Genomic DNA, 56,184 nt, shown 5'->3' with positions numbered 1-56,184 from the left:
GGCGCCGAACTGCTGGAACGGGACAACAGGAAAGTCACCCTGACCTCGGCCGGCGAAGCCTTCCTGGACGAGGCCCGGCGGCTGATGGCGCTTGCCGAGCGGGCACCTGTCACGGCCCGGCGGATCGCCTCCGGGCGGTCGGGCGTCCTGCGGGTGGGGTTTACCGCTGCCAGCGGCTTCAGCATCCTGGGCCCCCTCCTGGGAGAACTGGCGGCCATCATCCCGGACGTGGACATCGACCTGCAGGAACTGGTGACCGGTGAGCAGCTCAGCGGCCTCCTCACCGGAGAACTCGACCTAGGGCTGGCCAGGCCGCCGTTCGACAGTGAGACTTTCGATTCACACCTGCTCTACCGCGAGTCCATGGTGATAGCGGTGCCGGCCGGGCACCCGCTGACGCTATTGGCACGGGACATCACGGCCGAGGACTTCAAGGACGAACCCCTGATCATGCACTCCCCCACCCAGGCCCGGTATTTCTACGACCTGGTGGTGCGGATGCTGCCCATCCGCCATGCCAACGTGGTGCACACCGTGAGCCAGATCCTCACCATGGTGTCACTGGTGGCCGCTGGCCGCGGCCTTGCCTTCGTGCCCCACTCCGCCACCTTGCTGGGCATCAAGGACGTGGAGTTCCTGCCACTCGAGGCCGGGCGGGGGGAGGAAGTGGAACTGCATGCGCTGTGGAACCGCAGGATCACCAACCCCGCTTTGGCCAGGCTGCTGCGCGACCTCGAATTCGCGATGGAGTGACCCGCCGGGGCAGGCCACCCAACACAACTTGCCGCTCCGGCGCCTGCGGCAACATGATGCAACAAAGGTATCAATACATATAAAAATACACTTAGACAGGCATCGGCGGCACTCCTACGCTGGGAAGGAATCATCAGCCTGCCGCCTTCGCGGCGCACACACCCGGAGGACCACACCGTGGCAAAGTACACCCCCCAGGAACTGGCGGACACACTTAAGGAAGGCCTGCTGTCCTTCCCCGTGACGTCGTTCGACGCCAACCTCCAGTTCGATGAGGAGAACTACCGCAAGCACCTGTCCTGGCAGGCGAGCTTCCCCGTGGCCGGCCTCTTCGCCGCCGGCGGCACCGGCGAAGGTTTCTCCCTGACCCCCGCGGAGTCCGAGCGTGTGGTCCGCACCGCCGTCGACGAAGTGGGCAGCCGCGTTCCGGTCCTGGCCTCCGCCGGCGGATCCACCGCCCAGGCCATCGAAAATGCCCGGGCTGCGGAAGCTGCCGGCGCCGATGGCATCCTGCTCCTGCCGCCGTACCTGACCGAAGCCGACCAGGCCGGCCTGGTGGAACACGTCAGCGCCGTCTGCCGCGCCACGTCCCTCGGCGTGATCATCTACAACCGGGCGAACGCCATCTACAAGGACACCACTGTGGCCACCCTGGCGGACCGCCATGAGAACCTCATTGGCTTCAAGGACGGCGTTGGCGACCTTGAGCACGATGCCCGCGTCTACGCCAAGCTCGGCGACCGGCTCTTCTACCTCGGCGGCCTCCCCACCGCCGAAACCTTCGCGCTGCCGCTGCTGCAGCTGGGCATGAGCACCTACTCCAGCGCCATGTACAACTTCGTTCCGCAGTTCGCCCTGGATTTCTACCAGGACGTCCGCAACCAGGACCGCGCCGCCGTGAACAAGAAGCTGAACGACTTCGTCATCCCCTACCTGGACATCCGCGACCGCGTGAAGGGCTACTCTGTCTCCATCGTCAAGGGCGGCCTGGACGCCATCGGCCGTTCCGCGGGCCCGGTGCGCACGCCGCTGCAGAACCTGGCGCCGCAGGACCTCGCGGACCTCAAAGCCCTCATCGCCACCGTTTCCTAGCCGTCACCGAAGACACAGGAGCAATCCATGACCCTCACCGGACATTCACTCATCGCAGGCCGGACGGTTGCCGGCGAAGGCAAGACCACCTTCGGGTTCAATCCCGCCACCAACGAGGCCCTCGAACCCGCCTACACGCTGCTCACCGAAGAACAGCTCGCGACGGCCACCACGGCGGCGAAGGAAGCCTTCCCCTCGTTCAGCACTTTGGACCCGGAAACCCACGCCGCCTTCCTGGAGTCCATCGCGGACAACATCGAAGCCATCGGCGATGAGCTGCTGGTCCGCGCCGGCCAGGAAACCGGCCTGCCCGCCGCACGGCTCACCGGTGAGCGTGCCCGCACCACCGGCCAGTTGCGCCTCTTCGCCGCTGTGGTCCGCCAGGGCGACTTCCGCGGTGTCCGCATCGACCCCGCCATCCCGGACCGCGCACCGCTGCCCCGCGCAGACATCCGCCAGCGGCAGATCCCGCTGGGCCCGGTGGCGGTGTTCGGTGCCAGCAACTTCCCGCTGGCCTTCTCGACGGCGGGCGGCGACACCGCCTCGGCCCTCGCCGCCGGCTGCCCCGTGGTCTTCAAGGCCCACAACGCCCACCCCGGCACCAGCGAACTGGTAGGCCAGGCCATCAGCAAAGCCGTCCAGGACAATGGCCTGCACCCCGGCGTCTTCTCGCTGATCTACGGCCCCGGCTCCAGCATCGGCCAGGCCCTCGTGGCAGACCCCGCCATCAAGGCCGTCGGGTTCACCGGATCCCAGTCCGCCGGAATCGCCCTCATGAAGACCGCTGCCGCGCGTCCGGAACCCATCCCGGTCTACGCCGAAATGTCCTCCCTCAACCCCGTCTTCGTTTTCGACGGCGCCCTCGCCGGCAGCCCCGAAAGCATCGACGCCCTCGCAGCGGCCTACGTCACCGCCGTCACCGGCAGCTCCGGCCAGCTCTGCACTTCCCCCGGCCTGCTCTTCGCCCCCGCAGGCGAGGCTGGCGACAAACTCGCTGCCGCCGTCGGACGCGCCGTAGCCGCCAGTGCCGGGCAGACCATGCTCACCGCGGGCATCGCCGGGTCCTGGAACACCGGCACCGAGGCACTCGGCGCAGCCGACGGCGTCGAACTCATCGGCCAGGGCACCCCGGGGCCCACCGAAAACGCCCCCGCACCGGCGATCTTCGGCACCGGTGTTGACCAGTTCACCACCAACCACGTCCTGCACCAGGAAATCTTCGGCGCCGCATCCCTGGTGATCCGGTACACCGGCACCGAGGACCTGCTCCAGGCAGCCGCCCGGATCGAGGGCCAGCTCACCGCGTCCCTGCACCTCACCGAGGCAGACTACGCGACGGCGGCACCCCTGATCCCCGTCCTCGAACAGAAAGTGGGCCGCATCATCGTCAACGGCTGGCCCACCGGCGTCGAAGTAGGCCACGCCATGGTCCACGGCGGCCCCTTCCCCGCCACCTCGGACACCCGCACCACCTCGGTGGGAACCCTCGCCATCAACCGCTTCCTCCGCCCGGTGGCCTACCAGAACATCCCCCAGGAACTGCTTCCGGTGCCCCTGCAGGACGCCAACCCCTGGCACCTCAACCGCCGCATCGACGGCGATGTCGTGGCAGCACCCGAGAAGGCAGAGGTGGGCGCATGAGCGGCCAGCCCACCATCGCCGGCGTTGAGGTAGTACCTGTCGCCGGGCACGACAGCATGCTGATGAACCTCAGCGGCGCCCACGGCCCGTTCTTCACCCGCAACGTGGTCATCCTGACCGACTCCGACGGGCGCACCGGCCTGGGCGAGGTACCCGGCGGCGAAAAGATCCGCACCACCATCGAGGAAGCCGGGGCACTGCTCAAGGGCAAGCCGGTGGCCCGCTACCGCTCGCTGCTGCGGGACGTCGCGGCGGAGTTCGCCGACCGGGACGCCGGCGGCCGCGGCCTGCAGACCTTCGACCTGCGCACCACGGTCCACGCCGTCACGGCCGTCGAATCGGCCCTGCTGGACCTGCACGGGCAGTTCCTCGGCGTTCCCGTGGCGGAACTGCTCGGCGACGGGCAGCAGCGCACCTCGGTGCCCATGCTTGGCTACCTCTTCTTCGTGGGCGACCATAAGCGCACGGACCTGCCGTACCTCGTGGAGGAATCGCCGTCGGACCGCTGGGAAGAACTCCGCCGGCAGGAGGCCATGACTCCGGAAGCCGTCGTCGCACTGGCCGAAGCCGCGCAGGAGCGTTACGGTTTCAGCGACTTCAAGCTCAAGGGCGGCGTCCTGTCCGGCGACGACGAAGTGGACGTGGTGACGGCCCTGGCCAAACGCTTCCCGGACGCCCGGGTCACGCTGGATCCCAACGGCGGATGGCTCCTTGACGACGCCATCCGGCTGGGCAAAAGGATGCAGGGCGTGGTGGCGTACGCCGAGGATCCATGCGGCGCCGAAGGACGTTTCTCCGGCCGCGAGGTCATGGCGGAATTCCGCCGCGCCACCGGACTGAAGACGGCCACCAACATGATCGCCACGGACTGGCGCGAGATGTCCCACGCCATCCGCAGCAACGCCGTGGACATCCCGCTGGCGGACCCGCACTTCTGGACCATGCACGGCTCGGTCCGGGTAGCGCAGCTGTGCAACGAGTTCGGCCTCACGTGGGGCTCGCACTCCAACAACCACTTCGATATCTCGCTGGCCATGTTCACGCACACCGGTGCCGCGGCGCCGGGTGAAATCACCGCCCTGGACACCCACTGGATCTGGCAGGACGGCCAGGGCCTGACCAAGAGCCCGCTCCAGATCAAGGGCGGGGCCATCGAGGTCCCGGCCGCGCCCGGCCTGGGTATTGAACTGGACCGTGAAGCGCTGGACAGGGCGCACCAGCTGTACCTGGAGCACGGACTGGACGCCCGTGACGACAGCATCGGCATGCAGTACTACATCGACGGCTGGTCCTTCGATCCGAAGCGGCCCTGCCTGGTCAGGTAGGACTGCGGCAGCAGCCCCGGACCGGGAGCGCAGCTGCCACAAATTTGGGGGCCCCTTTTGTTCTGCTCGGCGGACACAAAAGGGGCCCTCCCCATGCCTGTCCCCTAAAGTAAATGAGTCGCTGTGGCGCGCCCCACATTCCCCAGCCCCGCAGCCGGCAGCTAGATCTATCCCAAAGGAAATACTCAATGGTGTCTGTGGACAATGCCGTCACGGACGTGGCTTCGGCCACGAAGAAATTCTTCAAGCGCGTACTGCCCATCATGCTGGTGATGCTGGTCTGCAACCAGCTGAACCGCTCCAACATCGGGTACGCGCAGGACCACCTGCAGGCCGACGTGGGCATCGGCGCTGCGGCCTACGGGTTCGGCGCGGGCCTGTTCTTTATCGCCTACGCCATCTTCGAACTTCCCAGCAACGTGATGATGGAGAAGTACGGCGCCAAGATCTGGCTGACCAGGATCATGATCAGCTGGGGCATCGTCTCCTTCCTGATGGCGTTCGTGCAGAACGAGACCATGTTCTACGTCCTCCGGTTCCTGCTGGGAGCTGCGGAGGCCGGGTTCTTCCCCGCTGTCATCTTCTACTTTGCCCGCTGGGTCCCTGCGGGGCAGCGCGGCAAGGCCACCGCCATCTTCATCGCCGGTTCCTCCGTGGCCGCGGCGATCTCCGGCCCCGTGGCCGGCGCCCTCCTGAGCCTGCAGGGTGTCCTTGGCCTGCGCGGCTGGCAGTGGCTGTTCGGTTTCGAAGGTGCGTTGTCCGTCGTTGTGGGCATGGCCGTGTTCTTCGTCCTGGACGCCGGCATCAAGGATGCCAAGTGGCTCTCCCCCGCCGAGAAGGCCGCGCTGACGCAGGCCATCAGTGACGAGGACGCCCAGCACGCCTCCGCCAGCGGCGACGGGGCCGGCGGCAAGCTCAACCGTTGGAAGATGCTGCTGAACCCGCAGATCCTGCTGCTGTGCGGCATCTACTTCTCCGTGCAGCTCTCCATCTACGCCAACACGTTCTGGCTGCCCAGCATCATCAAGCAGATCCCCGGCACCACGGACCTGACCGTCGGCTTCCTGTCTTCCATCCCGTGGGTCTGCGCCGTGTTCGCGATGTATTTCGCCGCCAAGATGCAGGACAAGGCAAAGTCCAAGAAGCCGCTGCTGGTAGTGGCACTGCTGGTGGCCGCAGTGGGTACCTTCGCGGCCGCCATCGCCTCACCGGTGCTGGCATTGGTTTTCCTGGCCGTCGCCGCCATGGGCTTCAAGAGCGCCTCGCCGCTCTTCTGGACCATCCCGCAGTCCGGGTTGCACCCGCTGGTCCTGGCGCCGGCCATCGCCATCATCAACTCGCTGGGCAACCTGGGCGGCTTCGTGGCGCCCTTCGGTTTCGGCATCATCAAGGAGCAGACCGGCAGCGTGGTTCCCGGCCTGTTCGCGCTGGCCGCCGCGTCCACCGTTGCCGCCGGCCTGGTCTACTTCCTGAAGGAGCGCCGCAGCGGAGGGGACGCCGTCGTGGATTCCGCGAACCCTTCAGCAAAGGCAGCGGAGGCAGCCGCGGCACCCGTCCCATCCCGCGCCTGACGCTTAGCACCGTCCAAATCGCCGGAACGGTGCGGGAACGGCGTACGACGGCGGCAGGCGGCTTAGTTGCCCGCGATCACCAGCGCCACGCTGTGGCCGCCGAAGCCGAACGCGTTGACCAGCCCTGCCCGGGGAGAGCCGGCAGCCAGCCTGTGTGACGCGTCGGTAATAACGTTCAGTTCCACCTCGGGATCCAGCGCCTCCACGTTCAGCGTCCCGGGAAGTTGCCCGGTGCGCAGCGCTTCAAGGACCACGACGGCGGCAAGGGCACCGGCGCCGCCCAGCAGGTGGCCGGTGTGCCCCTTGGTGGAGGTCACGGGCACCCCGGTGCCGAAGATGGCGCTGATGGCCTGGCCCTCGAGCCGGTCGCCCACGGGGGTGGAGGTGGCGTGGGCGTGGACGAAGCCGATGTCCGCAGGTTCCATCCCGGCCGAGGCCAGCGCCTTTTGCATGACGCGGCGCTGCATGGCCGGGTCCGCGGCCACGATGTCGTTCGCGTCGGAGGTCACCGCACCCCCGGCAACTTCTCCGAGGACTGCGGCGCCCCGGGCACGGGCGTGGTCTTCGCTCTCCAGCACCACCATCCCGGCCCCTTCGGACAGCACGAAGCCGTCCCGGCCGCCGTCGAACGGCCTTGACGCTTCCGCCGGGTCGCCCGGGCGCGTGGACAGCGCGCGGATCTGGGAAAAGCCGCTGATCACGAGGTCGTTGACGGAAGCGTCCACGCCGCCGGCAATGACGACGTCGGCAGCACCGGAGCGGATCATCTCGGCTGCTTGGACAATCGCCTCAGCCCCGGAGGCGCAGGCGCTCACGGGAGTACGCGCGCCGCCGCGGGCACCGAGGTCGATGGACACCCAGGCGGCGGGGCCGTTGACCATCAGCCGGGTCAGGGTGTGCGGCGAAACCTTGCGGGGGCCGGATGCCGCCAGCACCCGGTCCTGCTCGATGGTGGATCCCAGCCCGCCGTATGCGGAGCCGATCACCACGGCGAACCGTTCCGGGTCCACCTCAGGCGCGCCTGCCTGGGTCCAGGCTTCGCGGGCGGCGATGAGCGCCAGCTGGCCGCACCGGTCCATGCGCTTCAGTTCCCGGGTGCTGAGGTGCTGGGAGAGGTCCGCGGACACCTGGCCGGCGATCTTGACGGGCAGCTGCCCGGCCCAGTCCTCGGTCAGCGCGGTGATGCCGGATTCCCCGGCTAGCAGCGCCTGCCAGGTCTCCGCCACGGAGGCGCCCAGCGGGTTGATGGTGCCGGCGCCGGTAACGAGGGCGCGCGGCTGGGCCGTGGTGGGATCCGTCATGGTGCCCTTACTTTGCGGGGTTGTGCGTGCCGATGGGCACCAGGGTCAGGTCCGGGTGGTTCTTCTCGATCCGGCGCAGGGCCCAGACGTCGTTGAACAGGGCGAGGTATTCGCCGTCGGACCGCAGGAGCACCTCCGCGCCGGGAACGTTGGCCAGCGCGGGCATGGCGTCCGCCGTCGAAATCCTGGCGAGGGAGTACGGCAGGCGCTCCAGCCGCATGGGGGCGCTGAAGTCGTGCGCCATCCGGTCCTCCACCACTTCGAACTGCATGGGGCCGACGGCGGCGAGCACCGGAGCCTGGTCACCGCGGACGTCGGAGCGGAGCACCTGGATGACGCCCTCGTGCTCGAGCTGTTCGATGCCGCGGCGGAACTGCTTGAACTTGCTGGGGTCCTTGGAGCGGGCCACCTGGAAGTGTTCCGGGGCGAAGAGCGGAATGGCCGGGTATTCCACGGAGCCTTCGAGGAAGAGGCTGTCTCCCACCCGCAGGGAAGAGGCGTTGACCAGTCCCACCACGTCGCCGGGGTACGCCTCGTCGATGACTTCGCGTTCGCGGCCAAACACCTGCTGGGCGTACTTGGTGGCGAAGGACTTGCCCGTGCGGGTCTGGGTGACCACCATGCCGCGTTCGAAGACGCCGGAGCAGACGCGGATGAAGGCCACATGGTCGCGGTGGGCCTTGTTCATGCCGGCCTGGACCTTGAACACGAAGCCTGAGAACGGGGATTCGACGGGGCGGGGGCTGCCGTCCACGTCGGGGCGGGGCGCCGCCGGCGGGGCGAAGTCCACCAGCGCGTCCAGCAGCTCCTTGACGCCAAAGTTGAGCGCGGCGGAGCTGAACAGGATGGGGGTGGCCTTGCCGGCGTGGAAGGCGTCGACGTCGAACTCGAGGTTGGACTCGACCACCAGGCCGGCCTCATCCACGGCGTCGGACCAGTTGCTGCCCTGGCTTTCGGCGGCTTCCTCCGGGGTGAAGTACTCGGTAAGCGCGATCTGGGCGCCGGCGTTGTTGCGCTGGAACCGGGCGAACCGGTCGTTGCGCAGGTCCCAGACACCGCGGAAGTCTCCGGAGATACCCACGGCCCAGGTCAGCGGCATGGGCTGCAGGCCTGTGCGTTCGGTGATCTCGTCCATCAGCGCCAGTGCGTCCAGGCCCGGCCGGTCCCACTTGTTGATGACGGTGATGATGGGCAGGTTCCGCTGCTTGCAGACCTCGAAGAGCTTCATGGTCTGGGTTTCCAGGCCCTTGGCGGCGTCCACCAGCATCACGGCGCAGTCGACGGCGGCCAGCACGCGGTAGGTGTCCTCGGAGAAGTCGGCGTGGCCGGGGGTGTCCAGGAGGTTGATGACCGTGTCCCGGTAGGAGAACTGCAGGGCAGCGGAGCTGATGGAGATGCCGCGGTCCTTCTCCATCTGCATCCAGTCCGAGACCGTTTCCTTACGGTTGGCCTTGCCGCTGGAGGCGCCGGCGGTGCCGATCACCTTGGCGTGCAGGGCGAGGGCTTCCGTGAGGGTGGACTTGCCGGCGTCGGGGTGGGAGATGACGGCGAAGGTCCTGCGGCGGCCCGCTTCCTTGTGAATCTCATTGATCCGGGCGGGGGTCAGGACATCTTGGGACACGGTGCTACTTTCGCTGCGGTTGCGGCTGGATGAAGCCAAAGTCCAATTTTATCGCAGGCCCGCAAACCGGCGCTGGCCCGCTTAACGCCCGCGAAACCGGCAGTTCAAAGCAGCGAAACGAGGGCCCGCTACCGTGGCGGCATGACGACGCCGGGCAACCCCTTCCACGATCCCTTCGCCTCCAGCATTGGTCCTGCCAGGCTGCAGGAGCACACTACAGGCCAGGGTGACGCCGGGCCGCACCCAAAGGGCATCCAATCGGCGGCCGAGCTGAAGGCGCTCCGGGCAGCATCGCTCGCCAGGGTCAGCAAGGACCTTGAGCGGATGCTCCGGGTCAGGGCTCGCTGAAGCGGGTTTCCTTCGCCTCCGCCCCCGGCAAGCCTTACTGTCCGGCATTCCGCTCCAGCGGTCCCCTGCGGGGGCACACGGGTTACCGCCTGAAAAGGCATGATGGGTGCATGCGCAGCATAGAGCTGGTGTTCGACGACGATACCGAGTCCGCCATCCGGTCCGACTGGGCGCGGCTCGCCGACGCCGGACTTCCGAGCCTTGCCAGCCATACCGGAGCCAGCAACCGGCCCCACCTCACGCTCGCGGCCGGGGCGGAACTCCTGGTGCCGCCCCTTCACGCGTTCGACGGGGCGTTTCCCATGGAGGCCGCTTTCTCCGGCGTGCAGGTTTTTGCCGCCGGGCGGGACAGGTACGTTCTGGCCCGGTCCGTGGTGCTGACAACCCCGCTCCGCAAAGTGCACCACCGCCTGCACCGGGAGATCGGCGGCGCCGTCCCGCAGACCCTTCCCGGGGCCTGGACGCCGCATGTCACCCTGGCCCGGCGGGTTACTGGTGAACAGCTGGGCCAGGCCATGGATCTCCTGGATCTCCGGCTCGGCGGGCGCATTGCGGCTGCACGGCTGTGGGACAGCAGCACAAAGTCGGTCACCGGGCTCTGATTTCCGTCGCCGGACGCAGCCGGGCTCCTTCGGCCTGCAGCCCGCGGCCAAAGTGCATGCTGCGCACGCTGCGGCGCAGGGCCGGCCCGGGCATTTCCGGGACACCCCCAACGGTGCACTTTGGGGCTTGCCCATGCGGAATTTGAGGGTGGTTGCCCCTATCATTGTGCTTGCGGGAAAATGAGTACTTTTGATCCGGCCGGTGCAACAGGGATGCCGGCATACTTGCGGGGCGTCTGCCCGCACCTTTGAAGGGAAAACTTATGGCGCGGAGCCCCGAAGAATCACTCAGGGCGACTCTGGGCAGGGTGGCCCCGGGAACTCCCCTCCGCGACGGCCTCGAACGCATCCTCCGCGGCCGCACCGGCGCACTGATCGTGCTGGGCTCCGACCGCACCGTCGATTCGATCTGTTCCGGCGGCTTTGACATCGGCATCGAATTTTCACCCACGCGCCTGCGTGAACTGGCCAAAATGGACGGCGCCATCATCTGCGACAAGGACGCCGGCAACATCCTGCGCGCGGCAGTCCAGCTGGTCCCCGATTCCAGCATCGAAACCCAGGAATCCGGAACCCGCCACCGCACCGCCGAACGCGTCGCCATCCAGACCGGCGTTCCCGTAGTGTCCGTCAGCCAGTCGATGCAGATCATCGCCCTGTACGTCAACGGCCTGCGGCACGTGCTGGAGGGTTCCGAAAAGGTCCTGGCCCGCGCCAACCAGGCCCTGGCCACGCTGGAACGCTACCGTGCCCGGCTGGACCAGGTCACCAGCTCCCTGTCGGCCCTGGAGATCGAGGCAATGGTCACCGTCCGGGATGTGGCCGTGACGCTGCAGCGGCAGGAGATGGTCCGCAGGATCTCGGAGGAAATCTCGCAGTACGTGCTGGAACTGGGCGAGGACGGCCGGCTCCTCTCACTCCAGCTCGACGAACTGACCGTGGGCCGCGGGCCGGGCAGCGACGTCATCATCCGCGACTACGCAGGCCCGGACGCCTCGCCCGAGGACATCGAGAAGGCAGTCAGTGCCCTCCTGAACCTGGGCCCCACCGAGCTGATCGACCTTGGCAAGATTTCCGGGATCATCGGCTTCGCCGGCGGCGTGGATACGCTCGACGCCATCGTCCAGCCCCGCGGCTACCGCCTGCTTTCCGGGCTGAAGGCCGTCCCCAAGGCCGTAGCGGACCGGCTGGTGGACCACTTCGGTGGGCTGCAGTTCCTGATGGCCGCCACCATCGATGACCTGATGACCGTTGACGGCATCGGCGACCAGCGCGCACGGACTGTCCGTGAAGGCCTCAGCCGGATGGCCGAAGCCAGCCTGCTGGACCGTTTCCTCTAGTCCACGCGCCCCTCCGGTACCGCCCCGAAGGCCAGCCTCAAGCCGACCTGAGGGAAGGTCCGCAGAGGGCCTAGTTCAGCTGGAATACCGCCTTCGGGCTGGCTTTGGAGCCGAGCTTCGCAGTGAAGATGTAGTACGCCCCGCCGGTTCCGGGTTTGGCCGCCACCGCCTGGCATCCCTCCACGGTCCGGTTCCGCTGCCACGTGAAGTTGGCTGTTTCGCTGGCACCGGGCGCCAGGGTCTTTTCCAGGTCCTCGCTGGCAGCCTGGCAGTCCTTGGAGGAAAAGACGCGGTCAGCGCCGCTGGTCACGAGGAACTCCATCTGCGAGGTCCCCAGGTTCACCTCGCATGCCACGGTGCCGCCGTTGGTCACCTTCAGGGTGAGCCGCGGGTTCTCGCCGTCGCCATAGGCCGCCTTGTCCGTGGACGCCGAGATGGTCACGAGGTTCTGGTTGCAGCCTGGCGTGGCGGACGGCGAGGGCGTCGCCGAAGCGGAAGGAGCGGCCGACGGCGGGGCCGAAGCTTCGGGGGAAGCGGCCGGCGCTGCGGTGGTGGGAATGGTGGACGAGGCCTGCTGGGAAGCTCCCCCGAGCACCCCGGAGATGGCAAAACCGGTGATCACCAAAGCGATGACCATCAGCAGCGCGCCACCAACGAACAGCCTGCGGCGCCGGTACACGGCAGCGCTGGCCTTCGGGGCACCGCCGGAGCCCGGTGCCGATGCCTTGCCGCGTGCTGGTGAACTGCCTTGCCTGACCATCCTCCTAGGCTAGGGAAAGTCCCCCGTTCTGCGGCACCACCACGCCGCCGGCAGGCCATCGCTCTGGTCACAACCCGGGCCAGGCGCGGTTTTCCGGCCCGGGAAGGGCATCCATTACAGTGTTGGCATCGATACTCAAGCCCCTTCCTTAACCGTTCCCGGCGGAACCCCGCCAACCCCGGGCGACCCCAACCACGTGGAATTCCTGCACCGAAGGATCACCGGCTGGTTTGCCGAAACCGCCCGCGACCTGCCCTGGCGGGACCCCGGCTGCGGCGCCTGGGGTGTGCTGGTCAGCGAGATCATGCTGCAGCAGACCCCGGTGGTGCGGGTGCTCCCCGTCTGGGAGGAATGGCTGAAACGCTGGCCCACCCCAGCAGGACTGGCGGGCGAACCAGCCGGCGAGGCAGTCCGGAACTGGGGCAGGCTGGGCTATCCGCGGCGGGCCCTTCGGCTGCACGCCGCAGCAACGGCCATCGTTGAAAACCACAACGGCAGGGTCCCGGACACGTACACAGAGCTGCTGGCACTGCCCGGGGTGGGCAGCTACACGGCAGCAGCTGTGGCCGCCTTCGCGTACGGCCGGCGGGAAACGGTCGTCGACACCAATATCCGCCGGGTACACGCCCGGCTGGTGGCCGGCGCCGCGCTTCCCGCGCCTGCCCTGACCGCTGCGGAGATGCGCCTTGCCGCCTCGCTGTTGCCGGACGACGACGCCGCCTCCGTGCGCTGGAACGCTGCGGTCATGGAGCTGGGCGCCTTGGTCTGCACTGCGCGTGCGCCGAAATGCGCCGATTGCCCGGTGATGGCTTCCTGTGCGTGGCGCGCTGCCGGTGAGCCGCCGCCGTCGTACGTCCCCAAGGGCCAGGCCTGGCACGGCACCGACCGGCAGGTCCGCGGAGCCGTGATGGCCGTCCTGAGGCTGGCCGATGCTCCGGTGCCCGCGGAAATGTTCCTGCAACCGCCGGCGGACCTGGGCTTTGCCCCGGACGGAATCGGTGTCCCGCTCGCGGCGCTGCACCGCCTCAATTCCGCGCCGGAGCAACTGGAGCGTGCCATGTCAGGGCTGCTCGCGGACGGCCTGGCGGAGATCCACGACGGCGGCTACCGGCTTCCCGCGTAGGGTCCGCCGCCGGGGTGGCATACTTTTGGAGACTGGAACCGGGGGAACCTTGAGAATCATTCTTTACATCGTGTGGGCGCTGTTCGTTGTGGCTGCCGCCTTCGCCATGGTCCACGCCATCCGCAAGACCAGGCGCCAGGAGCAGCTGATGGCCAGCTGGCCGAAGGTGCAGGCCACCGTCACCGGCAGTGTAGCCGGGTGGACAAGCGGCGGTGGAGGCTCCAGCCGCAGCCGCCGGTTCTTTCCCACCTACCAGTTCACGGACCCGCGCGGCACCCTGTTCATGGGCAAGTCCGAGATCTCCACAGCGGCGGTACCGGCCCCCGGGTCCCTGATCGAGGTTGCCTACAATCCGGCCGACCCCAACAATTCCCTCCAGGTTTCCTCCGCGCCCCGGACCACCCTGGGCTGCCTGGCGCCGTTCTTTGCCGTGTTCGCCGTCGCCCTGTTCTGGTTCATCAGCGTCTTCCCGCTGGGCTGACCACAAGTTTCCTTTCGGCCGTCAGAACGTCCCCGGCCATAACAATGCCGGCATCATTTCCCCGGCGGAGGAGCCCCACAGGCCCACCGGTCCTACGCTGAAAACATGCGTACACGGGGGCTGCTCTTGGCGCTGATAACGACGACGGGACTCGCCACAGGCTGCGGGTCCGGGCCGGTTGCCTGCCCGGCCATCGCCCAGGCCACGGCTGTGTCCGTGACCGTCGCGGCGGACTACGCACCCCTCATCGGCACGCTCCACGTGAAGGCGTGCCAGGACGGCACCTGCAAGGAGGGTCCCGTTGAGCTGGCACCCGGCAGTGCCAGCATTGACCAGGGCTGCACCCCCGACGGCGTCTGCTCCGCAACGGCCTCGCCGGACGGAACCAAGGTGGGGATGCTGATGCTGGACACGCTCACCGAATCGGCCATGACCGTCACAGCCTCCGGGACCGGCGCGGACGGCTCCGACCTTCCGGTCCGCACGCTCGAGTTCCTGCCCCGGGCGGACTATCCGTTTGGCGAACAGTGCGGCAAGTTCATCTCGGCATCGGTGACCCTGGATGCGGCCGGGCTCAGCGATGCACTGCGCTGATAGCGCCGCCCGGAATGCCCCAGGCTAGAACAGTGCGGGCTGGCTGAACTGCCCGTCTGCCGGCTGGCCAAGGTCGCCCACATACTGGGGACGCCATTCGAATCCGAGGTCCGCCAGCAGCTCTTCCACCGTGGTCTGCCCGTCCAGCACTTCGATTGCCGGGGAGTTGTCTTCGGGGTGGAGCTGTTCCATGGCATTGAGCTTATTGGCAGGATAAGGCGGGCAGTTGCGGACACACCGGGCTACGCCGATTGTGGCCAGCCGCACGCGGTTTGCGGGCTCAGGGTTCGCCGAAACCAGCCTGGACCAGGCCGCCGACGTAATTCACGGCCCGTTCCGCGTCGGCGCCCCAGGCCTCCACGTGCAGCACCGATCCTTTCCCGGCGGCCAGCGTCATCAGCGCCGTCATGGAAGCCCCGTCCGCTCCGTTGACCGTGACATCCGCCGCAAGGGAGGACAGGCCGCCAGCGATCTTGGCGGCGGGACGGGCATGCATGCCTGCCTGGTTGATCAGCTCAAAGTCACCCGTGAAATCGGGACCCCGGCCCGTGACGGAGCCTTCCTCCACCATCTGCCGCCCGGTGTCGTTAGCGTGGGCAGGTCCGCGTACCGCCTCAGCGGCACGCTTGACGCCCTCCACGTCTGCGCCGCCCTGGGCAGCGACGGACGCCGCCACCAGTCCTTCCACCAATGGGGCGTCGGCCAGCAGGAACTTCTCCGGATCGTCGACGAACTCCAGCGCTGACTCCGCGGTCATCACCGCGGAACCGAGATCTGCGAGGATCACCGCTCCGTCACCTCCGGCGGCTTTGTCCAGGGCGGCCATGACCTTCTCCAGGCTGGTGCCGATCCTGCCGTCACCGGTGCCGCCGGCTGCCAGGATCATTACGTTGGGTGCCATTTGGGCGGCAAGTTCCACGGCGCCGTCGGCAATCTTCTCGCTATGGGACACCACCACAATGCTGACTGTCACGCGGCAGCCCCCACGGCGGCCCGCAGGATCAGCGCGCTGGATACCGCGCCGGGGTCGCGGTGCCCGGCGCTGCGTTCGCCGAGGTAACTCGCCCGGCCCTTCCGTGCCACGAGCGGATCGGTGGCCACCGCCCCGGCCTCGGCAGCCTCTGCGGCGGCCACCAGGACCGCCAGGATATCGGCGCTGCCACCGTCGGCAGCGGCCCGGGCAGCGTCAACAGCCGGGGTCCAGGCATCAACCATGGTCTTGTCCCCGGGTTCGGCCTTGCCGCGGGCCACGATGCCGTCACGCGCGGCAGCAAGCGCTTCTGCCCAGGCCCCGGGACCGATCTCGGCAGAGTCGCCGAGGGACGTGGACGCCCGGAGGAAGGCCGTGCCGTAGAGGGGGCCAGCGGCGCCGCCCACCTTGGACATCAGCGTCATGGCCGTGAGCTTCATGGCTGCTCCGGGCGTCTCCGGTGTTCCCTCACCCAGCTTGGCCACCACCGCTTGGAACCCGCGGTCCATATTCTCGCCATGATCGGAATCCCCGATGGCCCGGTCCAGTTCGATCAGCTCCACGCGGTGTTCAGCCATGGCCTCGGCGCACAGGTTCAGCCACTTCACCGCCCATGCGGCATCCAGCGCCATGGTCAGGCGCCCCACCGGAGGGCGGCGGTGTGGACGGGGGCATCCCACAGTTCGGTCAGCTCGTCGTCCAGGCGGAGCACGGAAATGGAGCAGCCCTGCATCTCGAGTGCGGTGATGTAGTTGCCCACGAGGGAGCGCTCAACGGTGGCGCCCTTTTCCTGCAGGATCTGGACGGCGCGGCGGTACACGATGTAGAGCTCGCTCTGCGGCGTTCCACCCATGCCGTTGACGAACAGGAGTACTTTGTCCCCCGAGCCGATGTTCAGGTCCGCCAAGACGGGCTCCAGCAGCCGGTCCGTGATGCCGTCCGCGTTCTCGAGCGGAATGCGGTGCCGGCCCGGCTCGCCGTGGATGCCGATGCCGATTTCGATTTCATCGTCTGCGAGGTCGAAGCTCGGCTGGCCCGCGTGCGGCACGGTACAGGCGGACAGTGCCACGCCCATGGTCCGGACATTGGCGTTGACCCGTTCACCGATGGAGGCCACGCCGTCGAGGTCGTCACCGCGCTCCGCGGCCGCACCGGCGATCTTCTCCACCAGCACAGTGCCTCCCACACCCCGCCGGCCCGCCGTGTACAGGGAGTCCTCCACGGCAACGTCGTCGTTGACCAGGACGGTGCGGATGCTGACGCCCTCGGCTTCGGCCAGCTCGGCCGCGGTCTCGAAGTTGAGCACGTCGCCGGTGTAGTTCTTGACGATATGGACCACGCCGGCGCCCGAGTTGACGGCGAGGGTTGCCGGAAGGATCTGGTCCGGCGTAGGTGAGGTGAACACCGCCCCCGGCACGGCGGCGTCGAGCATTCCCTTGCCCACGTAACCGGCGTGCAGCGGTTCGTGCCCGCTGCCCCCGCCTGAAACCAGGCCTACCTTGCCGTTGACGGGCGCGTCTTTGCGGGTGATGTACGTGGGATCTTCGGTGATGGCCACGAGGTCTGCGTGGGCAAGGCCGAAGCCCTGGACGGATTCCGCGACGACGGACTTGGGATCGTTGATGAGTTTCTTCATGGCGGTGCTCCTGGCTGTGCTTGTGCTTGCTGCGCACATGGAGATTGACAATCCCGACCCTACTACCGGCCGGAGGGGGTGCGGTAGGGCTCCATCCGCTGCAGACGCAGAAAAGGGACAGCCCCCAATGACTGTCCCTTTTCGTGGGCCCCCAAACCCGGCCGCCAACAGTTTATCCATCAATTCGAGTAAAAGGAAGTGCAGGTCAGAATGAAATGCAATGTTTTTTGCTTTGGGTGGGCCTGTTTTTCGGGCCAAGAGAACCCGGGGACCCGGCGGTTCTGTTAGAGGACCCGGATCATCCGTGTGTTGCCCAGGGTGTTCGGCTTCACGCGGGCCAAGTCAAGGAATTCCGCCACGCCTTCGTCATGGGAGCGCAGAAGCTCCGAGTAGACCACAGGATCCACGGCCGACTGGTCAGCCATGACCTCGAAGCCGTGGCGCTTGAAGAAGTCCACCTCGAACGTGAGACAGAAAACCCGGGCCACCCCAAGCGCGCGGGCCTCCTCCAACAGCCGTTCCACCAGGACGTGCCCAACGCCCCTGCCGCGCCAGTCCCCCGACGCCGCGAGCGTGCGGACTTCGGCCAGGTCCTCCCACATGACGTGGAGCGCCCCGCAGCCGATCACCTCGCCGTCGTCGGACTCGGCGATCTTGAATTCCTGGAGGCTCTCGTAATACGCCACCGTCTCCTTCGCCATCAGGATGCGCTCCTCGGCCAGCGGCGCCACCAGTTTCTTGATGGCGGAAACGTCGCTGGTGCGGGCAGGGCGGATGTGGAAGGAGTCAGTCACAGGTTCAATCCTACGAGGGGAGGCGGCTGCGCTGCAGGTTGGGCGTTCCGGTGTCGGAGCCATTTGCCGCTTGCTGCTCCTCCGTCGCTCTGACGCAAGCTACACAAATAGCCCCGGCACCTTCACTTCGCTAAAGGTGCGCCACCCACACGTGGCGGCGGTCAGGCATTTGTGTAGGCGCCGTCAGAGCGACGGAGGAGCAGGCGCCGGCAAATGCCTCGGCCGACGGCGCGAAGCCAACCAGCCTAGAGACCCAGCTCGGGCGGCAGGTCCAGGTCCTGGCCCAGCACGTTCTTGGCGAGGAAGCTTTCGACGACGCCGTACCAGATCTTGGCGTGCTGCGGCTGCAGGATCCAGTGGTTCTCATCCGGGAAGTACAGGAACCGGTGGGCGGTCTGGCCGTCCTGGTCCGCAGCGAGCTTTGACTTGGACAGCAGCTCGTACCAGAGCCGCAGGCCCTCGCCGATGGGGACGCGGTAATCCTTGTCCCCGTGGATCACCAGCACGGGCGAACTGATCTTCTCGACGTGCAGGTGCGGCGAGTTTTCCAGCGCCATTTCCTCGGTCATTTCCTTCAGCCAGTACTGCGAGGCATCCGTGGTGGGACCGAACTGGTCCAGGGCCCACAGGCTGGCGTGGGTAACCACCGCTTTGAACCGGTCCGTGTTTCCCGCAACCCAGTTGGCCATGTAACCGCCGAACGATCCGCCCATGGCGGCCGTCCGCATCTCGTCAATGTCCGGCCTGTCCACTGCAGCGTCCGTAACAGCCATCAGGTCCGTGAAAGGCGCCTTGCCCCACGCACCCCAGCCGCGCTGGATGTAGGTCTGGCCGTAGCCCGTGGACAGTGCCGGGTCCGGCAGCAGCACCGCGTAGCCCTTGGCTGTCAGGAGCCAGGGGTTCCACCGCCACGTCCAGGCGTTCCACGAGCCCAGGGGCCCGCCGTGGATCCACAGCAGCAGCGGCGCCGGGTTGTCTGCCGACGCACCTTCCGGCAGGGCCAGGTAGGCCGGGACCCGCGACCCATCCGGCGCGGTGGCGGCTATCCGCTCCAACCTGCCCGGGTATGACGGCCGTTCAGCCGGCGCCGGCAGCCGCGTGGTCTCCCCCGTCGCAAGGTCGATCCGAACGGCTTCGGCGGGAAATTCGTAGGAGCTCCGCAGGGCGTAGGCGTACCGGCCTTCGGGAGAAACAACGACGTCGGAGTAGGCCGCGGCGTCCTGGGTCACCCGGGCGACGCCCACTTCAGCCGCAGCAGCCGGGACGCTGATCCGGAAAACCGGCGACGCGCCGTCGTCGTCCGCGGTGGCCAGGAGCGCGGAACCGTCCGGCAGCCAGGCGGCAGGCTTGGGCCAGCGGTCCCAATCGTGGGCGAGCGGCTGCAGGCCTGCCCCGTCTGCATTGGGTTCGGCAGCACTTTCCGCACTGCCCGAAACGTCCAGCAGGTGCAGCTTGATTTCAGGGGCCTGCTGCGGGGTGGAATCGCTCTCGCTGACCACCGCCAAGGTCTTGCCGTCCGGGCTGACCGGTCCCGGGAAGTAGCTCATGCCTTCGGTGTCGAGCAGCACTTTCAGGCTGCCGGAGGCGACATCCACCGCCACCAGCACCGAGCGGCTGTCCGCCTTGGCCAGCGGCTTGGTGTAACTGGTGTAGACCGTCCGGCCGTCGGGGCTGACCACCGGGTCAGCCTCCCGGAGGCGCGGCCCGGCCTCCGGCGTGAGGTTGCGGAGGGCCAGCGGTGACGTGGCGTCCACGGTTCCGGGTTTGCCCACGGCCTGGTCCTTTCCCGGCTCCACGGCGAAGATCCGTGGCTGGCCGGGCCCCAGATCGGCATCCCAGTAGCGCACCGGGTACTCGCTGTGCAGGATGGCTGATACTTTTTTGTCCTTGCGGGACTTGCGGCGTTCAGCGTCGTCTTCCTCATCGGCGGAGCCGGCGAGCACCTCCGCGGCCACGAAGGTTGCGTCCGCATTCCGGGCCGTCATCACCCGGCTGACGCCGCCCGGCCTGCTGAGCACCACGCGGGCCTCGCCGCCATCGGCCGGAAGGAGCCACAGTGCATTGACGGGGTCTTCCTCGGGGCTGTCAGGATCTGGGCGTGCGGACGTGAAATAGACGTCCCCGTTGGCCGCGAAGGCTGCTCCCGCCTCACCCTTCGCGCTTCGGGTGATGCGCCGGGCATGCTTCTGGCCTTTCGGGTCCAGTTCCCACAGCGCTGTGGCGAACTCGGTGCCCTTGCCGTTCAGGGTGCTGACCGTGGTCACCAGGCGGGTTCCGTCGGGGCTCAGGGCCAGGCCACCCACGCGCGGGATGGACAGATAGTGGTCAAGGTTGTGGAAGGGGGTCAGTGGTTGCTCGTCCGGGATCACCGGATTCTGATTAGCCATGCTTCCGATTCAACACGTTTTGTGCCGCCGATCACAGCCGCCACACGGCGCCCGCCGCATGCCGGGCGCTTCGCGGACTCAGCCACTGGAAGGATGGAGGAAAAGCGAAAGCCCCGCCGCTCCTTTGCGGAGTGGCGGGGCTTCCGCTGGTGTACTTCTGACCGGTTAGACGCTCGGGGCGATTTCCGGGATGCGCGGCTTGGCGTTGCCGGCGAAGGTGAACTTCGCGTCGTCGCCTTCGCCTTCGACGTCCACTACGACGATGTCGCCGGGGTGGATCTCGCCGAACAGGATCTTCTCGGACAGCTGGTCCTCGATCTCGCGCTGGATGGTGCGGCGCAGCGGCCGGGCACCCATCGCGGGGTCGTAACCGCGGGTGGCCAGGAGTACCTTGGCGGCCGCGGTCAGCTCGATGCCCATGTCCTTGTCCTTGAGCCGCTTCTCGAGGCGGTTCACGAACAGATCCACGATCTCGATGATCTCGTCCTGCGTCAGCTGCGGGAACACCACGACGTCGTCGACACGGTTCAGGAACTCGGGGCGGAAGTGCTGCTTGAGTTCCTCCGTGACGCGGGCACGCATCCGGTTGTAGCCGGTCTGCGTGTCGGTGCCGGACTGGAAGCCGGTGGCGACGCTCTTGGAGATGTCCCGGGTACCGAGGTTCGTGGTCATGATGATCACGGTGTTCTTGAAGTCCACCACGCGGCCCTGGGAGTCGGTCAGGCGGCCGTCTTCCAGGATCTGCAGCAGCGAGTTGAAGAGGTCCGCGTGGGCCTTTTCCACTTCGTCGAACAGCACCACGGAGAACGGACGGCGCCGGACCTTCTCGGTCAGCTGGCCACCCTCTTCGTAGCCCACGTAGCCCGGAGGGGCACCGAAGAGCCGCGAGACGGTGTGCTTCTCGGAGTACTCGGACATGTCCAGGGTGATGAGGGCGTCCTCTTCACCGAACAGGAACTCCGCGAGTGCCTTGGCCAGTTCGGTCTTGCCGACGCCGGTGGGGCCAGCGAAGATGAACGAGCCGCCGGGACGCTTGGGGTCCTTGAGCCCTGCACGGGTGCGGCGGATGGCCTGGGACAGTGCCTTGATGGCCTCGTCCTGGCCCACGACGCGCTTGTGCAGTTCGTCTTCCATCTTGAGCAGGCGCGAGGACTCTTCCTCGGTCAGCTTGAAGACGGGGATGCCGGTGGAGTTCGCCAGCACCTCGGCGATGAGATCCTCATCCACCTCGGAGATGTCGTCCATGCCGCCGGACTTCCAGTGGCGCTCCTTCTCCGACCGCTCGGAGATCATCTTCTGCTCCTTGTCGCGGAGCGCTGCGGCGCCTTCGAAGTCCTGTGCGTCGATGGCGGATTCCTTCTCCATCTTCAGCTTGGCAATGCGCTCGTCCATGGCCTTGAGCTCTGGCGGAGCGGTCATGCGGCGGATGCGCAGTCGGGCGCCGGCCTCGTCGATCAGGTCGATAGCCTTGTCCGGCAGGAAGCGGTCCGAAATGTAGCGCTCGGCGAGGCTGGCCGCGGAGGCCAGGGCGCCGTCGGTGATGGTGACGCGGTGGTGTGCCTCGTAGCGGTCACGCAGGCCCTTGAGGATCTCAATGGCGTGCGCCACGGAGGGTTCCTTGACCTGGATCGGCTGGAAGCGGCGCTCCAGGGCGGCGTCCTTCTCGATGTGCTTGCGGTATTCGTCCAGGGTGGTGGCACCGATGGTCTGCAACTCGCCGCGGGCCAGCATGGGCTTCAGGATCGAGGCTGCATCGATGGCGCCTTCGGCGGCACCGGCACCCACCAGGGTGTGGATCTCATCGATGAACAGGATGATGTCGCCACGGGTGCGGATCTCCTTGAGGACCTTCTTCAGGCGCTCTTCGAAGTCACCGCGGTAGCGGGAGCCTGCCACCAGGGACCCGAGGTCCAAGGTGTAGAGCTGCTTGTCCTTGATGGTCTCCGGGACGTCGCCGCGGACGATCGCCTGGGCAAGGCCCTCGACGACGGCCGTCTTACCCACACCGGGTTCGCCGATAAGGACCGGGTTGTTCTTGGTACGGCGGGAGAGGACCTGCATGACGCGTTCCATCTCCTGCTCGCGCCCGATGACTGGGTCCAGCTTGTTCTCGCGCGCAGCCTGGGTGAGGTTGCGGCCGAACTGGTCGAGGACTACCGACCCCGCAGGGGCGCCTTCGGGCTGGCCGCCGCCGACGCCTGCGCCGGTGGTTTCCTTGCCCTGGTAGCCGGAGAGGAGCTGGATGACCTGCTGGCGGACACGGTTGAGATCGGCGCCCAGCTTCACCAGGACCTGGGCGGCTACGCCCTCACCCTCGCGGATCAGGCCGAGCAGGATGTGCTCGGTGCCGATGTAGTTGTGGCCCAACTGGAGGGCCTCGCGCAGCGAGAGCTCCAGTACCTTCTTGGCGCGGGGGGTGAAGGGGATGTGACCGGAGGGAGCCTGCTGGCCCTGGCCGATGATCTCCTGCACCTGCTCGCGAACGCCGTCGAGCGAAATGCTCAAAGACTCAAGAGCTTTGGCGGCAACGCCTTCACCTTCATGGATTAGACCCAGAAGGATGTGTTCGGTACCGATGTAATTGTGGTTCAGCATGCGTGCCTCTTCTTGGGCAAGCACAACTACGCGACGGGCACGGTCCGTAAATCGCTCAAACATTTCGCCACACTCCTAGCTACGACGTACTTTGATGCTACGTGGCCGACCCAATCTTGTGGAGCGTGTTCGCCACAGGGGAAACCCACACCCTTTTCAGGGGTTGACCCAAGGTTGGATGCGCAGCATTGGTGATGGCCGGGCCGCGGACGTTGCGGGCTTTGCATTAGGTGTTCGGCTGCGGCCCGGATAGCGGCCACTTCCACTCCCTGGATTATTGAAACGATCATCAGTGCCGCTGACTATAAAGGGGAAAAGCCCGGCGTTGGCCCCAGTTCACTGATTGCCCCTGCTTTGGGTGTTTGCCCTGGGCTGCGAAAAGCCATTCCCGGCACCAGGGCTTCCGGACTCTATTCCCGAACGGCGGCGCAGTTGAAGGCCGGCGCCTTTGATGGCGCAGACCTGACGGGGGAAGCCAGATGAGGCTAAAAGGGACGGCCGGCTGCCCTGAATGACAGGTGGACCATCCCAACCGAGCACCGTCGCCAATAAACAAAGCCCTGCTCCCCGGCGACGGGGAACAGGGCTTAAACCAGGGTCCTGCGGCAGCTAGGAATTGGCCTTTTGGTAGGCTTCCTGGATTTCCGCCTGAATTCGGCCGCGGCTGTTAACGGTGTAGCCGTTATCCCGCGCCCACTGGCGGATCTGTGCCGAATCGTGGCTGCGGCCGCTCCCTGCAGGAGCCTTGGCCTTGGCAGCCGCACGGCCACCGGAGGACTTGCGCGCAGCGCCAACATAGCGCTCCAGCGAAGACCGGAGTTCGGTGGCGTTGGCCGCCGAAAGGTCAATCTCGTAGTTGACCCCATCGAGGCCAAACTTTACATTCTCGTCTGCGGATCCCCCATCCAGATCATCAACGAGGATGATGTTTACTTTCTGTGCCATTTAGAGTCTTCCTTTTGCTGGAAAGTTTCGGTGTTCAGAAAAGCAGGATGTTTCCCAAAGAAAATTATCGCTCTTTTTATGCCGACGCGTCAAAGCGACAAATGGCCTCTGGGGATAACAGGGGGCAGATAGGGGATTTTATCTATTTTCGGCCGGTATCCGGGCCGTTGCCGAGACCCGACCGGGCATCGGCTTCGGCCTGCGCCCGGGCTTCAGCCTGGCGCTCTGATTTATCGGCATTAAATACAGCCTTCATGGCAAACCAGAACAACAGGCCTACAACAAGGGATGGAAGCAGGACTGCAACGTACTCCATGGTCAGTGCCCTTCAGGCTTGAGGAGGGGGAAAAGTATGGTTTCCCGGATTCCGGCGCCGGTAAACAGCATCACCAGCCGGTCGATACCCAGGCCGATGCCGCCCATGGGCGGGGCACCGTATTCGAGGGCGCGGAGGAAGTCCTCGTCCAGCTGCATGGCTTCGTCGTCACCGGCAGCGGCGTGGCGTGACTGCTCCGTTAGACGCTCGCGCTGGATCACGGGGTCGATCAGCTCCGAGAACGCGGTACCGCGCTCCATGCCGCCGATGATGAGGTCCCACGCTTCGATGAGGCGTCCGTCCTCGCGGTGCGGGCGGGCCAGCGGCTGGGCGGAGGGCGGGTAGTCGTAGACGAAGGTGGGGTTCAGCAGCGTGGGCTCGACAATCTCGCCGAACAGTTCCACCACCGTCTTCTCGGCGTCCCACTTGGGGTCCACCTTCACCTCATGCTTGGCGGCAATCTCGCGAAGCACCTCAAGCGAAGTGTCCGGCGTGATTTCCTGGCCAACGGCGTCGGACAATCCCGGGTAGACGGCCAGCCAGGCCCAGTCACCGTCGAGGTTGATCTCCCCCGCTTCGGTCTGGACGGTGCGGCCGGCACCAACGGCGTCGGCGGCGTCGAGGATGATCTCCTTGATGCGATCCGCCATGACGAACTGGTCGGCCCAGGCCTCGTAGCATTCGAGGGTGGTGAACTCGGGGCTGTGCGTGGAGTCAACGCCCTCGTTGCGGAAGACGCGGCCCATGTCGTAGACGCGGTCGATGCCGCCCACCACGGCGCGCTTGAGGTAGAGCTCGGTGGCGATCCGCAGGGTCATCTTCTGGTCGAAGGCGTTCATGTGCGTCTCGAAGGGCCGCGCCAGTGCGCCGCCGTGGACCAGTTGGAGGATGGGCGTCTCCACCTCGACGTACTGGTGGCGGAACAGCGATTCACGGATGGAACGCGTGATCGCGGCACGCGTGTAGACCATTTCGCGGGCTTCGTCGCGGACCATCAGGTCCACGTAGCGCTGGCGGACACGGGTTTCCTCGTTCAGCTCCGCGTGCAGCACGGGCAGCGGGCGCAGGGCCTTGGAAGCCATGCCCCACGATTCGGCCATGACGGAGAGTTCGCCGCGGCGGGAGGAGATGACCTCACCCTTGATGAACACGTGGTCGCCGAGGTCAACGAGGGCCTTCCAGTCGGCCAGCGCTTCTTCACCCACGTTGGCGAGGCTCAGCATGGCCTGCAGACGGGTTCCCTTGCCGTCCGTGCCGCCTTCCTGGAGTGTGGCGAAGCAGAGCTTGCCGGTGTTGCGGATGAACACCACGCGCCCGGTGACGCCTACGACGTCCCCCGTGGTTTCGTCGGCTTCCAGGTGCGCGTACTTCTCGCGGATCTCCGCCAGGGAGTGCGTGCGCTCCACACCCACGGGGTACGCTTCGGCGCCGCGCTCGAGGAGTTTGGCGCGCTTTTCCATACGGATGCGCATCTGCTCGCTGGCGTCGAGCGGCTCGGGGGCGTTCTTGGGAGCGGGGGTGTTTTGGGAAGTCACAATCATCAAGTTTACCGGGCATTGCAAAACCGGGCTTTCAGCTGCCCCGCAGGCACGCACCCTACGATGGGCTGGTGAAAGAACAGGTCCTTCCCACGCACGACGGCGGCCACTTGGCCTTGTACAGCTACGGCACCGAGGACGCGCCCGGGGAGAAGAGGGTGGTGCTAATCGGCGGGGCTTTCCTTACCGCCCTGATCTACCGTCCGTTCTCGATCGCGCTGGCAAAGGGCCTGGGTGAGGGATGGGCAGTTGACGTCTATGACCGCAGGGGCCGCGGCAGTTCTTCACCGCAGCCGCCCGGCTACTCGATGGCCACGGAGATCGAGGATGTCCGCACCGTGATGGATGCCACCGGTGCCCGCAACATCCTGGGCCACAGCCTGGGCGGTTCGGTGGCACTGAACGCTGTGCAGGAATTCACCGGAACCGGATACGTTCCCGACAAGCTGGCCGTTTACGACGCCGCGGTGAACATCGACGGCAGTATCGACACCAAGTGGCTGGACGGCTTCGAGAAGGCCGTCAACGACGGCAAAGTCGGGCATGCCCTGGCCCACATGAAGAAGGCCACCAGCCCGGGATCGGCCATGGCGAGAATCCCGGAGCCGGTGCTGGCCGGGCTGATGGCGGTACTGTCGCGGACCAAGGTCAACAAGGTCTTCCGCCAGGTCATGCCCAGCGGCGTGGGAGAACTGCGTGCGGCATACAACGAAAAGGACCATGCCAGGGACTTCAGCGTGCTTCCCGCCGGTACGCACTTCATGGCGGGAGGCAAGAGCCCTAGCTATTACAAGGTGACGGCGCAGCGCCTGCACGCAGCGGTCCCCGGCAGCACCTTCGAGGTTTCGCCCAAGTGCTTCCACGGCTCCATCCCGGCCGCCGTCAAGGAACTGGTGGCGGACATCTCGGAGTACTTCACGGCCTGAGGCATTCACCCGCAGCATCGTGCAGGAAAGGTGCCTTCCGGCCAGCACCCGTTAACTGCGGCGTTGTGTCCGCGGTCAGGTTGCTCAGATAGGCTCAGATCATGACGCGTGAGAACATCAGGACCCCCGACGGCGGCACTCTGGAGCTCTTTACCACCGGCGCCGACCTTGCTTCCGGCGGCTCAGGGGTGGTGATCGTGCCGCCCTCCATGGTCACGGCGGCGGACTACACCAAGTTCGCCCAGAAACTCAGTGCGGCCCTGGGCCGGCCGGTGCACACGTTCAACCGCCGCGGCCGGGGTTCGTCCTCGCCGCAGCCGGAGGATTACACGCTGGACGTGGACATCCGCGACCTCGACGTGGTCATGAAACACACCTCCAGCACTGACATTTTCGGCCACAGCTTCGGCGGAGCAGTGGCCCTGCACGCGGCCCGGACCCTGCCGGTGGAACGCCTGGCCGTTTACGATCCCGCCGTGTCCGTCAACCAGTCGGTCAAGGCCGACTGGATCGGCGAATACGAGACCGCCATTGCTGCCGGGGACGACGACCGCGCCCTGGCCGTCATCCAGCGTGGCTTGGAGGCGCCGGGACCGTTGTCGTCCCGCATGCCGCTCTCCATGATGACTCTCGCCAACAAGCTGACCGCAGGCACTTCAGAGGGCAAGCAGCAGCGGGAACTGATGCGCACCGGTGTCCGCGAAATCAAGGCAATCATCGCCGCGGACATGCCTGCCGAGCCGTTCCTGGAACTGCCCCTTGAAACGCTGATCGTTGTGGGCGAGAAGAGCCCCGCCTACTTTGGCGTGGCCTGCGGCCAGATCCACGACGTCCTGTCCGGCTCCAGCTACACCATCCTCCCCGGCTTCGGGCACGACGGCGTCATCAAGGCCCCGGACAAGCTGGTCAAGGAACTGAGCGACTTCTACGCCGGCTGACCGGCACAAAAAGCCGTTGCCCCACTGGGAGCAACGGCCTTTTTTGTTGAGCCTGTTACCGGTTAGTGCGCCGGGCCGTGGCCCGGTACCGCACCTTCGGTCTTGCGCATCATCGCGGAAAGTACGACGGCGGCGAGGGCTATGACGGTTGCCGTCATGAAGGCGGCGCTCATCCCGGCGACGAGTCCCGACGTCGCGCTGACCACGGAGAAGATGGACACCAGCAGTGCCGTGCCGGCGGCACCGGCAACCTGCTGCGTGGTGCTCATGATGGCAGAGCCGTGCGAGTACAGGTGCGGCGGCAGCGGGTTCAGGCCCGTGGTGAACGCAGGCGTGAACAGCAGCGCGAGCCCGAAACTCAACCCCACGTGCAAGGTGACGATCCACGCAACCGCCGTGCCGGCGTCGAGCATGGAGAACTGCCACAGCGTCACCACCATCAGGATGGACCCGGTGACGGTCAGCGGCAGCGGCCCCACTTTGTCGAACAGGCGGCCAATGACGGGGCCGAGGAGGCCCATGGCCAGGCCGCCGGGCAGCAGTGCCAGGCCGGTTTCCAACGAGCCAAGTCCGCGGACTTCCTGCAGGTACAGCGGCAGCAGGATCACGCCGCCGAACAGCGCCATCATGGCCACCACCATCAGCAGGACGGAGACGGTGAACATGCGGAAGTTGAACGCGCCGAGGTCCAGCAGCGGCGCCGAGGCCTTCTGCAGGCGGACCTGGCGCATCACGAAGACCGCCAGCGCCGCGACGCCGATGACCAACGCGGCGATGGCACCTGCACTGGGACCGGCCTGGCCGCCGTGGCCGCCGCCGATCTGGCTGAGGCCGTAAACTAGGCCGCCGAAGGCCGGAACGGTCAGGAAGACGGACAGGAGATCGAGCTTCGTCTTTTCGGTTTCGCCGATGTTCGTCAGGTACTTCGCACCGATCGCCAGGGCGGCCAGCGCCACCGGCAGGACGAACACGAACATGAATCGCCAGGTGAAGTGCTCAAGGATCAAACCGGACACCGTGGGGCCCATGGCCGGAGCCACGGAGATGGCGATGCTGACGTTGCCCATCACCGCACCGCGCTTGGCCAGCGGAACCAGGGTGAGGATGGTGGTCATCAGCAGCGGGAGCATGATCGCCGTGCCGCCGGCCTGGACGATGCGGGCCAGCAGGAGGATCTCGAATCCGGGCGCGACGGCGGCCAGCGCGGTACCGCCGGCAAACAGTCCCATGGCCAGCATGAACACGGCTCGGGTGGAGAGGCTCTGCAGGATGAAGCCTGTGGTGGGGATAACCACGGCCATGGTGAGCATGAAGCCGGTGGAGAGCCACTGCACGGTGGGGGCATCCACCTGGAGGTCCACCATGAGGCGCTGCAGCGCGACGTTCATGATGGTTTCGTTGAGGATCACCACGAAGGTGGCCACCAGCAGGGTGCTGATGATCGTCACCGATTCGCGGGACATTTTCTCCGGCGCGGCGGGCTTGGTTCCTGCCGCCTGGGCCGGCTGGCCGTTGGCGTTCGGAGATACTTCGGTAGACATGAGTGTTCCCTCAGGGAGAGTGGTGGGTGATGCGCGAACCTGGCCGCTGCAGATGCCAACACTCTACCGGCTGGAGTAATTCCTCCGCACGGAATCTTTTCCCAAACCCTGAGGGAACATCAGGTGTCAGGCGGTCTGGCCCGCGTGCTGCCCTTCGGCGATTTCTTCGACGAGCTTGCTGTTGAAAGCAGGCAGGTCATCGGGGTTTCGGCTGGTCACCAGGCCCTGGTCCACCACCACTTCCTCGTCTGTCCAGCTGGCTCCGGCGTTCTTGAGGTCGGTTTCCAACGTGAAGTAGGACGTGACGTTCCGGCCGCGGATCACGCCGGCGTCAATGAGCACCCACGGTCCGTGGCAGATGGATGCCACCGGCTTGTGCTGCTCGAAGAAGCTTCGCGTGAAGCTCTGCGCGTCCTTGTCCGCCCTCAGGTGGTCTGCGTTGACCACGCCACCGGGAATGACCAGCGCGTCAAAGTCCGAGGCGTTGGCTTCGGCGACGGTGAGGTCCACGTCGAACGTATCGCCCTTGTCCGTGCCGTTGAAGCCCTGCAGCTTGCCGCTGCTGGGGGCTACGAGGGTGGGCTCGCCACCGGCGTCCTTCACTGCCTGCCACGGGCTGGTCAGCTCAATCTGCTCCACGCCGTCCGTGAGCAGGAATGCAACCTTCTTGCCTGCGATGTTGTGTTCTGACATGGTTCCTCCTCGCTTGAAGCCGGCCGCTGCGCCCAGTTATGAGGGCCCAGTGCACTGCTTCGAGAGTTGCTTGCCTGACAGATTCCAGCCTAGGAAAACCGAAGGTAATAAGCAAGCTGACTATCCTTTATCTGTGTTCGGGTGGGGTGCGGCCCGTTGCGGCGCCATCTCCGGAAGCCACGCTCGTTTTATGGAACGTACGACGGCGGGCGGAGGCTTCCGCGCGTTGCATCGCGGGGCGATGGGTTAGGGCTCTCCTGAAATGTCAGACCCTCGCGCGAGAATTCTTTTATGGGAAACGCGGCGGCTGCTCGGGTCGAGGAGACAGCGGTGATGGAGGGTCTTCGGGCCTCTGTCGCGGGCCTCGACGCGCTGTTCCTGAGTGATTTCGAGCTGGACCGGACCGACCCTGAAGCGGTGGCCCGTGAAGCAGTTGATGTGTTGGGGCGGAAGTCGGAGCTTCGGCTGCAGCGGCTAACGCTCTGGAAGCAGTTGGAGGCCCAGGTGGCGGCGGGCAAAGCCCGGGACGCCGCGGAGTTCGCCGAGTTCCAGGAGGCGGTGACGCCGCCGGATGCCACGGGGTCGGAGCGGGCGTTCGTGGAGATGTCCACGACGGCGGAGGTCGCCGGGGTGCTGACGCTCAGCCCGGGCGCGGCGGCAGCGTTCGTCAGCCAGTCCCGGAAGGTCTGCGCGATGCCGGCGGTGGCGGGTGCGCTGGCTGCGGGGTCATTGTCGTGGCGGCACGCGGTGATCGTGGCCGACGAAACCGACTGCCTCGCCCCCGAGAGCGCTGCCGCGCTGGTCGCGCATTTCTTCGACCCCGACGCCCCCAACCCGGCCCGGGGGTCCGCGCCCGGTGACCTCGTGGCGCACCTGTTCCGCCGGAAAGTCAGGACCTGGCGCGAACGCACCTACCCCGCATCCGTCCAGGAACGGCACACCAGGTGCGTGGCGGACCGGCGGATGGAATACCGCCCCGAGGCCGACGGGATGGCAACGATTACCCTGGTCCTGCCCGGGGACACCGCCTGCGCCATCTGGAACAAGACCACAGCAATCGCCCGCGGCCTCCAAGGCCCCGGCGAAACACGCACCCTCACCCAGTTGCGGCCGGACGTCGCCGCCGCGCTCCTATTGCGCGCCCACACCGGAACCACTGGCACAGGCCGCTCTGACGATGGCCGACAAGCCGGTGGTATGGCTGGCGTCCACGGAGTTCCCGGCGGCAACGATGCTGACAGTGGCACCGGGAGCGACCCTTACGCGGTTGACCTCAGCAAGGTCCCCGCACTCAAGGCCGACGTGCTGGTCACCGTGCCGCTGTTCACCCTGCTGGGACGCACCGACGAACCGGCAGCCCTCGACGGATACGGGCCCATCCCGGCAGCCATGGCCCGGAAGCTCGTTGCTGACGGGGCGGCCTCGTTTTACCGGGTCCTCGTCGACCCGCGTACCGGTGCGCCGCTCGAGATTGGCAGGACCGGTTACCGGTTGTCGGAGGCGATGAAACGCTGGATCAGGATGCGCGATGGACACTGCACGTTTCCCGGCTGCACCAACCCCAGCACAGACAACGACACCGACCACCTCACCGCCTGGCAACACCACGGCACAACAGGAGTCAGTAACCTGGCACAACTCTGCCCCAAACATCACCGTCTCAAACACCACAGCGGCTGGACCCCCACACCAGCCACCACAACCGAACCACCCGGCTGGACCTCACCCACCGGCCGCCACTACCCGGGCCAACACCCCGACCCCCAACCACCCCACTGGCCACCCCGACTCCCCGATCAGAACCAGGCCCTGACCGGAGACATTGGCGCGGCCGGAGACGTTGGCGCCGCGGGCGAGTCTGGTGCAACCAGCGAATTGGGCGTGACGGCAATCAACCAACCGGACGAACTAAGCCCACTCGAACGCGCACTCAAGGCCTACCTCGCCGCCTGAATTCAGGCGGTCGCATGTGAAGGCAGTCGCATGTGAAGTCAGGGGTGTGTGACGACAGAGGCGTGTGGACTCAGGCGCGTGTGAACTCAGGCGCGCGTGAACTCGCGCGGGAACCCGGGAACCCGGGAGCGCCTAGGAGCTCAGGGGCAAATTGTCGATCAGCCGCACTGGTCCAACTTTGGCGGCTATGAGGGCAAGGGCTTCACCCCGGAAAGGGGTCTCGCGGCAGTTTTCAGCCACGGGCTCCAACGTGGCCGGATCCACGACGTCGAAGTAGTCCAGCTTCACCAGCGGCTGCGACTCCACCATCGCCAGCGCGGACCCGAGGTCCAGCGGCTCATGGGCGCTGGCACGCTCCTCCAACAGCCGCAGGGCACGGGAAAGGACCAGTGCCGCATCCCGTTCCTCGTCTGACAGGAACCGGTTACGGCTGGACAGCGCAAGGCCCTCGGTGGAGCGGACGGTGGGGACGCCCACAATGTCGACGGGGAAGTTGAGGTCTGCCACCATGCGCCGCACCAGCGCCAGCTGCTGGGCGTCCTTCTGGCCAAAGTAGGCGCGGTAGGCGGGCAGTCCATTCACCGACGACGCCGACGGCCCGTCACCAACCCGGCCGGCCGCCGGGATGCCATAGTGCAGCAGCTTGGCCACAACCGTGAGTGCACCATCGAAGTGACCCGGGCGGGATGCGCCTTCCCACTTCTCCCCCAGCCGTCCCGACGTGATGCGCACCAGCGGCTCGCCACCCGGGTAGACCTCTTCGACAGAAGGAGCGAACGCGATATCGACACCTTGGGCGTCGAGCAGAGCAAGGTCGGCGTCCAGTGTCCTCGGGTACCGGTCAAGGTCCACGGCATCGCCGAACTGCAGCGGGTTCACGAAGATGCTGGCAACCACCACATCGTTCTGTTCGACGGCGGTCCTCGCCAAGGCCGCATGCCCCTCATGGAGCGCGCCCATGGTGGGGACCAACCCTTGCGAGGCTCCCCGCTTTTCGGACAGGAGCCGCGCACTCTCGGCATGCAGCCCGGCCACGCTGGTGACAAGTTTGATGGCCACGGTCAGTCCTCCTTGGATCCGAGGGCCTGGTTCAGCCCTTCAAGCTGGTCCGCCTTCAGCAACCCGCGCGCTTCGGCCCGCCGGGCGGTGGCGCGTGCCATGGCAAGGTACGCCGCGAGGACATCGCCATGCCCGCCGCCGTCGTACTCCCGCAAGGCCTGTGCATGCGCCTCCACCGTGCCCACATCACCGCGGGCAACCGGTCCGGTCAGCGCAGATTCTCCAGACGCCAGTGCGTTTTCCAGGGTTGCGCGCAACAGGGGGCCAAGCATGCGTTCGGGCTGCTCCACCCCCACCTCTCGCAGCAACTGGGACGACTGGGCCACCAGGGTGACCAGATGGTTGGACCCGTGCGCCAGGGCAGCGTGATAGAGCGTTCGGTCAGCTTCTGCGATGGCTACCGGTTCGGAGCCCATCTCCACCACCAGCGCCTGCGCAATGGGCAGCATGGCGGCATCGGCCGTGACGCCGAACGTGCAGTCGAGCAGGCGCGTCAGGTCCAGGCTCATTCCGGTGAAGGTCATGGCCGGGTGCAGCGCCAGCGGAACGGCCCCGGCAGCGCGCACGGGATGCAGCACGCCAACCCCAAACCGGCCTGACGTGTGGGCCACCAGCTGTCCCGGCTGCCACGCACCGAGCTTCGCCAGCCCGTCCACCAGGCCGGGGAGCGCGTCGTCGGGCACAGCGAGGAGCACCAGCTCGGCGCGCTCCACGATGTCCTGCACTTCCAGGACGGGAACCCCGGGAAGCAGGGTTTCGGCCCGTTCACGGCTGGCCTCGGACACCGCGGAAACACCCACAACGGCGTGCTCGGCGGCGCGCAGGGCCGCACCCAGGACGGCGCCCACCTTGCCCGCTCCAATGATTCCGACGCCGAGGCGTCCGGGCTTAGCCATGGTGGGGACCTTCCTGTTGCTGGTGGGCTTCAATTCCGAATGGCCCGGTTTCAGCCGCCGGCGCCTCAGGGGCAGCACCCGAAGGCGCCACCTGCCGGAGCCACTGTTCGGTGGTTTGCCGTTTCCGGGCCAGCCGGGCACGGGCCGACTGCTCATCGAAAAGCGCCCGCGCCTCGTCCAGCCCGGCCTGCGTCAGGCGCGGAACCACCGGACCGGCGGTGGTGTGCAGGACCAGGTCGGCCACCCGGAACCGCCGGGCCAGCGGGCCCTGGTGCAGCGCCATGGACTGGGTCCGCTGGTGCGGCACGAGCACCAGGTTCCGCCACCAACGCCCCGAGCGTATGAGCAGAGCAGTATCCGTGGCGGCGAAGCCGTTGCGCCGCCACCCCAGCGGGGCCAACAGCCGGGCGCGGCGCGGGGTGGTGACGAAGCCGCCGTCGGAATCCAGCCCGGTGAGGCCCGCGCCGAAAACCTCGGCAGGGCGGGACGTGCCGGGGTCGGGCAGCACCAAAGCGAGCATGTTCATCGCATCGTCGAGCTTGCCGACGGGCAGGAGGGTGGTCCGGGATGACGCTTCCCCCGCGTTCTCCACCAGCCCATAACCGGCCACATTGACCTGCATTCGGTACCAGCCGAACGGCCGCCACAGCGGCGGCTGGCTGATCTTCAGCGCCTGGATCCGCCCCGGCGGCAGCGTCTGCGCCTGGGTATCCAGCAGTCCGTAACGGAGCCGGATGCCGTCCGGCGAGATGGCCGCCGTGAAGTTGTACCCCTTGTTGAACAGGTTCCAGTAGCTCGCCGCGAGGCCAAGCGCCGCGGGAATCAGGTAGAAGTAGAACGCCCGGTTGTCCGTAACGGCCGAGAGCAGCACCGACGCCACACCGCCCACCACCACGAACAGGCTCTGCTCGCTCAGCAGCAGCGAACCGAAAAGGCGCGACGGCGGCACGGACAGTACCGGATACTCCGGCGCCTCGGGCGCGGGGGCGCCAGGGTTTTCGGCATCTTCGTCGATACCGGCGGCACGGGCCAGGATGGTGGCCCGCAACTGCTGGGCGTCATCGATCTTCAGGTAAGCCAGCCGCACTGCCGATTCGCCGGCGTCGGCCACCTCGAACTTGAGTTCGGCCAGCCCGAAGATGCGGGCCAGCAGCGGCTGCACGATATCGATGGCCTGCACCCGGTCAAGCCGGGCCTGGCGCTGCTGCCGGAACAGGAAGCCTGTGTTGACGCGGACGTAGCCGCCAGACACCTGGTACTTGGTGAAGTACCAGGTGAGGACAAAGCTGAGGACCGCTACCAGCAGGACGGCTCCGCCGCCGGCCACCAACCAAGGCACCCGGCCGGCAAATCCGTCTTCGAACATGGGCCTGCCCTGCAGGATCCGTTCAAAGATGTCGCGGCCGAAGAAGAAGCCGATGGCGGCCAGCGCGACCCAGCCGCGTACAAAGGGTGACGCCGGGTGGACACGCAACCATCCGTCGTCGGGCGTTGCGATCCCGGGACCCGCAGCGTCCGGAGCAGTAGCAGTTGATGCGGCGGGCACCCGGCCGGCGGGCACGGAACCGCCTGAAACAGAGCTGGCGGACGTTGGGCCGGCGGGCTGTGAGCTGGCAGCCGTTGGGTCAGCGGATGCACTGTCTTCCCGCACCCCGTGACGGGGGAACCGCCCGTCAGCGGTCACAGTCCCGCCAGCCTGGCCTCGCCGCGGGCCGCGAGCTGCTCGCGGAGCCGCGCTCCCTCTGCCTCCGGAAGCCCGGGGATGTGCGCGTTGGTGCCGGGCGATGCGGTGTGCAGCTTGACCGTGCAGAGGCCGAGGCTGCGCTCAACGGGGCCCACGGCGACGTCCACGTACTGCATCCGGCCGTAGGGCACAGCCATGGTCCGCTGGAAGAAGATGCCGCTGCGGACCAGGAGGTCGTCGTCGCGCTCGGCATAGCCGATGGCCCTGACCTGGCGCGGGATCAGCACCAGCCGCCAGAGGGCCACCACCAGCGTCACGGCCGGAACGGTGATGGCCAGCCACAGCGGCGGCCACCGCCACCACCCGAGCAGGACAAACACGAGCGGAAGGCTGAGGATTACGACGGCGGCCAGGTTGCCAAGTGCCCACTGCACCAGCCGTACGGTCACGAACTTCGGTGACACCCGGTGCCAGTCGATGCCGGGCGGGTCAATCGCCTCGGTACGCATATTCGCCTTCCCCGGCGGCTTCTCCCCGTGGTGCGCGGCCCGGCTTGCCGTCCACGCCCTTCGTATCGCCGTCCTCCGGCGGAATCTTGCAGAACCGCTCCACCACCAGGCCAACGATGATCATCACCAGGCCGCCGCCGGCCATGCCGAGCGCCAGCCAGGCGATGTCCTGGTGGCTGCGGAAGCTCCAGATCCGCAGCTGGTCCAGGAAGATTCCCACATGCCAGCCGAGAAGCACCGTTCCGGCGTAGGCGCAGGCCTGGGCCAGGATGAGCGTGCGGGCGGCGAGCAGCGGATCCAGTGCTGTTTTCTTTGCCGTGCTGTTGGGCTTGATGCTGTTACGCCAGCGCAGGATGCGGATACCCAGCACCAGGGTGATGGCCACGATCACGCCCATGGTGGCCAGCGCGGTGGCCGGCAGCACCGGAGTGGCCATGCCGTAGCGGCTCGTGATCACCGTTCCGGCCCAGCCGGCCACGGTCAGGATGACGCCGATCAACAGCAGCCGCAGCGGGTTAATGGGCTTCAACGGTCCGTCACCGCCCCGGCGGTCGGCATCCCGTCAAAGTCGCCGAAGCCATCGAACGGGGCAAGGTCGCCGTAGTCTTCCGCCCGGGCCGCGAGGGCACTGATGCGCTCCCCCTCAAGGGTGGCGGCGGGGTCGATCAGCGACCACGGGTACAGCACGAACGCCCGGCTGGCGGCGCGCGGGTGCGGCAGGGTCAGCACGGGATCGTCGCTGCGCACGTCGCCGTAGGTGATGATGTCGACGTCGAGCGTCCGCGGCCCCCAGCGAACCTCGCGGACCCGGTGGTGCTTGTTCTCCACCGCCTGGCAATGTTCCAGCAGCTCATGGGGAGTCAGGCTGGTTTCAACAGTGAGGACCATGTTCAGGAAGTCGGGTTGCCCCGGCGGGCCGCCCACGGCTTTGGTCTGGATGATCGGGGACACCGCAAGGAGGCGGACCTCCGGCGGGTCAACGAGGTCAGCCACCGCGCTGGACAGGGTGTCGTTGCGTTCGCCGAGGTTGCTTCCCAGGGCCAGGACCGCCTTGGTGTACACCGCGTTCACGGTGTGCCTCCGGAAGCGGGTTCCACCGGGCGGCCCGAAGCAACGGCGGGCCGTCTCCGGTGCACGGACACTGCCACGTCCCCGAAGGGCACCTCGATGGGCGCCTGGGGTTTGTGCACGGTGATGTCCACGGCCTGGAGACCAAACTCGGACAGCAGGCCGTCAGCGATCCGGACCGCCAGCGCCTCAATGAGGTTCAGCGGCTCCCCGGAAATCCAGTCGGTAATACGCTGCGCCACCTCACCGTAGTGGGCGGTGTCGCTGACGTCGTCGGACTCCGCAGCGGCGGCGAAGTCAAGATACAGGACGGCGTCCACCACAAATGGCTGGCCCTCGCGGCGCTCAAAATCAAACACACCATGATGGCCGACGGCCGTCACACCGGTCAGCGTAATCCTGTCCATGGTTCCCCCGGCGCTTACGGTGCTTTGGGTACTGCCGCCATGCGCGCGGCGACCTTGACGGCGTCAAGGCTGGATCCGACGTCGTGCACGCGGACGGCCCAGGCGCCGCGGGCGGCGCTGATTGCCGTAATGGCTGCCGTGGCTCCGTCACGCTCTTCCGGGGCTGCGGACTTTCCGGCCACCGTCAGGAGGGTGCCGAGGAACCGCTTGCGGGAGGCCGCAACCAGGACACGGTGGCCCAAGGCCTCCAGCTGCTCCAGGTTCTGCAGCAGTTCCCAGTTCTGGGCGTCGTTCTTCGCAAAACCCAGGCCGGGATCGACGATGATCTGCTCAGCGCTGACGCCGGCGGCATACAGCTTGTCCCGCACACCGGCCAGTTCTGCCACCACTTCGCCGGCCACGTCCGTGTATTCCGCAAGGGAGTTCATGGTGCGGGCATCGCCGCGGCGGTGCGTAAGGATGTACGGCGCCTTGGACGAGGCCACGAGCTCAGCCATTTCGGGTTCGATGGTCAGCCCGGAAACGTCGTTGATGATGGCGGCGCCGGCCTTCAGCGCAGCGGCTGCGGTAGCGGCGTGGGTGGTGTCGATGCTGACCAGGGCGCCAGCCTTGACCAGCGCTTCGATGACAGGGAGGACGCGCTTCTGCTCCTCGTCCGGGGAGACGTCCTCAGCGCCGGGACGGGTCGATTCCCCGCCGACGTCGATGATGTCCGCGCCGGCGTAAAACATGCGCAGGCCCGCGGCGATGGCGGTGTCCGCCGTGGCGTGCTTGCCGCCGTCACTGAACGAATCAGGGGTGACGTTGAGGATGCCCATGACCAGGGTGCGGTCTGTGGGCAGGTCCTCGAAGCGCGCGGCCGGGCGCGGTTTGCGCAGGATGGGGAGCGGCGAGGTTGCGGGCCCGGTTCCCGGGGCTGCAGCTAGTGAGTCCATGGTCTTGTGTGGTTACCTTCCGAGGATGAGGCTCATGGCCTCGGCACGGGTGGCCGGGTCATGAAGCTGCCCGCGGACCGCACTGGTGACGGTCTTTGCTCCGGGCTTGCGGATACCGCGCATTGACATGCACATGTGCTCGCATTCGACAACGACGATGGCCCCACGCGGCTTGAGGTGGAGGACCAGCGCTTCGACAATCTCCGTGGTGAGCCGCTCCTGAACCTGGGGGCGGCGGGCGTAGATGTCCACGAGCCGGGCCAGCTTGCTCAGTCCGGTGACCTTCCCGTCGTGGGAGGGAATGTAGCCCACATGGGCCACACCGTGGAACGGCACCAGGTGGTGCTCGCAGGTGGAGTAGAAGGGGATGTCCTTCACCAGGACCAGTTCTTCATGGTCCAGTTCGAACGTGGTGGACAGGACGTCGGCGGGGTCGTGGTGCAGTCCCGCAAAAACCTCGGCGTACGCCTTCGCCACCCGCTTGGGGGTGTCGATGAGTCCGCCCCGGTCCGGGTCCTCGCCGATGGCCAGGAGGATTTCACGGACAGCCGCTTCAATCCTTGGCCGGTCCACCTTGTGGTGCGGGGCATGGGTGGAACCGTCCCCCGCCGGGTTAGCGGCGGAGGCGGAAACGGCGTCGTCGTCGAAGGAAGTCACAGGGAAAGCTTAGCCGCGAAGGGTGTCCGGCCCCGATTCGGGGACGCCTCCCTGGAACGGTGCGTCTTCCGGAACGCCCTGCGGATGCGGCGGCTGGGCGTCCAGCGGCTCATCCAGGCGGGCCTGCTTGGCTTCCTCCTGGGCCTCGCGTTCTGCCCGCTCCTGGTGGGACTCCACAGGGCCGGCGGCCTGGACCGGACGGGATTCCTTGGACAGCCACACCTCGCGGAAATCGCGCTTGCGGATGTCACGGAATATTTCGGCGATCTCGGACTGGTTAAGGGTTTCCCGTTCCAGCAACTCCAGGGCGAGGCTGTCCAGGACGTCACGGTTCTCGGTGAGGATGGCGTACGCCTCGTCGTGTGCCTGGTCGATGAGGCGGCGCACTTCCTCGTCCACCACGTAGGCGATCTGGTCGGAGTAGTTGCGCTCGTGCCCGGCGTCGCGGCCCAGGAACGGCTCGCCGCCGCCCTGGCCCAGGCGCACGGCACCCACGCGTTCGCTCATGCCGTACTCGGTGACCATCTTGCGGGCGGTGCCGGTGGCCTTCTCGATGTCGTTCGAGGCGCCGGTGGACGGATCGTGGAACACGATTTCCTCGGCCACGCGGCCGCCCATGGCGTACGCCATCTGGTCCAGGAGCTCGTTGCGGGTGACGGAGTACTTGTCGTTGTCCGGCACCACCATGGTGTAGCCCAGGGCACGGCCGCGGGGAAGGATGGTGATCTTGGTGACCGGGGCCGAGTTCCGCAGGGCAGCCGCCACCAGGGCGTGACCGCCTTCGTGGTAGGCGGTGATCTTGCGTTCGTGTTCCTTCATGACCCGGCTGCGCTTCTGCGGTCCGGCCATCACGCGGTCGATTGCCTCGTCCAGGGCGCGGTCGTCGATGAGGTTGGCGTTGGAGCGCGCCGTCAGCAGGGCGGCCTCGTTAAGCACGTTGGCCAGGTCCGCACCGGTGTAACCGGGGGTCTTCTTGGCAACAGCCTTGAGGTCGACGCCGGGAGCCATGGGCTTGCCCTTGGCGTGCACCTGCAGGATCTGGTCACGGCCGATCATGTCCGGCGCCTCGACGCCGATCTGCCGGTCGAAACGGCCCGGCCGCAGCAGTGCGGGGTCCAGGACGTCCGGCCGGTTGGTGGCGGCGATCAGGATGACGTTTGTCTTGACGTCGAAGCCGTCCATCTCTACCAGCAGCTGGTTGAGGGTCTGCTCGCGTTCGTCGTTGCCGCCGCCAATGCCGGCACCGCGGTGGCGGCCGACGGCGTCGATCTCGTCCACGAAGATGATCGCCGGGGAGTTGGCCTTGGCCTGTTCGAAGAGGTCGCGGACACGGGACGCACCCACACCCACGAACATTTCCACAAAGTCCGAGCCGGAGATCGAGAAGAAGGGGACGCCTGCTTCACCGGCAACGGCGCGTGCCAGCAGGGTCTTACCGGTACCTGGAGGGCCGTACAGCAGCACGCCCTTGGGGATCTTGGCGCCAACAGCCTGGAACTTGGCCGGTTCCTGCAGGAATTCCTTGATCTCCTGGAGCTCTTCGACCGCTTCATCCGAACCGGCGACGTCCGCGAAAGTCACCTGCGGCATGTCCTTGCTGACCATCTTGGCCTTGGACTTGCCGAACTGCATGATCTTGGAGCCGCCACCCTGCATGCGGGTCATGAGGAACCAGAAGAGGGCGCCCAGCAGGATGACCGGAATAAGGAGGGACAGCAGGCCGGAGAACCAGTTGCTCTCGATGGGCTGGTCCGTGTAGCCCTGCGCCGGCTTGGAATCGGTGACAGCCTTGACCACGTCCGTGGCGCGGGCATCGACGAAGAAGAACTGGACGCTCTTGCCCTTGTTCTGGCCGTCCACCTCCAGGTCATCCTTCAGCGTGAGGTCAACGCGGTTCTCCCCGTCGAAGATTTTGGCCTGCTCCACGTTGCTGCCGGCAAGCAGTTCCAGGCCCTTATCGGTGTCGATCCGCGACGCACCGCCGGGGGCCAGCGTTGCAAAGGCCACCAGGAGCAGACCGACAACAACGACGATCCAGATGCCCGGGCCCTTGAAGAAATTCTTAGCTTTCATCTGTTCGGGGGCTGGCCCCGTCCCTTCCGGTAGTGCTGCACGGCGTGTACTTTGCGCGCGTGATGGTGCTGCGTCAGCTTCTAGCTATACACCGTCCGGAGTACATCACGCATGATGAAAAGCAAAAGTTCCCTGTGGGCGTAGCGGACATCGTTGCAGGCGGGCTAGGGGTTCCGGGGTGCGGCGACGGACGCGCGGGTGACCAGCGGACACTCCAGCACGGTGGTCCCGGCGCCCGCGGAAGAACCGTCCCCTGCTCCTTCGAGCGCATCGATAAGGTGGTTGGCGGCCCAGGCACCCATTCCGTAATGGGGCAGCGCCACGGTGGTCAGTCCGGGAAAGAGGCTGCCGGCCACCAGTTCCTGGTCGTCGAAGCCGACGACGGAGAGTTCGCCGGGGATGCTGAGGCCCAGTTCCGCGGCTGCCCGGTAGGCCCCCATGGCCATCTGGTCGTTGTAGCAGAACAGGCCCGACGGCGGGTGTTCGGTCCGCAGGATCCTCGCCGCTGCCTCGTACCCGCCCGCAGCGTCCGACGACGACGCCTCCACCGGCGCCAGGCCGCCGTCGAGCCCTGCCGCGGTGAGCGTGTCGCGGAAGCCGCGGAGTCGTTCAGAGGTGGATGGCACGTCCTGGACGTTGTTGATGAAGCCGATGCGGGTGTGCCCGGCGTCCAGCAGTGCGCGGACGGCGGTGCGGGCGCCGCCGTATTCGTCCGGGACCACTGAAGGAAAGCGCCCGTCGGCGGTGACGGCATCCACCAGGACGGCGGGCACCTTGCCGAGGTTGGCCGGCGCGTCCAGGACCCGGTGGTACATGGTGGCGTAGAGGATGCCGTCCACCTGCCGTTCCAGCACGGCCTCCACATCGCCTTCCCGCGATGCGGGACCGGCGGTGGCGGCGGTGTTGATGAGCATGAGGGTGTAGCCGCGGGCGCGGGCCGCGTCATCGGCGCCCAGGATGATCCGGCCGGAATGCGGTGTGGTGGCCACGTCCTCGCTGACCAGCCCCAACACGCCTGTGCGGCGGTTGCGGAGAGCCTGCGCCACGCGGTTGGGTTCATAGCCCAGCTGCTCCGCGGCCGCTTTCACCTTTTTGCGGGTTTCGGGGCTGATCCGGGCATACGTGACGTCGTTCAGGACGTGCGACACCGTGGTTGCCGACACCCCTGCGGCCACCGCGACATCCTTGATGCCAATATTCGACCTTGCCAAAATCAGACGTGCTGGTCCAGGTAGACGGGGTTGCCGTCGGGGTCAATCAGGATGGCACTCGCGGGCCCGGTGGTCTGCACGTCGGCCTCGGCGGCAAACGGGACGCCCTGCGCCTGCAGCTGCTTCTGGAGCTCCCGCACGTCCGTGAAGGGTTCCGTCGGCTTGGCGTCCTGGTCCCAGCCCGGGTTGAAGATCAGCACGTTCTTCTCGAGCATGCCCTTGAACAGCCCGATGTTCGTGTCCCCGTTCTTCATGATGACCCAGTTCTGGTCCGGGTCACCGGCGTACTGCGTGAACCCGAGCTTCCGGTAGAACTCCATGGAAGCTGCGAGGTCCTGCACGGCGAGGCCTACCGAGAAACCGCCGAGCTGCATGGTGGCCTACTCGTAGACGTGCGGGGCCAGGGTGCCCACGAAGTCCAGGTTGCGGTACTTCTCCGCGTAGTCCAGGCCGTAGCCCACCACGAACTCGTTGGGGATGTCGTAGCCCACGTACTTGACGTCGATCTGGACCTTGGCGGCGGTGGGCTTGCGGAAGGCGGTGCAGATTTCCACCGACGCTGTGCCGCGGGATTCCAGGTTGGTCTTCAGCCAGGAAAGGGTGAGGCCGGAATCGATGATGTCCTCGACGATCAGCACGTCCTTGCCCATCAGGTCCGTGTCAAGGTCCTTCAGGATGCGCACCACGCCGGAGGACTGGGTGCCGGAGCCGTAGGAGGACACAGCCATCCAGTCCATCGAGACGTGGCTGTGCAGCGCACGGGCCAGGTCCGCCATGACCATGACCGCGCCCTTGAGCACGCCCACGATAAGCAGTTCGCGGCCTTCGTAGTCCTTGTCGATCTGGGCAGCGAGTTCGGTGATGCGCTGCTGGATCTGTTCCTTGGAGTAGAGAACGTGCTTGAGGTCTGCCTGGACGTCGTTTGAATCCACCAAAGGCTCCTGTGTAGATGCGGGGTGCGACTAATGTGTGGCCGGTTTTAGCGGCCGGAATACTAGCTTCCCACAGCGCGCGGGTTCGCGGGGACCGGCCCCGGGCCGGTCTGCGGTCCCGGGCCCTTCGAGTTCGGCCAACGACAACCGGTAGGCGGCAACCCCGCCGGGCAGCTGCACCGGGCCCGCCGACCCCTGCCGCCGCAGCAGCGCTTCCGCCGCCACAAGGCGCCGATAGCTGGGCTGCTGGCCGCCGACGCCGGCCGCGGCCTTGGCGATCACGCGGAACCGGATGGCCGGGGCCAGGGCGCGCACTGCGTCCTCCGGAAGGCTTGCTTCGGGGCCGTTCCACTCCACCAGGGACGCGTAGGTGCTTTCCGCCACATCCTCGAGGTAGTCGGCGTCCAGTTGCAGGATCGAGGCCGTGCGCGCCAGTGATTCAGCCACGCCGGGGCCCAGCTTCTCCTCCAGGTGCGGGAGGACCTCCACCCGGGTCCGGGAACGGGCGAACGCGGGATCCGTGTTGGTGGGATCGTGCCAGGGGTCCAGCTCCTCCACCTCGCAGATCTCCTCCGTGTCGGCCCGGCGGAGCCCCAGGAAGGGACGGAGCAGCACGGCGCTTCCGGCCCCTGCACGGGTGGGCCGCATGCCGGCGAGTGACCGTGTCCCGGAGCCGCGGGCCAGGCCCAGCAGCACCTGCTCGGCCTGGTCATCCAGGGTGTGCCCCAGCAGGATGGCACCGGCACCCTGGTCCGCTGCTGCCGCTTCGAGCGCCGCGTGCCGGGCCTCGCGGGCGGCGGCCTCGGGGCCCATGCCGGCGCCTGCCACTGTCACGGTGTGGACATCGACCGGGGCGAGACCCAGTTCCCGAAGGGCACTGGCGGTGTCAGCTGCGATGCGGCCGGAGCCTTCCTGCAGCTGGTGGTTCACCACCACCGCCCCGACCGTGACGGGATGGCCGTCAATGCTGCCGCGGCGGGCGAAGTAGGCGGCGACGGCGGCCAGCGCCATGGAGTCCGGCCCGCCGCTGCAGGCCACCAGGACGTGCGCCGGATAGCCTGCCTGCGCCAGGGCGTCACCCAGCATTTTGCGCGCTGTGCCGACGACGGGCGCCAACCGGCCGGGCCGGCGTCGTCCGCTGCGCTGCGGCGCGGAATCCGGTGACGCGGGACTGGAAGACTGGGCGGGGCCGGAAGGCTGTGGTTCGGACTGCGTGGGGGGAAGGTCAGGCAATTACAGGCCCATCCGCTCAAGCCACAGCTTGGCGTCGTGGATCTCGGGCTCGGTGGGCAGGTGGTCGGCCGATTCCCAGACCCGGTTGAAGCCCTCCATTCCGGCCACGCCAACCACGGCGCGGACAAAGCGGGCGCCGTCGGAGTACTGCCGCATCTTGGCATCCAGGCCCAGCAGGCTGCGGATGAACTTCTCCACCACGCCACGGTCCTTGCCGCGGTCGTTGAACCGCTGCCGGATGGTCTTGACTGAGGGAACGATGCTGGCGTCCACAGCGTCCATCACCACGTTGGCGTGGCCTTCGAGCAGACTCATCACGGCCGTGAGGTGCGAGATGGCGGCTTTCTCCTCCGGATCCTGCAGCAGGTCCAGGATGGCGCCGCGGCCCGGCGTGTTGCCGGTAGCGGAGCGGTCCTTCAGTGAACGCGCAGCGGCCGAGGCCCGGTCCATCAGCGAATCGACATTGCCCAGCAGGTGCCCGCTGAGGTTGTCGATCTGGTCCAGCATGTGGTGGCGCAGCCAGGGGGCGGCGGCGAACTGGACCCTGTGGGTCTGTTCGTGCAGGCAGACCCACAGCCGGAAGTCCTCGGGCGCCACGTTGAGTTCGCGCTCCACGGAAACGATGTTGGGGGCCACCAGCAGGAGCCGCCCGGCAGCCGGGGCGGAAGAGTTTTCGGCCAGCGCCGCGAACGGATCGTACTGGCCCAGGACCTTGCTGGACAGGAACGCCAGGACTGCGCCCAGCTGGCTGCCGGTAATGGCGCCGCTGACACTGGCCGCGGAAGGGCTCAGCGAACCGCGCCGGCTGTCCAGCATCTTCTGCATGGCCGGCTTCAGCATTACGGCGAAGGACTGCGTGTTTGCCTTGGCCCACGAGGCCCGGTCCACCACCAGCACCGAGGAATCCCGGAGATCCCGGGCAGCTTCCAGGCCGGTGATCTCGTGAACGTGCGGAACGGAGGCGTCGGCGAGCCTGCGGAGGCTGTCCACGGCTTCGTTGATGGCTGCCGGCTTCAGGTCCGGCCCGGCAGGAGCCAGCCGTGCCGCAGTGGAAGCCGCAAGGTCCCAGTTGATCAGGGAAGCGGCATCAGCAGATGAGATGGGGGCGGACTGGGCTGCAGTGGACTCCATAGGTCCCATCAGAACACAGCGGGCCGGGGATCGTCCTTAAGTTCGCTCACCGGCGAAGCGAAGGTACCGGCGGGCCGCCACTCTCACAGCCGGAGCACAGGAGGGCAATAGGCCAGGCCTAAACTGCGGCGGCATCGTGGTGGCTACACCGCAGAAGCGGCCCTGGCCAGCACCGTGCGTGCGGGCCAGGGCCGCCCAAACCCCTCAGGAGGACACCATGATCCCGTACCGTCCCATCGCTCCCCTGACCGCCGGCCCGAAGAAGGGCTGGAAGGCCGTGGTTGCCGCCGTCCTGGTGGCAGCACTCCTGGGGACCACTGCCCCCATGGCGGTGGCCGCGGAACCGGTCGCCGTGGCCGGCCCTGCCTATGGCGTTACAGATACCAGGGAAGCGCGCTGACCTACCGGCAGCCGCACCCTGCGAGCGCCGTTGCCGCCCGGTCCAGCGCCACCTTGTTGCCCGCGGCGCCGGGCGTCAGCCCGTTGCCGATGAAGGAGAACACCAGGAGCCGGCCGTCCGCGTCAACGACGTAGCCGCTGAGCGCCAGGACAGTGTTGAGTGTTCCGGTCTTGGCCCGGACCAGCCCCGCACCCTGGACGGTGGACTCGTCGCCGTAGCGGGAATCAAGGGTTCCGGTGAGGCCGGCCACCGGGAAGCCGTCCAAGGCCGCCCTGAGCCTGGCGTCGGTGCCGGTGGTGATGGCCCGGACCACCTCGGCGAATTGGCCGGCCGAGACCTGGTTGCCCATCGCCAGGCCGCAAACGTCCACCAGCGTCAGGGGGCCTGGCGCGATTCCTGCCTGGGCCAGCTGGCTGCTGACGGCCGCCGTGGCGCCGTCGTTGCTGCCCGGACCACCGTCCGCAAGGGACGCCATCCGGCCCATGACCTCGGCCAGGTAGTTGTCTGATTCCTGCAGCAGCAGGTCCACCTGGTCCGCCACCGTGGCTGACTGCACCTCGGCCAGGACGCCGGGCCGTTCGGTTCCGGCAGCCTGGGCAGCCGAGCCCGCTCCCGGTGAACGGTCGACGCCGGCCGCTACGGTCAGCCCCGCGGCGGCACCTGCGGCGCGGAGCCGGGCCGCGAATTCCTCCGCGGCGGACTGCGCCGCGTCCTGCGGGCGCGGCCCCGTGGTCACGGCGGGGTCGTAGCGAGCAGAGTTCATGGCCAGCGGATACAGCGGCGCCACTTCGCCGGCCGCCACGTCGCCCTCCTGCCAGGCAGGGTTCAGTGCCGGCCCGGTAAACAGGGAATCGTCCAGCAGGACCTTGATTTCGCCCGATGCTCCATTGGCCTGCAGGGATGCCACAGTCTGTTCCGCGAGGGTGGTGAGGCCTGCCCTTCCCATTACCTGGCCCGGCTTCGATTCACCGGGTCCGAGCAGGACGTCGCCGCCGCCCACCAGCACCACCTGGTTGGCGGCCGGCCCCTCCACCACCCGCGTGGCGAATGTATGGTCCGGGCCCAGTGCGCGCAGGGCGGCCACGGAGGTCAGCAGCTTCATGTTCGAGGCCGGCACCCGGCTGTCGGCGCCGCCCCGGTCGAAGAGGACCTGGCCTGTCAGCGCATCCTGCACGATGCCCGTAAAAGTACCGTCGCCGTCGGCCTTCAGCAGCGGGTCCACCTGGGCCGACAGAACGGCGGGGTTCGGGACCGGGGCGGTGGATTGCAGCGGATCCAGTCCTTGCGGGGACGCCAAGGCAGTCGGTTCGCGCTGCCAGGGCGGGGCCTCGGGCGCAGGGGCGGGAGGCTCGGGGCCGAGGAACCCGGGGGCGACGAGTGCCGCCGCCGGGAGGGCAAGAACCAGCAGGAGCGCCGCGAGCAGAAGGAGGTGCCACGGTTTTCCGGGGCCGGCGGACCTCCCCGGAAGGCCCAGCGCCGCGGCCTTCAGCGCACGGCGGTGCCACGCTTCCGCGCTGGTGGTTTTGGTCATGCCGGTGCCGGTCCTCAAGTCCTGAAATTTCCCCACAAGTTCCTGATTCCAGGGCCTCTCGCTATATCCTCAATAATAGTCGGCGGCACGGACACTCCTTTTTGTGGGCCGTCAAGTGTGCCGCGCACCCCCTGTAATCGCTGAGGAGCGTTCCCATGAAGCACGACGTGACCATCGAGATCCCCAAGGGATCGCGCGTCAAGTACGAAGTCGACCACGAGACCGGCCGCGTCCGCCTGGACCGCGTCCTCTTCACCTCCATGCAGTACCCCACGCACTACGGTTTCTTCGAGAACACCCTGGGCGAAGACGGCGATCCGCTGGACGCACTGGTGCTCCTGCAGGACTTCGACCTGCACCCCGGCGTCATCGTTGAATCCCGCCCCATCGGCGTCTTCAACATGACCGACGACGGCGGCGGAGACGCAAAGGTCCTCTGCGTTCCTGTTGATGCGCGCTTCGACCACATCCAGGAAGTCAGCGACGTCAGCGAATTCCTGATCAAGGAAATCGAGCACTTCTTCACCCGTTACAAGGACCTGGAGCCGGGCAAGTGGGTCAAGGCCGAGGGCTGGGGCGACCGCGCCGCCGCCGAAGCCGAGCTGGAAGCGTCCATCAAGCGTTACGTCCCCACCGGACACTGATCCCCGCCGTCCCCCTAGCCTCGCTCCGCTTGGCCAGGGAAGCCTGACGGCGTGGTCCCAGTCATACGACCGACGGCGGGTGGCCGGCTTTTCGAAGCCCGCCACCCGCCGTCGTTGTCCCAGGATGTTGTGGCAAGGTGGGGCTGTGAATTCCGAGCCAGCCGTGACGTCCGAGCTTCTGTTCCATCCACCGTGCGGGCCCGTCAGCGGCTGGCGGGACGGCGCGGTACTCCGCGCCACGGGCATCCCCTACGCCACGGCGGCCCGCTTCCAGCCTCCTGCTGCGGCGGCGGACTGGACCGAAACCTTCGCCGCCACCTCGTTGGCGCCGGCCTGCCCGCAGGGACCCGTCCCGTTCCTCGATGACGTCCTGGGCACCCGGTACGGCGAACTTCCCGGCAGCGAAGACTGCCAGAACCTGTCCATCACCATGCCCGGAGACCTCAGTCCCGGCGAGACGCTGCCCGTGATGGTCTGGATCCATGGCGGCTCCTACACCACCGGGTCCGGGGACCTCGCCATCTTCGACCCCGCCCGGATTGTGGCCGAGAACCGGGTGATCGTGGTGTCGGTAACCTACCGGCTGGGTTTGTTCGGCTTCCTCGCCACCCGCACCGGCAGGCCGGCGAACCTGGGCCTGCTGGACCAGCTGGAGGCGTTCCGCTGGGTGCAGCGGAACATCGCGGCATTCGGCGGCGATCCCGGCTGCGTCACGGCGTTCGGGCAGTCTGCCGGCGGTGATGCCATCGCCCACCTGATGGCCACCCCCGAAGCGCCGTCGCTGTTCCGGCGCGCCATCATCCAGAGCGCGCCGCTGGGGATTGCCCGCGGCCGGGCACGGATGAACCACGCCATGGGGATCGCGGCGGAATCGGTGACGGAGGAGACCCCGGCCATGGACGTGGTGGACCGGGAGGCACAGGTGGCGCAGGTGTCGCGGAAGTTCGGGATGCTGGCCGCCATGCCGTTCGGCACCCAATACGGCCACGCCCCGCTGCCTGAGGAGAAGGACATTGCCGCCGCTTGGGACCGGTCTGCGCCGGGCATCGACATCCTGATCGGCCACACCTCGGAGGAAGCGCGGCTTTTCCTCCCCCGGAGTCCCTTCCTGATGCGCCTGCTCAAGGTACCCGGAGTGGGGGCCGCCGCGGTGCGCGCCGTCGACTGGGTGGTCACCGAAACCGTCTACGGCTGGGCGTCCCGGAAGTTCGCACGCCGCCACAAGCGCGCAGGAGGACGGGCCCACCGCTACCTGCTGACCTGGCATGCGCCGGACAACCTCTTCGGCGCAGCCCACACCATCGACCTGCCGCTGCTCCTGGGCAACCGGGGAACCTGGGACGGCGTGGGGCTGATCGCCGGCGCTCCGTGGGAGAAGGTGGACATGACCGGCCGGCTGGTCCGGGCTTTGTGGGCCGGCTTCGCCCGAGGGGATGACCTGGGCGAGGCCGGCGCTGTTGACGATGCGCTGCACTACCGGAGGGTCTGAGGCCGGATGAGGACCCTCGGCGTGGACCTGGCGGCGGCCACCAAGAAAACCGCCGCCGCCGTCATCGAATGGGACCTGGATTCCCGTGGCCAGGGCCGAGCCACGCTCGCCCACCTGGCCCTGGACGTGGACGACCAGACGATTGTGGACCTGTTCGGCACCAGCGACATGACCGGCGTCGACTGCCCTGTCGGCTGGCCGGACGCGCTTATCCCGTTCCTCACCGGGCACCTGGACAACGTTGCGGCGCCGGTGCTCGAACACGACGGCATCGCCGGCCGGCGGCTCCTGGCCTACCGGGACACGGACCGTTTCTGCACTGCCCGGACAGGGCTGATTCCGCTGAGCGTTTCGGCGGACCGGCTGGCCCACCCTGCCATGCGCTGCGCGGTGATCCAGGCGAAGATCGCTGCCCTGCACGGCCCCCAGTCCCGGGACGGCTCCGGACGGCTGGCCGAGGTGTATCCGGCGGCCTCGCTCAAGATCTGGGGCCTCAACGGCCGCGGCTACAAGGGCCGCGGCGCCACGGAAACCGAACGGCTCGGCGTGCTCCTCGAAGCCCTCCGGACGCAGGCGCCGTGGCTGGACCTGGCCGGGCACGAGTCCCAACTGGCGGCCTCGGACGACCTGTTCGACGCCGTCGTCGCCTCGCTGACCGCCCGGGCCGTGGCCCGCCGTCGTACGCTCCTCCCCGATGAGGCGCACGCGCAGGCCGCCCGCAGCGAAGGCTGGATCCATCTGCCCTCCTGCGGGCTCAGCGGCCTCCCGGACTGACGTCCCAAGAAGGAGACTGGGCTCAGCCGCCCAACTTCCAGTTCCGGATCTCCTCCGGGTCCTCGCCGTGGGTGCGGGTGTGCGCGCGGGCGCTGTCGCGGCGGTCCTGCAGCTCCTGCCGCAGGAGTGAGTACTTCTCGGCCAGGCCGGGAACCCGGTCCATGGCGTCGATGGCCAGCGTGAAGCGGTCGATCCCGTTGAGCATGGCCATGTCGAACGGGGTGGTGGTGGTGCCCTCCTCCTGGTAGCCGTGCACGTGCAGGCCCTCCTGGTTGGTGCGCTTGTACGCCAGGCGGTGGATCAGGGTGGGGTAGCCGTGATACGCGAAAATGATGGGCTTGTCCGCGGTGAAGATGCCGTCGAAGTCCCTGCCCGGCAACCCGTGCGGGTGCTCGCTCTCATCCTGCAGGCGCATCAGGTCCACCACGTTGACCACCCGGACCTTCAGCCCCGGGACCCCGTTGCGCAGCAGTTCCGCGGCGGCCACGGTCTCCACGGTGGGAACGTCGCCCGCGCAGGCCAGCACGACGTCGGGCTCCTCGCCGGCCACCTCGGAACCGGCGAACGTCCAGATTCCCAAGCCGCGGCGGCAGTGGTTGGCGGCGTCCTCCGGACCCAGCCAGGTGGGTGAAGGCTGCTTTCCGCTCACCACCACGTTCACGCAGTCCGTGGACGCCAGGCAGTGCTCCATGACGGAGAGCAGGGTGTTGGTGTCCGGCGGCAGGTACACCCGGATAACCTCCGCCTTCTTGTTCACCGCATGGTCGATAAACCCCGGGTCCTGGTGCGAAAAACCGTTATGGTCCTGCTGCCAGACATGCGAGGACAGCAGGTAGTTGAGCGACGGCACAGGCTGGCGCCACGGCAGCCGGCGGTGCACCTTCAGCCACTTGGCGTGCTGGTTGAACATCGAATCGACAATGTGGATGAAGGCCTCGTAGCAGTTGAAGACGCCGTGCCTGCCGGTGAGGAGGTAGCCCTCCAGCCACCCCTGGCACAGGTGCTCGCTGAGGACCTCCATCACGCGGCCCGACCGCGCGAGGTGCTCGTCGGTGTCGTCGATCCGGTACTGCCACACCTTATCGGTGACCTCATAGACGTTCTGCAGCCGGTTCGACGCGGTTTCGTCCGGGCCGAACAGGCGGAAGTTCTCCATGTTCTGCGCAATCACGTCCCGCATCCACGAGCCCAGCGTGATCATGGGGCTCACGCGGTCCGTTCCCGCTGCTTCAACGTCCACGGCGTGGTCCCGGTAGGCGGGCAGCTTCAGGGCACGCCGCAGCACTCCGCCGTTGGCATGTGGTGTGGCGCTCATCCGGAAGTCCCCGGCGGGGGCCGCCTCGGCGACGTCCGCACGGAGCCGCCCATCGCCGTCGAACAGCTCTCCCGGACGGTAGGACTGCAGCCACTCCTCCAGCTGCTTGAGGTGTTCGCCGTTGGTGCGCACCTCGGACAGCGGCACCTGGTGTGCCCGCCAAGTTCCTTCCACCTGCAGCCCGTCCACCGTCCGCGGACCGGTCCAGCCCTTCGGCGAGCGCAGCACGATCATGGGCCAGCGGTGCCCCGGGTGTTCCCCGGAGGTACCGTCCCCGGCGCCGTTGTGGGCGTTTCCGGCGTTGCGGTGCTCAGACTGGATGGCGCGGATGTCCGCGAGGCATTGGTCCAGGACCCCGGCGAAGTCCTGGTGTGCCTGCCCGGTGTTGCCCGGGTCCTGCACCGTGACGAAGTACGGTTCGTGCCCGTAGCCGCGCAGCAGCTGCTCCAGCTGGTCCTGGGGCATGCGGGCGAGCACCGTGGGGTTGGCGATCTTATAGCCGTTGAGGTGCAGGATGGGCAGGACGGCGCCGTCCGACGCCGGGTCCAGGAAGTTGTGCGAGTGCCAGCTGGCTGCCAGCGGACCGGTTTCGGCCTCTCCGTCGCCGATCACAACCGCTGTCACCAGCTGGGGGTTGTCCAGCACCGAGCCGTAGGCGTGGGCCAGGGAATAACCGAGTTCGCCGCCCTCGCTGATGGACCCCGGGCTCTCCGGTGCCGCGTGGCTGGGGATGCCGCCCGGGTAGGAGAACTGGCGGAAGAGTTCCGCGAGGCCGGCTTCGTCGTTGCCCACGTGGCCGTAGATCTCCGAATACGTTCCCTCCAACCAGGCATTGGCCACGACGGCGGGGCCGCCATGGCCGGGACCGGCGATGAAGAGCATCTCGGCAGCGTCGCGGCGGATGACGCGGTTCAGGTGGGCGTACACGAAATTGAGCCCAGGGGTGGTGCCCCAGTGGCCCAGCAGGCGGGACTTGGTGTCTTCCGGGCTCAGTGGCCGGCGCAGCAGCGGGTTGGAACGCAGGTAGATCTGGCCGACGGAGAGGTAGTTGGCGGCGCACCACCAGCGGTCCACGAGCTCGAGTTCCCGGCGGCCCATGGCGCCCTGCGCTGCGGTTGTTTGCCTTTCGGTTGCCTGCCCTGCGTTGCCGTTTCCCTTGACTTCATTCCCAGTGCTGCCGGTCATAACCATCCTCACCTTGGGGTTCATGCCGTGCCCGGCCGTTCCTCCATCGCAACATCTCAGCGGCGCAGGCACAACCACCAGGTGCTGTCCACATGGGCAGATGTCCCCCTCGTTGCCGGTACGGAGCAGGGTAGATTGAAGGTGTTTTGGACAGTTCGAATAGTGGGGGAACGGACGTGACCGACGTATACGGCACGGCAGCAACGCAGTCACGCGCGGAAGCAGCCCTGTGGAAAAGCGCCCGCCAGCGGGTCAAGACTCTGAGGAACGGGACCCGGGTGGTGGATTCCACCATCTGGCAGTCCGTCAAAGCCTGGGCCGTGGATTTCGGCATCGTGGCTGTCCTGGCCATCACCGCCGCCGTGCTGGTGGGTACCTCCCTGCCCGGGACCGCGGGCAAGGCCGCCGGCGCTGCTGCCGCCACCTGGCTCATCGCACCCTGGCTGTACGGGTTCTGCTGCGCGGGCGGCCGGTCCCTGGGTTCGCTGGCCTCGCAGACGGAAGTGGTCCGGATCAGCACGGGCGAAGCACCGGGGTTCTGGCGGGCCGGCTGGCTCATGTTCGCCCGGACCGTCCTGTTCACCGTGATGATCCTGGTGCTGATCATCAGCACCGCGGAGGGCTCTTCTCCCTCCGGCGCCGAGCCGAAGGGACGGCACCTCACCATCGACCGGAGGTTCCCGAAACTTCCGGCGGGAGCACCCGAAGTCCCGCCCTACGACCAGCCCACGGCCGCTTGACCAGCCGTAATACTTGCCCTCGCACATTTCCTACTTACCGGTAGTGTGTAGCCAGAATGTTCACGCTGACAATCAACCAGACGGACAGCCGGCGCGACGGTGACCGGGTGCCGCAGTTACTCAAAGACCTGCGGCACATTCCCGCGCGCCTGGACTTTGACCGATCGGTCGAGGACGAAGTCCAGGGCATTGTTGACTGCCCGGAACAGGCGGTGGAGGCGGCACTGGTCGCCCTGCGCAGCGGCCAGTGGTACGTGGGGATCGGCGTAGGGCCGGTCAACGAGCCGCTGCCGAACCAGATCAAAGACGCTTCCGGCCACGGCCTGGTGTACGCCCGCCGGGCAGTGGACCGGCTGCGGAACAGCAAGGAGCGCGTTCCGGTGGCCGTCGAAGGGCCCCTTGCGGACATTGCCCACGACGCCGAGGCGGTCCTCCGCCTGCTGGGCCACATTGTGCGGGACCGGTCAGGCGCGGAATGGCGGGTGCTCGACCTGCTGACTCCGGGTGTCCGCGGCCAGCAGAAGGCGGTAGCCCAGGAGCTGGGCATCACCACCCAGGCGGTCAGCAAAGCCGTAGCCAGGGCGCAGTGGAACGAGGAACACGCGGCCAGGCCGGCAGTTGCCCGGCTGCTGGCCCTGATCCTTGAGGTGCGGTAGCAGCGCTACTTTGCTGTTGCGGCCATGACGGGCTCGCCGTTGAAGTATTCGAGCTGCCACCCGTCGATGGCGTGGTGGTGCGCCAGGTTCAGCGCGGCGTTGTCCACGCTGGGAAGGGTTTCGCCGATGGCCCGGCTGAGGCTGACGCGCAGGAGCGTGCCGTGGGTGACCACCAGGAGCCGCTGGCCGCTGAACTCCCCGGCGAGCGCTTCCAGGGCTGTGAGGCCGCGGCTGGCAGCTTCGTCCTCGCTCTCGGCACCCTTGAAGCCGCCCGGAATACGCAGCGCCTCCAATTCGGGACCGGCCTGCATCCCCTCGGCGGGCCCGAAGCTGCGCTCAGTCAACTCCGGAACGCGCCGGGACACCGTAAGGCCCAGCCCTTCGGCGATGAGGTCGGCGGTTTCCGCGGCACGGCTCAGCGGAGAGGAGACGATCGCATCCCATTCGTACGGCGAAAGGACGGCGGCGGCGTCACGCGCCTGTCCCCGGCCCACCTCGTTCAGCGGAATGTCGGTGGACCCCTGGAGCCGGCGCTCGGCATTCCAGTCGGTCTGGCCGTGGCGGACGAGGGCAAACGTCGTAAGGGTCATGCCTTCCATTCTGCCTTGTACGCACCTGGGTTACGGAACCGCGCCGAGGCGAGGGAGACCGCGTGGCCGCAGCCGCGGGCTGTGGTGGCCCGAAGCCTAGAGGAGGCTGCGCAGCACGTGCGCGGCGCCGTCGTCGTACACGGAATGGGTGACTTCGTCCGCGATGGCGATGACCTCTTCCGGGGCCTGGCCCATGGCCACTCCCCGGCCGGCCCAGCCGAGCATCTCGATATCGTTCCTGCCATCGCCCACAGCCACCGTGCGGCTCGGATCAATGCCGAGCTGGAGGCGGAGGTTTTCCAGGGCGCTGGCCTTGGTCACTCCGGCGGCGGCGATGTCCAGCCACGCCGTCCAGCCCACCGAGTAGGTAACGCCGGCGAGGCCGATGTGGTCGATGGCCTCGTTGAACTCCTCGGGGGTGTTTTCGGTGCTGAACACCACCACGCGCACGGCCGTGGCGTCCAGCATGGTCTGGAAGTCGACGCCGATGGCCTCGACGCCAAAGCTCGCGTCCTGGAACCGCTCAGTGGAGAGGAAATTGCCGTCGGCGTCCTCAAGCGCGTACTTGGCCGACGGGAGCCGCTCGCGGAGTGCCCGGAGCGCGGGTGCGGGATCGAAGGTGGCCTTGTGGATAATCTCGTAGCCGCCGTCGAGTTCGGGGTGCAGCCGCAGCGTCACGCCGCCGTTGCAGCACACCGCGTAGCCGCGTTCCACGCCGATCTTTTCGATAATGGGCAGCGTGGCGTTCAGGGACCGCCCGGTGGCGATCATCACCTCGTGGCCGGCTTCCACCACGGCCTGTGCGGATTCCCGGACGGCCGGAGACATGTGGCCGTCGTGGTCCACCAGGGTGCCGTCCACGTCCAGGGCAACCATCAGTTGCCGGCCATTGAGTGCGCTGTTGTTGGGTTCTGTGTCTCGCCGGTCATCGTTGCCGGCGACTGAGGTTTCAGTCAGGGTTGTCATTGTTCCAGTGAAACAGACGCCCCCAAACGCCGCTAGGACGCGCGCCACAGGTTTGTTGAACACCCGGTAAATACTCACAGGTTGTCCACGCTGTGAATGTTTACCCCGGCCGGCAGTCCAGGCCCTGCGTCGGCACCCGGCGCGCGTCAGGTCCCGGCCCTACACCGCCAGCGTCCGCCGCCCCGGTACAGCCGAGATCAGCTCCTGTGTATACCCGTGTTCGGGCCGCTCCAGCACCGATTCCGTAGATCCGGCTTCCAGCAGTTCCCCGCCGCGCATCACGGCCACGCGGTCCGAGACCTGCTGCACCACCGC

General features: G+C 67.2%; 55 protein-coding genes (2 of these 55 only partly in view). 20 read left to right on the top strand and 35 right to left on the bottom strand.

All coding sequences use genetic code 11. The features are described 5' to 3' along the window. The 5 genes from ACFV4R_RS04060 to ACFV4R_RS04040 all read left to right on the top strand — a co-directional run. Positions 1-753, top strand: the 3' portion of a protein-coding gene (locus tag ACFV4R_RS04060; protein ID WP_261618563.1) for a LysR substrate-binding domain-containing protein. The gene continues 132 nt to the left of window position 1, outside the view; 753 of the gene's 885 nt are visible here — the last part of the coding sequence; the start codon falls outside the window, past its left edge; it ends in the stop codon at positions 751-753. Positions 754-930: 177 nt separating this feature from the next. Beyond that, positions 931-1,845 carry a 5-dehydro-4-deoxyglucarate dehydratase gene (gene kdgD, locus ACFV4R_RS04055; RefSeq protein ID WP_377201155.1) on the top strand — a complete coding sequence of 305 codons (915 nt, stop codon included), beginning with the start codon at positions 931-933 and terminating at the stop codon, positions 1,843-1,845. Between the two features lie 27 nt (positions 1,846-1,872). Further along, positions 1,873-3,486 (top strand): aldehyde dehydrogenase (NADP(+)), encoded by a 1,614-nt coding sequence (locus ACFV4R_RS04050; protein ID WP_377201154.1) that lies wholly within the window; start codon positions 1,873-1,875, stop codon positions 3,484-3,486. Continuing rightward, the gene (locus ACFV4R_RS04045; protein ID WP_377201153.1) at positions 3,483-4,811 is read left to right on the top strand and encodes an enolase C-terminal domain-like protein; all 1,329 of its coding nucleotides are present in this window, start codon (positions 3,483-3,485) and stop codon (positions 4,809-4,811) included. The genes ACFV4R_RS04050 and ACFV4R_RS04045 overlap by 4 nt, the downstream gene beginning before the upstream one ends. 188 nt (positions 4,812-4,999) lie before the next feature. Next, positions 5,000-6,382 (top strand): MFS transporter, encoded by a 1,383-nt coding sequence (locus tag ACFV4R_RS04040; RefSeq protein WP_377201152.1) that lies wholly within the window; start codon positions 5,000-5,002, stop codon positions 6,380-6,382. Between the two features lie 62 nt (positions 6,383-6,444). Here the strand turns inward: ACFV4R_RS04040 and ACFV4R_RS04035 are convergent, their stop codons facing one another. Continuing rightward, positions 6,445-7,683 carry a beta-ketoacyl-[acyl-carrier-protein] synthase family protein gene (locus ACFV4R_RS04035; protein ID WP_377201151.1) on the bottom strand — a complete coding sequence of 413 codons (1,239 nt, stop codon included), beginning with the start codon at positions 7,681-7,683 and terminating at the stop codon, positions 6,445-6,447. A gap of 7 nt (positions 7,684-7,690) precedes the next feature. Beyond that, positions 7,691-9,304 (bottom strand): peptide chain release factor 3, encoded by a 1,614-nt coding sequence (locus tag ACFV4R_RS04030; protein ID WP_377201150.1) that lies wholly within the window; start codon positions 9,302-9,304, stop codon positions 7,691-7,693. A gap of 141 nt (positions 9,305-9,445) precedes the next feature. On the opposite strand from ACFV4R_RS04030, the gene ACFV4R_RS04025 reads away from it, so the two are divergent. The 3 genes from ACFV4R_RS04025 to disA all read left to right on the top strand — a co-directional run bounded on the left by ACFV4R_RS04025 (position 9,446) and on the right by disA (position 11,594). Next, a complete protein-coding gene (locus ACFV4R_RS04025; protein ID WP_377201149.1) occupies positions 9,446-9,652 on the top strand; it encodes a hypothetical protein in 207 nt (68 codons plus the stop codon). A 110-nt stretch (positions 9,653-9,762) separates the two neighbouring features. Beyond that, positions 9,763-10,254, top strand: a complete 492-nt coding sequence (locus ACFV4R_RS04020) for a 2'-5' RNA ligase family protein (RefSeq protein ID WP_377201148.1) — start codon at positions 9,763-9,765, stop codon at positions 10,252-10,254. A 263-nt stretch (positions 10,255-10,517) separates the two neighbouring features. Continuing rightward, positions 10,518-11,594: a DNA integrity scanning diadenylate cyclase DisA gene (gene disA, locus ACFV4R_RS04015; RefSeq protein ID WP_377201147.1), complete on the top strand. Its 1,077-nt coding sequence runs from the start codon at positions 10,518-10,520 to the stop codon at positions 11,592-11,594. Between the two features lie 70 nt (positions 11,595-11,664). Here disA and ACFV4R_RS04010 read toward each other — a convergent pair whose 3' ends face one another. Further along, complete coding sequence (locus tag ACFV4R_RS04010) at positions 11,665-12,354, bottom strand: hypothetical protein (protein WP_377201146.1); 690 nt, start codon at positions 12,352-12,354, stop codon at positions 11,665-11,667. A 196-nt stretch (positions 12,355-12,550) separates the two neighbouring features. On the opposite strand from ACFV4R_RS04010, the gene ACFV4R_RS04005 reads away from it, so the two are divergent. From ACFV4R_RS04005 to ACFV4R_RS03995, 3 genes are all read left to right on the top strand, one after another. Further along, positions 12,551-13,477, top strand: coding sequence for an A/G-specific adenine glycosylase (locus ACFV4R_RS04005; RefSeq protein ID WP_377201145.1), 927 nt, complete (start codon positions 12,551-12,553; stop codon positions 13,475-13,477). A 49-nt stretch (positions 13,478-13,526) separates the two neighbouring features. Then, a complete protein-coding gene (locus ACFV4R_RS04000; protein WP_377201144.1) occupies positions 13,527-13,958 on the top strand; it encodes a DUF3592 domain-containing protein in 432 nt (143 codons plus the stop codon). A gap of 105 nt (positions 13,959-14,063) precedes the next feature. Continuing rightward, positions 14,064-14,552, top strand: coding sequence for a hypothetical protein (locus ACFV4R_RS03995; protein WP_377201143.1), 489 nt, complete (start codon positions 14,064-14,066; stop codon positions 14,550-14,552). A 24-nt stretch (positions 14,553-14,576) separates the two neighbouring features. On the opposite strand, the gene ACFV4R_RS03990 is transcribed toward ACFV4R_RS03995, so the two are convergent. The 10 genes from ACFV4R_RS03990 to lysS all read right to left on the bottom strand — a co-directional run bounded on the left by ACFV4R_RS03990 (position 14,577) and on the right by lysS (position 25,736). Further along, complete coding sequence (locus ACFV4R_RS03990) at positions 14,577-14,744, bottom strand: hypothetical protein (protein WP_377201142.1); 168 nt, start codon at positions 14,742-14,744, stop codon at positions 14,577-14,579. An 88-nt stretch (positions 14,745-14,832) separates the two neighbouring features. Then, positions 14,833-15,525: a dihydroxyacetone kinase phosphoryl donor subunit DhaM gene (dhaM, locus tag ACFV4R_RS03985; RefSeq protein WP_377201141.1), complete on the bottom strand. Its 693-nt coding sequence runs from the start codon at positions 15,523-15,525 to the stop codon at positions 14,833-14,835. Next, complete coding sequence (dhaL, locus tag ACFV4R_RS03980) at positions 15,522-16,154, bottom strand: dihydroxyacetone kinase subunit DhaL (protein WP_377201140.1); 633 nt, start codon at positions 16,152-16,154, stop codon at positions 15,522-15,524. The genes dhaM and dhaL overlap by 4 nt, the downstream gene beginning before the upstream one ends. A 2-nt stretch (positions 16,155-16,156) precedes the next feature. Continuing rightward, positions 16,157-17,158: a dihydroxyacetone kinase subunit DhaK gene (dhaK, locus tag ACFV4R_RS03975; RefSeq protein ID WP_377201139.1), complete on the bottom strand. Its 1,002-nt coding sequence runs from the start codon at positions 17,156-17,158 to the stop codon at positions 16,157-16,159. A gap of 284 nt (positions 17,159-17,442) precedes the next feature. After that, positions 17,443-17,952: an amino-acid N-acetyltransferase gene (locus ACFV4R_RS03970; RefSeq protein ID WP_377201138.1), complete on the bottom strand. Its 510-nt coding sequence runs from the start codon at positions 17,950-17,952 to the stop codon at positions 17,443-17,445. A 245-nt stretch (positions 17,953-18,197) separates the two neighbouring features. Further along, positions 18,198-20,339 (bottom strand): prolyl oligopeptidase family serine peptidase, encoded by a 2,142-nt coding sequence (locus tag ACFV4R_RS03965; RefSeq protein ID WP_377201137.1) that lies wholly within the window; start codon positions 20,337-20,339, stop codon positions 18,198-18,200. Between the two features lie 165 nt (positions 20,340-20,504). Then, a complete protein-coding gene (locus ACFV4R_RS03960) occupies positions 20,505-22,997 on the bottom strand; it encodes an ATP-dependent Clp protease ATP-binding subunit (RefSeq protein WP_268159874.1) in 2,493 nt (830 codons plus the stop codon). 546 nt (positions 22,998-23,543) lie between these two features. Beyond that, entirely contained in the window at positions 23,544-23,879 is a 336-nt protein-coding gene (locus ACFV4R_RS03955; RefSeq protein ID WP_015935558.1) for an Lsr2 family protein, read from the bottom strand. Between the two features lie 142 nt (positions 23,880-24,021). Continuing rightward, positions 24,022-24,195, bottom strand: a complete 174-nt coding sequence (locus ACFV4R_RS03950; protein ID WP_377201136.1) for a hypothetical protein — start codon at positions 24,193-24,195, stop codon at positions 24,022-24,024. Positions 24,196-24,197: 2 nt separating this feature from the next. After that, positions 24,198-25,736 (bottom strand): lysine--tRNA ligase, encoded by a 1,539-nt coding sequence (gene lysS, locus ACFV4R_RS03945; RefSeq protein WP_377201135.1) that lies wholly within the window; start codon positions 25,734-25,736, stop codon positions 24,198-24,200. A 68-nt stretch (positions 25,737-25,804) separates the two neighbouring features. Here lysS and ACFV4R_RS03940 point away from each other — a divergent pair, with 68 nt between their 5' ends. Both ACFV4R_RS03940 and ACFV4R_RS03935 read left to right on the top strand, forming a co-directional pair. Beyond that, positions 25,805-26,659 (top strand): alpha/beta fold hydrolase, encoded by an 855-nt coding sequence (locus ACFV4R_RS03940; RefSeq protein ID WP_377201134.1) that lies wholly within the window; start codon positions 25,805-25,807, stop codon positions 26,657-26,659. Positions 26,660-26,760: 101 nt separating this feature from the next. Beyond that, the gene (locus ACFV4R_RS03935; RefSeq protein WP_377201133.1) at positions 26,761-27,597 is read left to right on the top strand and encodes an alpha/beta fold hydrolase; all 837 of its coding nucleotides are present in this window, start codon (positions 26,761-26,763) and stop codon (positions 27,595-27,597) included. A 62-nt stretch (positions 27,598-27,659) separates the two neighbouring features. Here ACFV4R_RS03935 and ACFV4R_RS03930 read toward each other — a convergent pair whose 3' ends face one another. Continuing rightward, a complete protein-coding gene (locus ACFV4R_RS03930; RefSeq protein ID WP_377201132.1) occupies positions 27,660-29,138 on the bottom strand; it encodes a DHA2 family efflux MFS transporter permease subunit in 1,479 nt (492 codons plus the stop codon). A gap of 126 nt (positions 29,139-29,264) precedes the next feature. Next, on the bottom strand, positions 29,265-29,831 hold the full coding sequence (locus ACFV4R_RS03925) for a type 1 glutamine amidotransferase domain-containing protein (protein WP_377201131.1): 567 nt from the start codon (positions 29,829-29,831) through the stop codon (positions 29,265-29,267). Between the two features lie 333 nt (positions 29,832-30,164). Between ACFV4R_RS03925 and ACFV4R_RS03920 the strand changes: the two genes are divergently transcribed. Beyond that, positions 30,165-31,784 carry a DUF222 domain-containing protein gene (locus ACFV4R_RS03920; RefSeq protein ID WP_377201335.1) on the top strand — a complete coding sequence of 540 codons (1,620 nt, stop codon included), beginning with the start codon at positions 30,165-30,167 and terminating at the stop codon, positions 31,782-31,784. A gap of 132 nt (positions 31,785-31,916) precedes the next feature. On the opposite strand, the gene ACFV4R_RS03915 is transcribed toward ACFV4R_RS03920, so the two are convergent. From ACFV4R_RS03915 to ACFV4R_RS03845, 15 genes are all read right to left on the bottom strand, one after another. Then, a complete protein-coding gene (locus tag ACFV4R_RS03915; protein ID WP_377201130.1) occupies positions 31,917-32,843 on the bottom strand; it encodes a 4-phosphopantoate--beta-alanine ligase in 927 nt (308 codons plus the stop codon). Between the two features lie 2 nt (positions 32,844-32,845). Beyond that, positions 32,846-33,739 (bottom strand): Rossmann-like and DUF2520 domain-containing protein, encoded by an 894-nt coding sequence (locus ACFV4R_RS03910; RefSeq protein WP_377201129.1) that lies wholly within the window; start codon positions 33,737-33,739, stop codon positions 32,846-32,848. After that, positions 33,732-35,300, bottom strand: coding sequence for a PH domain-containing protein (locus ACFV4R_RS03905; protein ID WP_377201128.1), 1,569 nt, complete (start codon positions 35,298-35,300; stop codon positions 33,732-33,734). Before ACFV4R_RS03905 ends, ACFV4R_RS03910 begins: the two co-directional genes overlap by 8 nt. A gap of 119 nt (positions 35,301-35,419) precedes the next feature. Continuing rightward, complete coding sequence (locus ACFV4R_RS03900) at positions 35,420-35,932, bottom strand: PH domain-containing protein (RefSeq protein WP_091717426.1); 513 nt, start codon at positions 35,930-35,932, stop codon at positions 35,420-35,422. Further along, positions 35,913-36,461 carry a DUF3180 domain-containing protein gene (locus ACFV4R_RS03895; RefSeq protein ID WP_314212134.1) on the bottom strand — a complete coding sequence of 183 codons (549 nt, stop codon included), beginning with the start codon at positions 36,459-36,461 and terminating at the stop codon, positions 35,913-35,915. The genes ACFV4R_RS03900 and ACFV4R_RS03895 overlap by 20 nt, the downstream gene beginning before the upstream one ends. Continuing rightward, complete coding sequence (gene folK, locus ACFV4R_RS03890; RefSeq protein WP_091717422.1) at positions 36,458-37,003, bottom strand: 2-amino-4-hydroxy-6-hydroxymethyldihydropteridine diphosphokinase; 546 nt, start codon at positions 37,001-37,003, stop codon at positions 36,458-36,460. The genes ACFV4R_RS03895 and folK overlap by 4 nt, the downstream gene beginning before the upstream one ends. After that, on the bottom strand, positions 37,000-37,407 hold the full coding sequence (folB, locus tag ACFV4R_RS03885) for a dihydroneopterin aldolase (RefSeq protein ID WP_377201127.1): 408 nt from the start codon (positions 37,405-37,407) through the stop codon (positions 37,000-37,002). The genes folK and folB overlap by 4 nt, the downstream gene beginning before the upstream one ends. Before the next feature lie 14 nt (positions 37,408-37,421). After that, positions 37,422-38,342, bottom strand: coding sequence for a dihydropteroate synthase (folP, locus tag ACFV4R_RS03880; RefSeq protein ID WP_377201126.1), 921 nt, complete (start codon positions 38,340-38,342; stop codon positions 37,422-37,424). A 12-nt stretch (positions 38,343-38,354) separates the two neighbouring features. Continuing rightward, on the bottom strand, positions 38,355-38,999 hold the full coding sequence (folE, locus tag ACFV4R_RS03875; RefSeq protein WP_377201125.1) for a GTP cyclohydrolase I FolE: 645 nt from the start codon (positions 38,997-38,999) through the stop codon (positions 38,355-38,357). A gap of 9 nt (positions 39,000-39,008) precedes the next feature. After that, positions 39,009-41,072, bottom strand: coding sequence for an ATP-dependent zinc metalloprotease FtsH (ftsH, locus tag ACFV4R_RS03870; RefSeq protein WP_377201124.1), 2,064 nt, complete (start codon positions 41,070-41,072; stop codon positions 39,009-39,011). Between the two features lie 164 nt (positions 41,073-41,236). Next, the gene (locus ACFV4R_RS03865) at positions 41,237-42,283 is read right to left on the bottom strand and encodes a LacI family DNA-binding transcriptional regulator (RefSeq protein WP_377201123.1); all 1,047 of its coding nucleotides are present in this window, start codon (positions 42,281-42,283) and stop codon (positions 41,237-41,239) included. 2 nt (positions 42,284-42,285) lie between these two features. Then, positions 42,286-42,657: a VOC family protein gene (locus tag ACFV4R_RS03860; protein ID WP_377201122.1), complete on the bottom strand. Its 372-nt coding sequence runs from the start codon at positions 42,655-42,657 to the stop codon at positions 42,286-42,288. 6 nt (positions 42,658-42,663) lie between these two features. Further along, complete coding sequence (gene hpt / locus ACFV4R_RS03855; protein ID WP_268159905.1) at positions 42,664-43,215, bottom strand: hypoxanthine phosphoribosyltransferase; 552 nt, start codon at positions 43,213-43,215, stop codon at positions 42,664-42,666. Positions 43,216-43,245: 30 nt separating this feature from the next. After that, entirely contained in the window at positions 43,246-44,301 is a 1,056-nt protein-coding gene (gene tilS, locus ACFV4R_RS03850; protein WP_377201334.1) for a tRNA lysidine(34) synthetase TilS, read from the bottom strand. A 147-nt stretch (positions 44,302-44,448) separates the two neighbouring features. Then, positions 44,449-45,579 (bottom strand): zinc-dependent metalloprotease, encoded by a 1,131-nt coding sequence (locus ACFV4R_RS03845; protein ID WP_377201121.1) that lies wholly within the window; start codon positions 45,577-45,579, stop codon positions 44,449-44,451. A 217-nt stretch (positions 45,580-45,796) separates the two neighbouring features. Here ACFV4R_RS03845 and ACFV4R_RS03840 point away from each other — a divergent pair, with 217 nt between their 5' ends. Further along, a complete protein-coding gene (locus ACFV4R_RS03840) occupies positions 45,797-45,979 on the top strand; it encodes a hypothetical protein (RefSeq protein ID WP_377201120.1) in 183 nt (60 codons plus the stop codon). Position 45,980: 1 nt separating this feature from the next. Here the strand turns inward: ACFV4R_RS03840 and dacB are convergent, their stop codons facing one another. Beyond that, on the bottom strand, positions 45,981-47,510 hold the full coding sequence (gene dacB / locus ACFV4R_RS03835) for a D-alanyl-D-alanine carboxypeptidase/D-alanyl-D-alanine-endopeptidase (protein ID WP_377201119.1): 1,530 nt from the start codon (positions 47,508-47,510) through the stop codon (positions 45,981-45,983). A 155-nt stretch (positions 47,511-47,665) separates the two neighbouring features. Between dacB and ACFV4R_RS03830 the strand changes: the two genes are divergently transcribed. The 3 genes from ACFV4R_RS03830 (at position 47,666) to ACFV4R_RS03820 (ending at position 50,417) form a co-directional block, all read left to right on the top strand. Further along, a complete protein-coding gene (locus tag ACFV4R_RS03830; protein WP_015935533.1) occupies positions 47,666-48,154 on the top strand; it encodes an inorganic diphosphatase in 489 nt (162 codons plus the stop codon). Positions 48,155-48,299: 145 nt separating this feature from the next. Next, a complete protein-coding gene (locus tag ACFV4R_RS03825) occupies positions 48,300-49,643 on the top strand; it encodes a carboxylesterase family protein (protein WP_377201118.1) in 1,344 nt (447 codons plus the stop codon). A 6-nt stretch (positions 49,644-49,649) separates the two neighbouring features. Continuing rightward, the gene (locus tag ACFV4R_RS03820; RefSeq protein ID WP_377201117.1) at positions 49,650-50,417 is read left to right on the top strand and encodes a DUF429 domain-containing protein; all 768 of its coding nucleotides are present in this window, start codon (positions 49,650-49,652) and stop codon (positions 50,415-50,417) included. Between the two features lie 22 nt (positions 50,418-50,439). On the opposite strand, the gene ACFV4R_RS03815 is transcribed toward ACFV4R_RS03820, so the two are convergent. Then, positions 50,440-52,830, bottom strand: coding sequence for a phosphoketolase (locus ACFV4R_RS03815; RefSeq protein ID WP_377201333.1), 2,391 nt, complete (start codon positions 52,828-52,830; stop codon positions 50,440-50,442). Between the two features lie 263 nt (positions 52,831-53,093). Here ACFV4R_RS03815 and ACFV4R_RS03810 point away from each other — a divergent pair, with 263 nt between their 5' ends. Together ACFV4R_RS03810 and ACFV4R_RS03805 are read left to right on the top strand one after the other, a co-directional pair. Next, positions 53,094-53,657: a hypothetical protein gene (locus ACFV4R_RS03810; protein WP_377201116.1), complete on the top strand. Its 564-nt coding sequence runs from the start codon at positions 53,094-53,096 to the stop codon at positions 53,655-53,657. Between the two features lie 56 nt (positions 53,658-53,713). Then, the gene (locus ACFV4R_RS03805; protein ID WP_268159919.1) at positions 53,714-54,313 is read left to right on the top strand and encodes a hypothetical protein; all 600 of its coding nucleotides are present in this window, start codon (positions 53,714-53,716) and stop codon (positions 54,311-54,313) included. A 5-nt stretch (positions 54,314-54,318) separates the two neighbouring features. On the opposite strand, the gene ACFV4R_RS03800 is transcribed toward ACFV4R_RS03805, so the two are convergent. The 3 genes from ACFV4R_RS03800 to ACFV4R_RS03790 all read right to left on the bottom strand — a co-directional run. Further along, positions 54,319-54,903, bottom strand: coding sequence for a histidine phosphatase family protein (locus tag ACFV4R_RS03800; RefSeq protein WP_377201115.1), 585 nt, complete (start codon positions 54,901-54,903; stop codon positions 54,319-54,321). A gap of 96 nt (positions 54,904-54,999) precedes the next feature. Beyond that, entirely contained in the window at positions 55,000-55,869 is an 870-nt protein-coding gene (locus ACFV4R_RS03795; RefSeq protein WP_377201114.1) for an HAD family hydrolase, read from the bottom strand. Positions 55,870-56,028: 159 nt separating this feature from the next. Next, on the bottom strand, positions 56,029-56,184 hold the 3' portion of the coding sequence (locus ACFV4R_RS03790; protein ID WP_377201113.1) for a dipeptide ABC transporter ATP-binding protein. Its footprint extends 1,551 nt past the window's final position; the window shows 156 of its 1,707 coding nt (coding positions 1,552-1,707); its start codon lies off the right edge, out of view; the stop codon is at positions 56,029-56,031.

The organism is Pseudarthrobacter sp. NPDC059871 (assembly GCF_042731175.1).
Taxonomy (GTDB): domain Bacteria; phylum Actinomycetota; class Actinomycetes; order Actinomycetales; family Micrococcaceae; genus Arthrobacter.
Note: the sequence above shows the minus strand (reverse complement) of the source record. Positions and strands in the feature narration are given on the sequence as shown.

Bases quoted from the DNA above. Each gene is read 5' to 3' on its own strand.
- ACFV4R_RS03960 (WP_268159874.1), bottom strand. From the start codon at position 22,997: ATGTTTGAGCGATTTACGGACCGTGCCCGTCGCGTAGTTGTGCTTGCC.
- ACFV4R_RS04040 (WP_377201152.1), top strand. From the start codon at position 5,000: ATGGTGTCTGTGGACAATGCCGTCACGGACGTGGCTTCGGCCACGAAG.
- ACFV4R_RS03935 (WP_377201133.1), top strand. From the start codon at position 26,761: ATGACGCGTGAGAACATCAGGACCCCCGACGGCGGCACTCTGGAGCTC.
- folP (WP_377201126.1), bottom strand. From the start codon at position 38,342: ATGGACTCACTAGCTGCAGCCCCGGGAACCGGGCCCGCAACCTCGCCG.
- lysS (WP_377201135.1), bottom strand. From the start codon at position 25,736: ATGATTGTGACTTCCCAAAACACCCCCGCTCCCAAGAACGCCCCCGAG.
- disA (WP_377201147.1), top strand. From the start codon at position 10,518: ATGGCGCGGAGCCCCGAAGAATCACTCAGGGCGACTCTGGGCAGGGTG.
- ACFV4R_RS03815 (WP_377201333.1), bottom strand. From the start codon at position 52,830: ATGGGCCGCCGGGAACTCGAGCTCGTGGACCGCTGGTGGTGCGCCGCC.
- ACFV4R_RS03990 (WP_377201142.1), bottom strand. From the start codon at position 14,744: ATGGAACAGCTCCACCCCGAAGACAACTCCCCGGCAATCGAAGTGCTG.
- ACFV4R_RS03845 (WP_377201121.1), bottom strand. From the start codon at position 45,579: ATGGAGTCCACTGCAGCCCAGTCCGCCCCCATCTCATCTGCTGATGCC.
- ACFV4R_RS03795 (WP_377201114.1), bottom strand. From the start codon at position 55,869: ATGACAACCCTGACTGAAACCTCAGTCGCCGGCAACGATGACCGGCGA.
- ACFV4R_RS03900 (WP_091717426.1), bottom strand. From the start codon at position 35,932: ATGCGTACCGAGGCGATTGACCCGCCCGGCATCGACTGGCACCGGGTG.
- ACFV4R_RS03860 (WP_377201122.1), bottom strand. From the start codon at position 42,657: ATGCAGCTCGGCGGTTTCTCGGTAGGCCTCGCCGTGCAGGACCTCGCA.
- ACFV4R_RS03840 (WP_377201120.1), top strand. From the start codon at position 45,797: ATGATCCCGTACCGTCCCATCGCTCCCCTGACCGCCGGCCCGAAGAAG.
- dhaK (WP_377201139.1), bottom strand. From the start codon at position 17,158: ATGAAGAAACTCATCAACGATCCCAAGTCCGTCGTCGCGGAATCCGTC.
- ACFV4R_RS04010 (WP_377201146.1), bottom strand. From the start codon at position 12,354: ATGGTCAGGCAAGGCAGTTCACCAGCACGCGGCAAGGCATCGGCACCG.
- dacB (WP_377201119.1), bottom strand. From the start codon at position 47,510: ATGACCAAAACCACCAGCGCGGAAGCGTGGCACCGCCGTGCGCTGAAG.
- ACFV4R_RS04045 (WP_377201153.1), top strand. From the start codon at position 3,483: ATGAGCGGCCAGCCCACCATCGCCGGCGTTGAGGTAGTACCTGTCGCC.
- ACFV4R_RS03920 (WP_377201335.1), top strand. From the start codon at position 30,165: ATGGAGGGTCTTCGGGCCTCTGTCGCGGGCCTCGACGCGCTGTTCCTG.
- ACFV4R_RS03930 (WP_377201132.1), bottom strand. From the start codon at position 29,138: ATGTCTACCGAAGTATCTCCGAACGCCAACGGCCAGCCGGCCCAGGCG.
- ACFV4R_RS03805 (WP_268159919.1), top strand. From the start codon at position 53,714: ATGTTCACGCTGACAATCAACCAGACGGACAGCCGGCGCGACGGTGAC.
- ACFV4R_RS04020 (WP_377201148.1), top strand. From the start codon at position 9,763: ATGCGCAGCATAGAGCTGGTGTTCGACGACGATACCGAGTCCGCCATC.
- dhaL (WP_377201140.1), bottom strand. From the start codon at position 16,154: ATGGCGCTGGATGCCGCATGGGCGGTGAAGTGGCTGAACCTGTGCGCC.
- ACFV4R_RS03830 (WP_015935533.1), top strand. From the start codon at position 47,666: ATGAAGCACGACGTGACCATCGAGATCCCCAAGGGATCGCGCGTCAAG.
- ACFV4R_RS04025 (WP_377201149.1), top strand. From the start codon at position 9,446: ATGACGACGCCGGGCAACCCCTTCCACGATCCCTTCGCCTCCAGCATT.
- ACFV4R_RS03820 (WP_377201117.1), top strand. From the start codon at position 49,650: ATGAGGACCCTCGGCGTGGACCTGGCGGCGGCCACCAAGAAAACCGCC.
- ACFV4R_RS03995 (WP_377201143.1), top strand. From the start codon at position 14,064: ATGCGTACACGGGGGCTGCTCTTGGCGCTGATAACGACGACGGGACTC.
- ACFV4R_RS03950 (WP_377201136.1), bottom strand. From the start codon at position 24,195: ATGGAGTACGTTGCAGTCCTGCTTCCATCCCTTGTTGTAGGCCTGTTG.
- ftsH (WP_377201124.1), bottom strand. From the start codon at position 41,072: ATGAAAGCTAAGAATTTCTTCAAGGGCCCGGGCATCTGGATCGTCGTT.
- ACFV4R_RS03955 (WP_015935558.1), bottom strand. From the start codon at position 23,879: ATGGCACAGAAAGTAAACATCATCCTCGTTGATGATCTGGATGGGGGA.
- ACFV4R_RS03800 (WP_377201115.1), bottom strand. From the start codon at position 54,903: ATGACCCTTACGACGTTTGCCCTCGTCCGCCACGGCCAGACCGACTGG.
- ACFV4R_RS03965 (WP_377201137.1), bottom strand. From the start codon at position 20,339: ATGGCTAATCAGAATCCGGTGATCCCGGACGAGCAACCACTGACCCCC.
- ACFV4R_RS04035 (WP_377201151.1), bottom strand. From the start codon at position 7,683: ATGACGGATCCCACCACGGCCCAGCCGCGCGCCCTCGTTACCGGCGCC.
- ACFV4R_RS03910 (WP_377201129.1), bottom strand. From the start codon at position 33,739: ATGGCTAAGCCCGGACGCCTCGGCGTCGGAATCATTGGAGCGGGCAAG.
- ACFV4R_RS03925 (WP_377201131.1), bottom strand. From the start codon at position 29,831: ATGTCAGAACACAACATCGCAGGCAAGAAGGTTGCATTCCTGCTCACG.
- ACFV4R_RS04050 (WP_377201154.1), top strand. From the start codon at position 1,873: ATGACCCTCACCGGACATTCACTCATCGCAGGCCGGACGGTTGCCGGC.
- tilS (WP_377201334.1), bottom strand. From the start codon at position 44,301: ATGCTGGGTGACGCCCTGGCGCAGGCAGGCTATCCGGCGCACGTCCTG.
- folB (WP_377201127.1), bottom strand. From the start codon at position 37,407: ATGGACAGGATTACGCTGACCGGTGTGACGGCCGTCGGCCATCATGGT.